The 57,671-nt window shown below is 55.0% G+C and carries 53 protein-coding genes and 1 other RNA gene (2 of these 54 only partly in view); 33 read left to right on the forward strand and 21 right to left on the reverse strand.

Annotation, left to right across the window (positions count from 1 at the left end; translation table 11 throughout):
• The 5 genes from bfr to QWY20_RS05120 all read left to right on the forward strand — a co-directional run.
• Positions 1-37, forward strand: partial view of a bacterioferritin gene (gene bfr, locus QWY20_RS05100; protein ID WP_330127956.1) — the final stretch only. Its footprint begins 431 nt before the window's first position; the window shows 37 of its 468 coding nt (coding positions 432-468); its start codon lies off the left edge, out of view; its stop codon occupies positions 35-37.
• A 185-nt stretch (positions 38-222) separates the two neighbouring features.
• Positions 223-1,110, forward strand: coding sequence for a ZIP family metal transporter (locus tag QWY20_RS05105; protein WP_330127957.1), 888 nt, complete (start codon positions 223-225; stop codon positions 1,108-1,110).
• Positions 1,111-1,203: 93 nt separating this feature from the next.
• A complete protein-coding gene (locus QWY20_RS05110; protein ID WP_330127958.1) occupies positions 1,204-1,473 on the forward strand; it encodes a type B 50S ribosomal protein L31 in 270 nt (89 codons plus the stop codon).
• The gene (ykgO, locus tag QWY20_RS05115; protein ID WP_330086463.1) at positions 1,470-1,595 is read left to right on the forward strand and encodes a type B 50S ribosomal protein L36; all 126 of its coding nucleotides are present in this window, start codon (positions 1,470-1,472) and stop codon (positions 1,593-1,595) included. The genes QWY20_RS05110 and ykgO overlap by 4 nt, the downstream gene beginning before the upstream one ends.
• A gap of 60 nt (positions 1,596-1,655) precedes the next feature.
• Positions 1,656-2,399: a ZIP family metal transporter gene (locus QWY20_RS05120; RefSeq protein WP_330127959.1), complete on the forward strand. Its 744-nt coding sequence runs from the start codon at positions 1,656-1,658 to the stop codon at positions 2,397-2,399.
• Between the two features lie 35 nt (positions 2,400-2,434).
• Here the strand turns inward: QWY20_RS05120 and QWY20_RS05125 are convergent, their stop codons facing one another.
• Positions 2,435-3,505, reverse strand: a complete 1,071-nt coding sequence (locus QWY20_RS05125; RefSeq protein WP_330127960.1) for a linear amide C-N hydrolase — start codon at positions 3,503-3,505, stop codon at positions 2,435-2,437.
• 173 nt (positions 3,506-3,678) lie between these two features.
• On the opposite strand from QWY20_RS05125, the gene QWY20_RS05130 reads away from it, so the two are divergent.
• From QWY20_RS05130 to QWY20_RS05150, 5 genes are all read left to right on the forward strand, one after another.
• Positions 3,679-5,796 (forward strand): TonB-dependent receptor, encoded by a 2,118-nt coding sequence (locus QWY20_RS05130; RefSeq protein ID WP_330127961.1) that lies wholly within the window; start codon positions 3,679-3,681, stop codon positions 5,794-5,796.
• Positions 5,797-5,820: 24 nt separating this feature from the next.
• The gene (locus QWY20_RS05135; protein WP_330127963.1) at positions 5,821-7,257 is read left to right on the forward strand and encodes a hypothetical protein; all 1,437 of its coding nucleotides are present in this window, start codon (positions 5,821-5,823) and stop codon (positions 7,255-7,257) included.
• A 151-nt stretch (positions 7,258-7,408) separates the two neighbouring features.
• On the forward strand, positions 7,409-8,710 hold the full coding sequence (locus tag QWY20_RS05140) for a sensor histidine kinase (protein WP_330127964.1): 1,302 nt from the start codon (positions 7,409-7,411) through the stop codon (positions 8,708-8,710).
• Positions 8,711-8,760: 50 nt separating this feature from the next.
• The gene (locus tag QWY20_RS05145; protein WP_407935401.1) at positions 8,761-9,306 is read left to right on the forward strand and encodes a response regulator transcription factor; all 546 of its coding nucleotides are present in this window, start codon (positions 8,761-8,763) and stop codon (positions 9,304-9,306) included.
• Between the two features lie 140 nt (positions 9,307-9,446).
• The gene (locus QWY20_RS05150; protein ID WP_330127966.1) at positions 9,447-10,007 is read left to right on the forward strand and encodes a phosphoribosyl-AMP cyclohydrolase; all 561 of its coding nucleotides are present in this window, start codon (positions 9,447-9,449) and stop codon (positions 10,005-10,007) included.
• 141 nt (positions 10,008-10,148) lie between these two features.
• Here the strand turns inward: QWY20_RS05150 and QWY20_RS05155 are convergent, their stop codons facing one another.
• The 3 genes from QWY20_RS05155 to QWY20_RS05165 form a co-directional block, all read right to left on the reverse strand.
• The gene (locus tag QWY20_RS05155) at positions 10,149-10,823 is read right to left on the reverse strand and encodes a response regulator transcription factor (RefSeq protein ID WP_330127967.1); all 675 of its coding nucleotides are present in this window, start codon (positions 10,821-10,823) and stop codon (positions 10,149-10,151) included.
• Positions 10,804-12,411 (reverse strand): sensor histidine kinase, encoded by a 1,608-nt coding sequence (locus QWY20_RS05160; RefSeq protein WP_330127968.1) that lies wholly within the window; start codon positions 12,409-12,411, stop codon positions 10,804-10,806. The genes QWY20_RS05155 and QWY20_RS05160 overlap by 20 nt, the downstream gene beginning before the upstream one ends.
• A gap of 96 nt (positions 12,412-12,507) precedes the next feature.
• Positions 12,508-14,691: an autotransporter outer membrane beta-barrel domain-containing protein gene (locus QWY20_RS05165; RefSeq protein ID WP_330127969.1), complete on the reverse strand. Its 2,184-nt coding sequence runs from the start codon at positions 14,689-14,691 to the stop codon at positions 12,508-12,510.
• Between the two features lie 182 nt (positions 14,692-14,873).
• Between QWY20_RS05165 and QWY20_RS05170 the strand changes: the two genes are divergently transcribed.
• Positions 14,874-15,596: a substrate-binding periplasmic protein gene (locus QWY20_RS05170; protein WP_330127970.1), complete on the forward strand. Its 723-nt coding sequence runs from the start codon at positions 14,874-14,876 to the stop codon at positions 15,594-15,596.
• A gap of 29 nt (positions 15,597-15,625) precedes the next feature.
• Here the strand turns inward: QWY20_RS05170 and QWY20_RS05175 are convergent, their stop codons facing one another.
• The 6 genes from QWY20_RS05175 to folE2 form a co-directional block, all read right to left on the reverse strand.
• Positions 15,626-17,176, reverse strand: coding sequence for an AbgT family transporter (locus QWY20_RS05175; RefSeq protein ID WP_330127971.1), 1,551 nt, complete (start codon positions 17,174-17,176; stop codon positions 15,626-15,628).
• Positions 17,177-17,262: 86 nt separating this feature from the next.
• On the reverse strand, positions 17,263-17,880 hold the full coding sequence (locus QWY20_RS05180; protein WP_330127972.1) for a DUF1826 domain-containing protein: 618 nt from the start codon (positions 17,878-17,880) through the stop codon (positions 17,263-17,265).
• 19 nt (positions 17,881-17,899) lie between these two features.
• Positions 17,900-19,120, reverse strand: coding sequence for a zinc metallochaperone GTPase ZigA (zigA, locus tag QWY20_RS05185; RefSeq protein ID WP_330127973.1), 1,221 nt, complete (start codon positions 19,118-19,120; stop codon positions 17,900-17,902).
• Positions 19,121-19,262: 142 nt separating this feature from the next.
• Positions 19,263-20,912, reverse strand: coding sequence for a M28 family peptidase (locus QWY20_RS05190; RefSeq protein WP_330127974.1), 1,650 nt, complete (start codon positions 20,910-20,912; stop codon positions 19,263-19,265).
• The gene (locus QWY20_RS05195; protein WP_330127975.1) at positions 20,909-22,279 is read right to left on the reverse strand and encodes a dihydroorotase; all 1,371 of its coding nucleotides are present in this window, start codon (positions 22,277-22,279) and stop codon (positions 20,909-20,911) included. Before QWY20_RS05195 ends, QWY20_RS05190 begins: the two co-directional genes overlap by 4 nt.
• A gap of 1 nt (position 22,280) precedes the next feature.
• Positions 22,281-23,186: a GTP cyclohydrolase FolE2 gene (gene folE2 / locus QWY20_RS05200; RefSeq protein WP_330127976.1), complete on the reverse strand. Its 906-nt coding sequence runs from the start codon at positions 23,184-23,186 to the stop codon at positions 22,281-22,283.
• 146 nt (positions 23,187-23,332) lie between these two features.
• On the opposite strand from folE2, the gene QWY20_RS05205 reads away from it, so the two are divergent.
• A complete protein-coding gene (locus QWY20_RS05205) occupies positions 23,333-25,387 on the forward strand; it encodes a TonB-dependent receptor (protein ID WP_330127977.1) in 2,055 nt (684 codons plus the stop codon).
• Positions 25,388-25,456: 69 nt separating this feature from the next.
• On the forward strand, positions 25,457-26,134 hold the full coding sequence (locus QWY20_RS05210; protein ID WP_330127978.1) for a DUF599 domain-containing protein: 678 nt from the start codon (positions 25,457-25,459) through the stop codon (positions 26,132-26,134).
• Positions 26,135-26,174: 40 nt separating this feature from the next.
• Here QWY20_RS05210 and dolP read toward each other — a convergent pair whose 3' ends face one another.
• From dolP to QWY20_RS05230, 4 genes are read right to left on the reverse strand one after another with little or no spacing between them, the layout of a single operon-like run.
• Positions 26,175-26,741 (reverse strand): division/outer membrane stress-associated lipid-binding lipoprotein, encoded by a 567-nt coding sequence (gene dolP, locus QWY20_RS05215; protein WP_330127979.1) that lies wholly within the window; start codon positions 26,739-26,741, stop codon positions 26,175-26,177.
• On the reverse strand, positions 26,738-27,325 hold the full coding sequence (locus tag QWY20_RS05220; RefSeq protein ID WP_330127980.1) for an SIS domain-containing protein: 588 nt from the start codon (positions 27,323-27,325) through the stop codon (positions 26,738-26,740). The genes dolP and QWY20_RS05220 overlap by 4 nt, the downstream gene beginning before the upstream one ends.
• A gap of 30 nt (positions 27,326-27,355) precedes the next feature.
• Positions 27,356-27,706 carry a YraN family protein gene (locus QWY20_RS05225; protein ID WP_330127981.1) on the reverse strand — a complete coding sequence of 117 codons (351 nt, stop codon included), beginning with the start codon at positions 27,704-27,706 and terminating at the stop codon, positions 27,356-27,358.
• 1 nt (position 27,707) lies between these two features.
• Positions 27,708-29,546: a penicillin-binding protein activator gene (locus tag QWY20_RS05230; protein ID WP_330127982.1), complete on the reverse strand. Its 1,839-nt coding sequence runs from the start codon at positions 29,544-29,546 to the stop codon at positions 27,708-27,710.
• A gap of 78 nt (positions 29,547-29,624) precedes the next feature.
• Between QWY20_RS05230 and rsmI the strand changes: the two genes are divergently transcribed.
• The 18 genes from rsmI to lpxC all read left to right on the forward strand — a co-directional run bounded on the left by rsmI (position 29,625) and on the right by lpxC (position 48,808).
• Positions 29,625-30,470 carry a 16S rRNA (cytidine(1402)-2'-O)-methyltransferase gene (gene rsmI, locus QWY20_RS05235; RefSeq protein WP_330127983.1) on the forward strand — a complete coding sequence of 282 codons (846 nt, stop codon included), beginning with the start codon at positions 29,625-29,627 and terminating at the stop codon, positions 30,468-30,470.
• 38 nt (positions 30,471-30,508) lie between these two features.
• Positions 30,509-30,875, forward strand: an RNA gene (gene rnpB, locus QWY20_RS05240) — RNase P RNA component class A.
• 250 nt (positions 30,876-31,125) lie between these two features.
• The gene (gene mraZ, locus QWY20_RS05245) at positions 31,126-31,590 is read left to right on the forward strand and encodes a division/cell wall cluster transcriptional repressor MraZ (RefSeq protein WP_091343630.1); all 465 of its coding nucleotides are present in this window, start codon (positions 31,126-31,128) and stop codon (positions 31,588-31,590) included.
• Complete coding sequence (gene rsmH / locus QWY20_RS05250) at positions 31,591-32,541, forward strand: 16S rRNA (cytosine(1402)-N(4))-methyltransferase RsmH (protein ID WP_330127984.1); 951 nt, start codon at positions 31,591-31,593, stop codon at positions 32,539-32,541.
• Positions 32,538-32,846, forward strand: a complete 309-nt coding sequence (ftsL, locus tag QWY20_RS05255) for a cell division protein FtsL (protein ID WP_330127985.1) — start codon at positions 32,538-32,540, stop codon at positions 32,844-32,846. The genes rsmH and ftsL overlap by 4 nt, the downstream gene beginning before the upstream one ends.
• Positions 32,843-34,594, forward strand: coding sequence for a penicillin-binding transpeptidase domain-containing protein (locus QWY20_RS05260; protein ID WP_330127986.1), 1,752 nt, complete (start codon positions 32,843-32,845; stop codon positions 34,592-34,594). Before ftsL ends, QWY20_RS05260 begins: the two co-directional genes overlap by 4 nt.
• Entirely contained in the window at positions 34,584-36,053 is a 1,470-nt protein-coding gene (locus tag QWY20_RS05265; protein ID WP_330127987.1) for a UDP-N-acetylmuramoyl-L-alanyl-D-glutamate--2,6-diaminopimelate ligase, read from the forward strand. The genes QWY20_RS05260 and QWY20_RS05265 overlap by 11 nt, the downstream gene beginning before the upstream one ends.
• Positions 36,050-37,423: a UDP-N-acetylmuramoyl-tripeptide--D-alanyl-D-alanine ligase gene (locus QWY20_RS05270; protein ID WP_330127988.1), complete on the forward strand. Its 1,374-nt coding sequence runs from the start codon at positions 36,050-36,052 to the stop codon at positions 37,421-37,423. Before QWY20_RS05265 ends, QWY20_RS05270 begins: the two co-directional genes overlap by 4 nt.
• Positions 37,417-38,499, forward strand: coding sequence for a phospho-N-acetylmuramoyl-pentapeptide-transferase (gene mraY, locus QWY20_RS05275; protein ID WP_330127989.1), 1,083 nt, complete (start codon positions 37,417-37,419; stop codon positions 38,497-38,499). The genes QWY20_RS05270 and mraY overlap by 7 nt, the downstream gene beginning before the upstream one ends.
• A 7-nt stretch (positions 38,500-38,506) precedes the next feature.
• Entirely contained in the window at positions 38,507-39,844 is a 1,338-nt protein-coding gene (murD, locus tag QWY20_RS05280) for a UDP-N-acetylmuramoyl-L-alanine--D-glutamate ligase (protein WP_330127990.1), read from the forward strand.
• Positions 39,841-41,034, forward strand: a complete 1,194-nt coding sequence (ftsW, locus tag QWY20_RS05285; RefSeq protein ID WP_330127991.1) for a cell division protein FtsW — start codon at positions 39,841-39,843, stop codon at positions 41,032-41,034. Before murD ends, ftsW begins: the two co-directional genes overlap by 4 nt.
• On the forward strand, positions 41,031-42,137 hold the full coding sequence (gene murG / locus QWY20_RS05290) for an undecaprenyldiphospho-muramoylpentapeptide beta-N-acetylglucosaminyltransferase (protein WP_330127992.1): 1,107 nt from the start codon (positions 41,031-41,033) through the stop codon (positions 42,135-42,137). The genes ftsW and murG overlap by 4 nt, the downstream gene beginning before the upstream one ends.
• A complete protein-coding gene (gene murC / locus QWY20_RS05295; protein WP_330127993.1) occupies positions 42,134-43,585 on the forward strand; it encodes a UDP-N-acetylmuramate--L-alanine ligase in 1,452 nt (483 codons plus the stop codon). The genes murG and murC overlap by 4 nt, the downstream gene beginning before the upstream one ends.
• Positions 43,582-44,502, forward strand: coding sequence for a D-alanine--D-alanine ligase (locus tag QWY20_RS05300; RefSeq protein WP_330127994.1), 921 nt, complete (start codon positions 43,582-43,584; stop codon positions 44,500-44,502). Before murC ends, QWY20_RS05300 begins: the two co-directional genes overlap by 4 nt.
• Positions 44,499-45,248: a cell division protein FtsQ/DivIB gene (locus tag QWY20_RS05305; RefSeq protein ID WP_330127995.1), complete on the forward strand. Its 750-nt coding sequence runs from the start codon at positions 44,499-44,501 to the stop codon at positions 45,246-45,248. Before QWY20_RS05300 ends, QWY20_RS05305 begins: the two co-directional genes overlap by 4 nt.
• The gene (gene ftsA, locus QWY20_RS05310; RefSeq protein ID WP_330127996.1) at positions 45,245-46,480 is read left to right on the forward strand and encodes a cell division protein FtsA; all 1,236 of its coding nucleotides are present in this window, start codon (positions 45,245-45,247) and stop codon (positions 46,478-46,480) included. Before QWY20_RS05305 ends, ftsA begins: the two co-directional genes overlap by 4 nt.
• Positions 46,481-46,594: 114 nt before the next feature.
• A complete protein-coding gene (gene ftsZ, locus QWY20_RS05315; protein ID WP_330127997.1) occupies positions 46,595-47,755 on the forward strand; it encodes a cell division protein FtsZ in 1,161 nt (386 codons plus the stop codon).
• A gap of 141 nt (positions 47,756-47,896) precedes the next feature.
• Complete coding sequence (gene lpxC, locus QWY20_RS05320) at positions 47,897-48,808, forward strand: UDP-3-O-acyl-N-acetylglucosamine deacetylase (RefSeq protein ID WP_330127998.1); 912 nt, start codon at positions 47,897-47,899, stop codon at positions 48,806-48,808.
• 51 nt (positions 48,809-48,859) lie between these two features.
• Here the strand turns inward: lpxC and QWY20_RS05325 are convergent, their stop codons facing one another.
• The gene (locus QWY20_RS05325) at positions 48,860-49,399 is read right to left on the reverse strand and encodes a DciA family protein (RefSeq protein WP_330127999.1); all 540 of its coding nucleotides are present in this window, start codon (positions 49,397-49,399) and stop codon (positions 48,860-48,862) included.
• 148 nt (positions 49,400-49,547) lie between these two features.
• Between QWY20_RS05325 and secA the strand changes: the two genes are divergently transcribed.
• Positions 49,548-52,259, forward strand: a complete 2,712-nt coding sequence (secA, locus tag QWY20_RS05330; protein WP_330128000.1) for a preprotein translocase subunit SecA — start codon at positions 49,548-49,550, stop codon at positions 52,257-52,259.
• On the forward strand, positions 52,259-52,681 hold the full coding sequence (mutT, locus tag QWY20_RS05335) for an 8-oxo-dGTP diphosphatase MutT (RefSeq protein ID WP_330128001.1): 423 nt from the start codon (positions 52,259-52,261) through the stop codon (positions 52,679-52,681). The genes secA and mutT overlap by 1 nt, the downstream gene beginning before the upstream one ends.
• Here the strand turns inward: mutT and yacG are convergent.
• The 6 genes from yacG to pilB form a co-directional block, all read right to left on the reverse strand.
• The gene (gene yacG, locus QWY20_RS05340; protein ID WP_330128002.1) at positions 52,674-52,907 is read right to left on the reverse strand and encodes a DNA gyrase inhibitor YacG; all 234 of its coding nucleotides are present in this window, start codon (positions 52,905-52,907) and stop codon (positions 52,674-52,676) included. The genes mutT and yacG overlap by 8 nt on opposite strands.
• A gap of 36 nt (positions 52,908-52,943) precedes the next feature.
• Positions 52,944-53,690, reverse strand: a complete 747-nt coding sequence (gene zapD / locus QWY20_RS05345) for a cell division protein ZapD (RefSeq protein WP_330128003.1) — start codon at positions 53,688-53,690, stop codon at positions 52,944-52,946.
• A 5-nt stretch (positions 53,691-53,695) separates the two neighbouring features.
• Positions 53,696-54,334 (reverse strand): dephospho-CoA kinase, encoded by a 639-nt coding sequence (gene coaE, locus QWY20_RS05350; protein WP_330128004.1) that lies wholly within the window; start codon positions 54,332-54,334, stop codon positions 53,696-53,698.
• A complete protein-coding gene (locus QWY20_RS05355) occupies positions 54,331-55,209 on the reverse strand; it encodes a prepilin peptidase (protein WP_330128005.1) in 879 nt (292 codons plus the stop codon). The genes coaE and QWY20_RS05355 overlap by 4 nt, the downstream gene beginning before the upstream one ends.
• The gene (locus QWY20_RS05360; RefSeq protein ID WP_330128006.1) at positions 55,209-56,438 is read right to left on the reverse strand and encodes a type II secretion system F family protein; all 1,230 of its coding nucleotides are present in this window, start codon (positions 56,436-56,438) and stop codon (positions 55,209-55,211) included. The genes QWY20_RS05355 and QWY20_RS05360 overlap by 1 nt, the downstream gene beginning before the upstream one ends.
• Positions 56,439-56,667: 229 nt before the next feature.
• On the reverse strand, positions 56,668-57,671 hold the 3' portion of the coding sequence (gene pilB / locus QWY20_RS05365; RefSeq protein WP_330128007.1) for a type IV-A pilus assembly ATPase PilB. The gene runs 694 nt beyond the window's last position; only the last 1,004 of its 1,698 coding nucleotides appear in the window; its start codon lies beyond the right edge, outside the window — the gene reads right to left on this strand; it ends in the stop codon at positions 56,668-56,670.

Raw genomic sequence — 57,671 nt, forward strand, 5'->3', positions numbered from 1 at the left:
GCTGGGCCTGCCCAACTACCTGCAATCGCAGAGTTAATTTTGCTCCCCCTGCAGGGCAGGGGGAGTAGTCTACAAAATGCTTTATTTCTGATTGCAATTTTGCATATCAATCAATTTTTCAGAATAACCCCATCGATTTAAATTGAGAATAATTCTCATTTGATTCAGGTTCTGTTCGGTATTTCATTCTATAATGGGTAAAACGACCCTGCGGAGTATGCAATGAATACAGCCAGCCTGAGCAAATTCAGTAAACTAACCCCACGCAAACTGCTGGGCTGGGGTATTTTGCTGCTTGGGGCTGGCTATGGCATCCAGCAGTTGGTGTTGCTGATGCAGCAGCAGGATCATGTTCGCTATGCATTTTATGCTGGTATGGCGGCAGCGGTTGCCACCGCTCTAGGAGCCATTCCAGCTTTGTTTTCCCGTCGTCTTTCTGCCCGTTTGCATGCGGCTATGTTGGGTTTTGGTGGTGGGGTGATGTTGGCAGCCAGCATTTTTTCGCTGATCGTGCCTGCACTGACCCTGTTTGAAACTAGCGCACAAAGCTGGCAAGGACCCTTGCAAGTGGCTGCTGCTATACTGTTGGGCGCTTTGCTGATGTTGGCACTGGAGCGCAGCGTGCCGCATGAACACTTTATCAAAGGAACCGAGGGGCATCAGGCACTGGCATTAAAGCGGAGTTGGTTGTTCGTTATCGCCATCATTCTACATAATATCCCGGAAGGCCTGGCCATTGGTGTTGCCTATGCCAGTGGCGATGCGGTAGGCGCTTCGGCGTTGGCGACCGGTATCTCCTTGCAGAATGTGCCGGAAGGCTTTGTGGTGGCCATGGCATTGCTTGCCGTAGGCTACAGCCGGCTGGTGGCTTTGAGCGTAGGGATGTTATCTGGTTTGGTCGAACCGGTGATGGCGGTGACCGGCGCCATCGTGATGACAAACCCGATGCTGCTGCCCTGGGGTCTGGCGATGGCGGCAGGTGCCATGCTGTTTGTGATAAGCCATGAAATGATCCCGGAGTCGCACCGGCAGGGCCATGAAATGGCAGCGACCAATGGCCTGATGCTGGGCTTTGTGTTGATGCTGGTGCTGGATACGGCACTGGGGTAATGAACTATTTTTTGTGATAACATCACAAAGTAATTGCAACTAAGAATCATTCTCAATATTATTGCAGTCTCTGTATTCAATTAAGGAGATTGTATGAAACCCAACATCCACCCCGAGTACCGTCAGGTACTGTTTCACGATATGGCCGCAGATGCCTATTTTTTGGTCGGTTCCACCATTCAAACCGAACGCACCAAAACCTGGAGTGACGGCAACACCTATCCATATGTGCCGCTGGATGTGTCCAGCGCCTCGCATCCCATTTACACCGGCAAGCAGAAGCAAATCAGCAGCGAAGGCCGGATGGCCAACTTCGGCAAGAAGTTTGGTCGTTTTTTGGCAACGAAAGGAGATGCCTCATGAAAGTACTGTCGTCGTTGAAGTCCGCTAAAAATCGTCACCCGGACTGCCAAATCGTCAAACGGCGTGGCAAAGTTTTTGTTATTTGCAAAAGCAATCCACGCTTTAAAGCACGTCAGGGCTAGAGCAACAGACTCTAAACTGCGCTAGACTAATTGTGATATTATCACAATTCTGGAGTTGTTATGCTGTGGCAGTTGATGTTGGCTGCATCCCTGGTGGTGCTGGTCGCCGTGTTCGGTGGTGTGTTATTGCTGCTGGCACGCCCCTGGCTGAAGTGGCTCCAGCCTTTGTTGTTGTGTCTGGCCATTGGTGTGTTACTGGGCAGTGCTTTTTTGCATCTGATCCCGGAAGCGTTAGAGCTCTCAGCCTCACCGCATCCGGTAATGCTGGCAGTTCTGTTCGGCTTTTTGTTGTTCCATGGACTGGAGCAGGGGCTGCACTGGCACCGGCATGAGTTACCAAGCTCAGCAGAGCGCTTGCCCTCCTATGCCCGGATGAATCTGCTGGGCGATGGCCTGCACAATGCGGTCGATGGCATTCTGATAGGCGCCAGCTTTCTGGTTGATCCGGCACTGGGCTGGGCCACCACGCTGGCGGTGGTATGGCATGAACTGCCGAAGGAATTGTCGGATGTGGCCATCCTGCTGCATGGCGGTGCCAGTTTTAAGCGTGCCATCGCATTAAATGCGCTGTGCAGCCTGCCGGTGTTTGCCGGCGCTTTGTTGCTCTATCTGGCAGGCCAATGGCTGGTATTGCCACTGGCAGCGCTATTAGCCATTACGGCAGGTGGTTTCTTGTACATTGCCTTGATCGATCTCTATCCATTGCTAAAAGGCTTATGGCAACAACGGCTGCTGTCACAGCATCTGGCCTTGTTCACCGGTATTGGCTTGATGTTGGGCTTTGTGTTGTTAGAAGGGCATTAAAGCCGGCTGCAAAAAGTTACAACCGGCTGCTAGCACTACTCGACAGTCAGTCCTAAAAACTGAAAAGCTTGTGCCTCGGTGAACTTGGCCGAGGTTTCACCAGCATACACTTGGTTGGCATCGGCGCGCAGCACTTTGACCGGGGCATTTTCGCTGAAATCCAGTTTCGTCAGGTCGACCCAAAAGGTATTGGGCGTCAGCGCGGTTTCAAAGAAATAGCGCAGATGCTTGTGATCGGCCACCACCCGCCATTGGGTAGTGGATAAATTCGGGTAGCCTTCAATCTGATAACCATAGGGCACCGAGGTGTTTCGGATCACGCTAAAGACACTGGCAGTGGCAATCTGAGGATCACTGGTTTGCGGAATGCTGTGGATGTAGTAGTGCGCCCGTACAAAACGATCCGGGGCTTTCACCGTACCCGGTAAAAACACATTGCCCGGAATGCTGTCCCAGTACTTTTGAATGGCCAGTTGCTGCTGGTACGGCGGATCATTGGTCATCACCACGTAAGAGGGATCATGGTGGATCACCAGCTGGCCTTCGATGTACTCGAAAATGGCATTATCGCCGGTTGGATCCGACAACGATAAATGGATGGTGGTCATTCTATCGGTGCCTGGGATCACATCGGTCACCACCACAAAGTCTTCCCGGCTAAGGGCTGCTACTGCTTCGGCCACGGTCGCGAAGTTATCCAACGCATACTGCGCCCACAGCGAAATGGACAAACCTGGCCTGCCGCTATCGGGGTTAAACTCGGGGTACTCGGATTCAACCAGCCACAGCATATTGGCCACCAGGCCTTTTTCATTCATGCCATCCGAAGTGGCAATGTCCCAGGAGCTGACCGCAAGGCTGCCGTATTGGGCAGTCCAGCGTACCGAGTTATCGCCCACTTCACCCTGACGCTCGATGCCGCGTGGAAATACCCAGAGATTGGCAGGTATTGGCATGGCAAAGTCCATGCTGCGCCCGGTCAGAATGGTCTGCTCCGGGCCCTTGTACATCACCCGGGTGCAAGCCTCTGCCTGCTGGCTGGTAATAGCGAAGGTCAGGCTGGCGGCCAGCAGCAAGCTAGTTATTGTATTCAGTGAAAATCGCATCGGTTCCATCTCCATGGTTACTTTGGGATAAGCATCCTGCTTAGTCTAGTCAGGCCACACTGTTTTGACCAGATTTAGCTTTAAGCAACCTGTGCTGCCCTGCGACATTATGTCGCATCCCTGCGGTGTTGTGCCTCTGGTAGAGTAAATCAAGTCAATTCAGAGGTTTATTCATGATTTCTAATATTTGCCTGGCACTTATGGCCATGAGTACGGCTGCCTCAGACATGCCTACCAAGGTAGCGGCTGCACCGGATGGCGTTGAAGTCATGGTAGTGACCAGCAGCCGTCAGGCGCAGGCACTAACCAACCTGGCGGAATCGGTCGCTGTGTTGGGTGAAGACAGCATCCAGAATGTCAGCCCCGGCCACCCGGCCGAGCTGTTAAACCGGGTATCCGGGGTGCATGTCAATGACTTGGGTGGGGAAGGGCATATGACCGCTATTCGCCAGCCTATCACCACCGGCGGGGTTTACCTTTTTTTGGAAGATGGCCTGCCAACCCGGCCAACCGGCTTTTTTAACCACAATGGGCTGTACGAAATTGATATGCCAAATTCCGGCCGGGTGGAAGTGACCAAGGGGCCGGGTTCTGCGCTCTACGGCAGCGATGCCATTGGCGGCATTTTTAATATTTTAACCCTAGAGCCGACCGATCAGCTCAGTGGCCGGCTGCAGGCAGAGCTTGGCAGCGATGGCTGGCAACGTGGCCTGATGGCCGTGAGCGGTGCTTTGAATGCCCAGCACCGGGCCCGGCTGCAACTGAATCGCACCCAAAGCGATGGCTTTCGGGAAGAAGCCGATTATCAGCGTTTTTCCAGCAGCTTGCGGCTCGACAGTGACCTCACACCGCAGCTGCAACTTAAAACCCTGGCCAGTTTTGGCAGCATTGACCAAAGTGGCACCTCGGGCTTAAACCAGGCTGATTTTACCAGCAATCCGCGCAAAAACCGCTTTCATGGCGATATGGGCGCGCGCGATGTGCAGGCGTTTCGGTTATCGACGGAACTGCGTTATCAGCTGTCCGATCGCAGCGAATGGATGCTGACACCCTTTTACCGCAACAACCGCTCGGATCTGATGCCCAGTTGGATGCTGACCTATGATCCGGTGCTGCAATCCACCCGTTTTTCCTCCTATGGGCTACTGACACAGTTCTCGCAGCAGGCGTCAGCGGACTTCAACTGGACAGCCGGGTTGGATCTGGACGTGACACCTGCCACCTTCCGCGAGCAGCAAATCAGCATCGTGATGCAAGAGGATATTTTTGTTGATTACCAACAAACCGGGCGAACCAATTACCACTACGATGCAGATCAAACCAGCATCTCGCCCTATGCGCAGTTGCAATGGTTTGCTTCAGATCAATGGATCCTAAGCCTGGGCGCCCGGTACGACTGGTTTGAAGTCGATTACACCGATCGGCTGGATCCGTCGGTGCCACAGCAAGTAGGACGTACTACCTGGCTTCGGCCCGAGTCGCAGCGCATTCGCTACCAGCAACTTAGCCCCAAGTTCGGCGTTGTTTACAAGCTGGCCTCGAATCAACAGCTGTATGCCAATCGCCGCCATGCCTTTCGGGTGCCTTCGGTCGGGCAGGTGTTTCGCCCGGGTTCCAGTCAGGATACCACCGAGCTGAAACCGGTCACCGCCATCAACCATGAGCTGGGCTGGAGGGCGCAGCTGGATGGACTGCGACTGGATGCCAGTGTCTACGACTTGCAAATCAAAGACGATGTGGTCAGTTACATTGATGGCAACACCCGCAAGGTTATCAATGCCGGCCAAACCTCGCATCGGGGGCTGGAGCTGATGGCCAGCTGGCAACTCAGCGACGCCTGGACGTGGAACCTCAGTGGCACCTTTACCCGGCAAAAGTACCGTGATTTTCAGTATTTATTTAGCTGCTTTCCGCCGGCCTGTGTGCCTGCTATCAACGAAACCCGCAACTTTGCTGGCTTTGAGGTGGGCAAAGCGCCGCGTCAGCTTTGGCAAAGCAGCCTGAGTTACCAGCCACTCAGCATGGAGGGGCTCTGGCTGGAGCTGGAATGGCAGCAAGTTGGCCGCTACTACACCGATGAGACCAACACCAATACTTACCCAGGGCATGATCTGTTCCATCTGCGGGCGCGCTATCAAATGGGCGAGCACTGGCAGCTGGCGATTCGGTTAATGAACCTGACCGATAAGAACTATTCTACCCTGACCAGCAATCAGGTAGGCTCGACCGACATCGACTACCGGCCCGGCATGCCGCGCAGCGTTTTTGTCTCGGCCACCTGGCAATTTTAAGGCAGAAGGTAGGAGGATGCAGTGATGACCACATCAAACGCAATACGCACCAGCCAGTTGGTGCGCTGGCACCGTGTACTGCTCTGGCTGGGTGGCATCACTTTGCTGCTGTTTGCGCTAACCGGGGTGTCGCATCCCATTATGAGTTGGACCGGCCCACAGGCCGTCACCATGCGACCGCCAACACTCAGTTTGAGCGAAGCCGAACTGAATCAGGCCATGCAGCGGTTGCAGCAAGCCAATCTGCCCGCTCAGTCGCTGGTGAAGCTGGTGCCCTACCAGCAGCAGGTGCTGTTGCAGCTGACCTCGGATTTGCAAAGTCCACGCCAGTACCTGAGCTTGTATGATGAAGCCAGTGCCATCAGCGATCAGCAGATGGCGATCTGGCTGGCCAGTCATTACAGCGGTTTGGAGGAAACCCAGGTGCGCAGCAGCCGGTTGCAAACCGAATTCGACAGCGCCTACCCGTCGGTCAATCGCTTATTGCCGGTGTGGCAGGTCGATTTTGATTCCGGGCTTAGTCTGTATGTGCATACCGAAACTCTGAGCCTCGCGGGCATTACCAATGCGTACAAAACCAACTTGCAGGCGCTGTTTCGCCAGTTTCACAGCTGGCAATGGCTGGATGGGGTGCCGATTATCAAAGCTCTGGTGATGACAGTGCTGTTGGGCAGTGCCTTGCTGCTGGTGCTGACTGGCGGCTGGTTGTTGCTGCGCCTGCCGTTTAAGGCAAAACGTCGCGGCCTGCGCCGCTGGCACTATCTGCTGTCCTGGGGGTTATTGCTGCCGGTGACGCTGTATTTGCTGACCGGCATCTACCACTTTGCCTACAAGTATGTAAAGCCCGATACACTGGGCTTAACGGCCAGCAATGCTCAACCGTTGCCAGAACAGTGGCAGCTGCCGGCAGGCGTGTTGCCGACCGATGCGGTGCTAAACAGTGCCAGTCTGGTACAGGGGCCCGCTTCGCACTGGTACTGGCGTTTATCGCTGCACAATGCAACTCAGCAGGCCGACCGGCACAGCCGCTTTGCCGGCCAGGCATCCGAGCGCGGGGCGCTCTTTATCCCGCTGCTGTCGGATGCACCGGCGCTGGACGATGCTTCGTATGCGCAGCTGTTGGCGGAGCGCTTTATTGGGCTAACCCCCGAAGCGATATCCAGGCAACAGCTGGTACAGCGTTTTGGGCCGGATTACGATTTTCGCAACAAGCGCCTGCCGGTCTGGCAGCTCGATTATGCCAAGGGGCGGATTTTTGTCGACAGTGCCAGCGGTCAGTTGGTGGAGCAACAAAGCCGCAGCAGTCGCTATGAGCGTTACAGCTTTTCCTTTGTGCACAAATGGGGCATTTTGCAGCCCTGGCTGGGGCGCGATGGCCGCGATAAGGTGGTAGTGGCCATGATGGCACTGGTTTTGCTGCTGGCCGGCATGGGCTTTGCGATGCGGCTTAGACGGCGTTAGTCTTTGCTGAGCAGCTGCGACACTATGTCGCATGGTGCTTTGGGGAGGCAGCAGGTATTCTTAGTAGAGACTTTTCCACTGCTGTGCGATAGTCTGTAATGACATTTTGCAACGGCTGCCTGGCAGCCGTCTTTTTTGTGGAATCCATGTCATGCTTTCCCTGACCGTTCTAGAACCGCAGCACCAATTGCGTCAGTTGGCCCGCTTTCGTTGGGGGGTGATTGGCTTTATTGCATTGGCGATGCTGGCCGCCTGGCTACTGCATTACCCGGTCAGCTCTTGGCCTTTGCTTGGGCTCTTGCTGGTGCTTTTTGCTGCCTCCAATGTGTTACTGCCATTATTGCCCAATGCAAGCCAGTACAGCATGCGTTTGTATGCACTCTATGCGTTGGCGGATATTGTGTTGCTCTGCTGCATGCTGGTGTTAACCGGCGGGGTCAGCAATGGTTTGGTCGCGCTGCTGCTGCTGCCGGTGGCAATGGCCTCGGTGCTGCTGCCGGGCCGCTTGTGTTATTTGGTGGCGCTGATTGCGGTGCTGGCATACAGCTTGCTGATGCAATTAGGGGATATCAGCGCACTGCCGATTGCTGGCGGTTGGCTTGAGTTGCAGCCGGAACACGCAGCTGGCGCAGCGCATGCGCATCATGGTGCTGGCCATGGCAGCTTTGATCAGCATCTGCTGCAAATGTGGTGGGCCTTTGCGCTCTCAGCAGCACTGATCAGTTGGTTTATCAGTGCTCAGGCCCGGCAAATCCGCAAGCAAGCCCGAGTGCTGAATCAGTTGCAGCAACAACAGCTGCGACAAGAGCAAATGTTGGCTCTGGCAACTTTTGCCGCCAATGCCGCTCATGATTTAGCCACGCCCATTCAAACCATGGCACTGATTGCCGACGAGCTTGAAACCGACACCGCTCAGACAGAGCAATGGCAGGACTTGAAACAGCAACTGCAGCGTTGTCAGCATCTGGTGCAGCAGCTGCGTCGGGATGCCGGCAGTCTGCGCCAGCCGCAGCAAGCCGAGCCGGTACTCAAGCTGACCGAACAAACGGTACAGCGTTGGCTGGCCAGCCGGCCCGATATTGAAGCCGAGTGTCAGTTTGACAGTAAAGCCACTGATTTTTTACTGGCGGAGCCGCAAAGCCTGGCAGCGGCGCTGCTGAATATTCTGGATAACGCCGCCGATGCCAGCCTGGCGCGGCAACAGCCAAAGCTCTCCATTAGCTGTCAGCTCAGCGAACAAGGCTGCAGCATCCGCATTCGTGATTATGGTGAGGGTTTTTCCGAGCAGCGTTTGCAGGAGCTGGGGCATTTGCCACAGCTTAGTAGTCAGGGCCTTGGCATCGGTCAGTTTCTGGCCAATGCCAGCATTGAGCGATTGGGCGGTAAGGTCGTCCGCAGTAATCTGGCCGATGGCGCACTGACCTGCATTGAGCTGCCCAGGAACTCTGCATGAATGAGCAACCCAAGATGAATGAACCAGATCGCATGAATAAGCCGCAGCGCATCAAGCTGGTGCTGGTCGATGACGATGCCGTACTGCTGCGCACCCTGGCGCGCCGTTTTGAGCAAACCGGTGCGAGGGTGGTGACTTTTGCCGAGCCCTGCACCTGCGACCAGCTGATTGCTGAGCAAGCCGATGCCTACCTGCTGGATTTGCGTTTTGCCAGCCAGTCTGGCCTGAGCTTTATTGAACCGCTACGCGCGGCGCTGCCCAACTGCCGGATTGTGCTGCTAACCGGCTATGGCAGTATTGCCAATGCGGTGCAGGCAGTGAAATTAGGCGCCGACGACTATCTGACCAAACCGGTCGATTTTCAGCAGTTGCGCCAGGTGCTTTATGGCCAGTTCTTGCTAACAGAACCAGACACCCCGGCAAGTGAACAGCCAGAGCCTGCTTCGACGCTCAGTTTGCTAAGCCCGGAGCAGCTGGAATGGGAGCATATCCAGCGAGTGCTGACCGAACAGGATGGTAATATCTCGCAAACCGCCCGGATGCTGGGCATGCATCGTCGTACTTTGCAGCGCAAATTGCTAAAGCGTCGCCCCTGACTGCGGTGTTGGTGCTGTTCATCTTGTTTTAATCTGTTCGCTGTGTTGTGTTAATTCCTTTGTCGGTTTTCCCTTCATGCCTCGGCTGTAAAGTTGTCCCTGTCCGGTGTGAGAGCACCCTTCACTGAAAAGGAAAACCTATGTCAACTCGAATTGTATCCATCATTTCTGGCACTGTGCTCAGCCTGGCTGCTTTGCAAGTGGTTGCGGCGCCTGTGGTCAATAACAACATCACCGAAGCTGAGGTTAAAGCTGCCCAACAGGCCTGGGGGCAAGCGTTGATTGCTATCAGCTCTGCTTACAAGGACGGTGGCCGTGATCAGGCGGAGCAAAAAGCACGCTCAGTGTTGGATGCAGCTTATGGCTACGGTCATGGTGCGGTTTTATTTAAGCCTACGCTGGCCAGTGGCGAACAAACCTTTCGTACCAGCTACGAGGGTGCTTTGGCCTATTTTGTTGGTGGCAACAGCGCATTCCCTGATGACAGTGGCTTTGCGCTGAAGGGGTGGACCGGTTATCAGTTTAACAACGCGGCGGTGTACATCAATGGCGACCTGGCACTGACCATGGGCCATGTGATGCTGACCGATGCCAGTGGTGCTATCACTACCGTGGACAAAACCTGGGGCTTTAAAAAAGACGAGCAGGGCGCCCTGCGCATCGTACTGCATCACTCGTCATTGCCGTTTAGCGCTAATTAAGGGAACGAGTAGGGGAGCAATGGCAAGGATGCCATTGCCAGGTTAACGTGATTTAGTAAGTAAGCTGGTTATTGTTTCTGTAAGTGTTGTTCATCCCAACCCGTTTTGGCTGGCCATCCCTCCTCTGCGGCCAGCCCTTTTTTATTCTGGTTGCAAACAATAGCCGAGCCCACGCCGGGTATGCAGCAATTTAACGGTATGCGACTCATCAACTTTCTTCCGTAGCCGCGCCATATACACATCCACGATGTTGGTCAGTGGATCTTCGTTCAAGCCCCAGACATTTGTCAGGATCCTTTCCCGGCTGAAGACTTTGCCGCTGTTGCTCATCAGCAACTCCAGAATACCGAGTTCCTTGGCCGTTAATTGCAGAGTTTTACCGGCACGCTGGGCTTGCATGCTGTCTAAATCCAGCACCAGATCGGCCACCTGCAACTGACGTTGATGCAGGCTACTGACATCCCGTTTCGCCAGGGCTTCAATCCGGGCTAACAGCTCTTCGAAGTGAAACGGCTTGCCCAAATAGTCATCGGCACCGGCTCGCAGGCCCCGGACCCGCTCATCAACTTCGGATAGAGCCGATAAAATCAGAATACGCGCCTGAATTTGCTGGCTGCGGATCTGCTGGCATAAGGTCAGGCCATCCAGTTGGGGTAGCATGCGATCCAGCACAATCACATCCGGCTCGAACTGCCGCACCATCTCCAGTGCATGCAGGCCGTCCTGCAATAGCTGAGTCAGATAACCCTCGGCTTTTAAGCCTCGTGATAAAAAGCTGCCAACTTTCTCATCGTCTTCAATAATCAGTATTTTCATGCTGGGTTCCGTTAAAAATTGGCAGCTTAAGGCATACTCGGGTGCCTTGGGGCTGATTGGGATGCAGCTCAATGGTGCCATCCTGCGCTTCCATAATGGCTTTGGCAATGCAAAGGCCTATCCCCAGGCCATCGGGTCGGGCGCTTCGGGCCGCGATCCCGCGAAAGTGACGCTGAAACAAGCGATCCTGTTCTTCTGCGCTGATGCCAATGCCCTGATCGGCTAGCTCCAACTGCAGTTCATTGTCACTCAGTGCCAGGCTAAGCTGCAGCTCTGGGTTACTGGCGGCATACTGCTGGGCATTGTCGGTAATAATCCGCAGCACACTGGCAAATTTGTCGGCATCGAGCAGCAGCCAGGCGTCGGCCGGTAACTCAGCAGGCATGTTCAATGTTAACCGGAAGCGGCTAGTGAGTTGCTGTTGCACCGTAGCCGTGGCCAGAGCCTGAAAATCCAGCACACTGATGCGCTGTAAGTGCACTTGCAGTAAGCGTTCTTCACCTCTTGCCAGCAGCAACAAATCCTCAATCCGCCGGCTTAATTGCTGGCTGGCCGCCAGAATCCGGCCAAAAGCCTCTTTGTATTCAGCACTGTCTTTATCTTTACCGCGCAGGCTGATTTCGGCTTCGCCCTGAATGCTGGTGGCTGGGGTGCGCAGCTCATGGCTGATATCCGCCAGCAATTGTTTTTGCCGGTGTTCGGTTTCATGAAGCTGGGCCAGCGCTTGCTGCAGTTCAGCGGTGCGGGCTTGCACCCGTTGCTCCGTCGCCAGCTGGCTTTGTTTTTCCTCGCGGGCAAAATCTTCAATGTAACCGGACATCAGATTAAATTGCCGGGCCAGCTCAGCAAACTCTGTTGGCCCTTTCTCCTGAATGCGGTGGGCAAAGTTGCCTTGTTGCAATTGCTTGGTACCATCCAGCAGCCGCTGCAATGGCTGGCTCAAGGCCCGGGATAAATGCCAGCCAATCACAATGGCAAACAGCAAACCAAGCAGGCTGATCAGCAGCATGGTGTGTTGCACCTGTTGCACGGCAGAGAGCGCATCCGCTTCGGTACTGCTGGCCCGCTGCTTTTGATCGGCAATGGCCTGCTGTAACAATTCAGACAGATCGGTATCCTGAAATTTATCAAACAAGCTAATCAGGGTACGCCAGCGCTCCAGATCATCCTGGTAGGCGGCAATTTCGCGGGTTTTCAGTGCATGTTCCAGCGTATGTAAGTTGGATTGCAGCAAGGAAATGACTTTGACCTGCTGCATAATAAACTGCAAGTCGGATTCATTGGTGCTGTAAAGTTGATCGCGAATGGCCAGTTGATCCAGAGTCTGCAACTGGTGCTGCATACGGCCAAACAGAGTATCGCGAAAGCCGGTATTGGCATCCTCGGTCAGCAGGTACTCGGCCAGCCAGACTTTCAGCCGTTGTTTGTCGGCCCGCAGCGAAATAAACTCGGTCAGCATCTGGTTGGCAATGCGGTTACGCTTGGTGTGAAACTCCGAATTTTGATGCGCCCAAAAACCAATACCAGACAGCAGCAGGCTAATACCCACCAGAATACAGAGCGATACGATCAGTTTGCGTAAATACATCGATATAGCCCATTCACTGCACTATCAGGCAGTATATGGGCTTTATCGGTTTGGATCATGAATATCGGGTTAAATTCATTGATCACTCTGCGTTCATCAGCAACAGGGTTGCAAGTGCTTACGCTTTTTCGCTTGAGTGCGTCGCAGAGCCCCAAGAGCAAAAAGACCGGCCAGCAGACCGCCAAAGCTCGCAGGCTCAGAGACAGTGGCCTGCTGGTTAAAACGAATACCAACCTGATAATACCCGTTTTGCCAGCCAGTGATAAATTGATACTGCGGTAACTGGCTAAGGCCCGTGAAGCTGACTCTCTGTTGGTCGAACCCCGTTACGCTTTGTGCGCTGAATAAACTCCAGACATCGTCCAGGCCGGGTAACCAGTTGGAGAGATCCAACGTCAGCCAGCTATCAGCACCAAAGGCCAAATCGCCATCAATTGCCAGCATGCTAGTTGCAGCCAAATTGCTCAGACTAAAGCTAAGCTCTCCATCCAGTAGGGCATTGCCCTGCACATCTAGCTGCGCATTGGAGTCGATAGCGAGAATATCCCCAGCGTTGATTTGAAGATCGGCCGCCATCTGCCAAATGCCTTGCTGCACTTGCCAGGACTGGAATTGCTCAATATGACCAAAAGAGCCATGACCGTCCCCGGTAAGGATCAACTGATTCTGGCCAGTACCGCCCAGAATGCTTCCCTGAATCATACTGCCAGCATGCAGCTCCAGGCGGTCATTCCCACCCCCCATATCGATAGCAACCCCCTGATTCCGGCTGAGGATGCTACCTTTGTTAATCAGGGTATCGTCCCAGTTGCCACGCAACTGCACCCCTTCATTCAGCGCATCAATGGTGCCGGCATTGACCAGCAGGGTGGCACCAAAGGCCGCTCCGCCATCGCTGTCATCTATCAGGATCCCCCGATCGCTGCTGTAAATGGTCGCCCCACTGTGGTTGATGATACGACCACCCCCCATGGCAATGCCATCTGCCCGATTAGGATCGCCATTTTTTACCCCAGCTGCGCCAATGCCTTCAATCCAGCCATAGTTTTCAATATCGCCGATAAAGTCGATATCAATGCCATCGCCATCCCCTTCGCTAAGCTGCGGATTATAGCGGCCTGAAATCACACCGTAGTTCAGTACCCTGCCATTGCCGTCCAGGTTCACGCCTGAGCCATTCCAGCCAATAATGGTACCGTCGGCCTGATTGACCACTTCAATAAAGCCATTGCCGGTGATGCCATGGCGAGCTCCCTCGATACGACCACCCGCCAGATTAAACACCTGGCCATCGTGCTGCTGAAAATCAATGCCATCGGCCGAGGTGCTCTCAGCGCCCTCCACCAAACCAGCTCCGCCGGCACGAATCAAACCGGCATTAAACACCTGACCATGGCCGCCTGGGCGAACAGCATCTGCATCGGCACTTTGGATGATAGCACCGGCATTGTTGCGAATGATGGCATGGACAGCCGTTCCTGTGACTGAGTTGAAATCGACCGCTTGACCGGAGTCATCACCCTGGCCGGTGGCTTCGATAAGACCATCATTCACCAGCATTAAGCTGCCGCCGGTGAGATCGTAATTGACCCGAATGGCGTCGTTCTGTGCCTGAATCACGCCACTGGCGCTGTTGTGAATGTCGATAAACCGTGCACCACCATCGCCATTGATATCAATACCCCGGCGCCCCTGACCCTGACTGCTTACCGTGCCGGAGTTGTTGATAGTCACTGTGGTCAGGTTGCCGGTTCGAATGGTATCGTGTTGCACCGAGTGCATCGTACCCAGGTTATTCAGCCGCAGCTCGCCTTGCTGCATGTCGGCAAAGTCCAGCACCTGGCCTTCATTAGATCGCATGGTCCCGGCATTGTCGATGTGGACGGAGCCGAGGATCCCGGAACTGAAGTTCAACCGAAAGGCATCGTTATCACTGTCGATGAGCGCTGCTTCATGGTTCAACAACACAAAGTGGTAATGGTCGGAGGCGGTATTGCCTTGGGTATCGATAGCACGGGCCCCGGCAGTGGCCAGTATCTGCCCTTGGTTCTCAATGCGCACTGTGCCCTGTTCGGCGGCAGACCAGCGAATGGCTTGATTGCCGGCTTGCTGCAGGGTAGCGCCTTGTTCAATGGTACCGGTTTCGCTCCCTGTCAGCGTCTGGCGGCCGGTAACGGTTTGTCCTTCCAAAATGGTAAAAGGGGCGGCCAATACACCGCTTGAGGTGAATGCCGAGCAGAAGCATAAAGCGATGGCTGTTCGTGAAAATGGGATGATCACTGTGAAGTCCTTGTTCGTTGACCCAAACGGACTAAGGCTACATGCAGATTGTGACAGCATGGTGACAGTGTCGCATTGGGATTCATACGGATGGCCTACAGGGCTCGTGATGCTTGGTGACCTTTGCTTTACAGGCTGGATCTTCTAAACTAAGCCTATAGTTGAATTAATATGGTCTTCGCGTGCGTCAATGCCTTGCTGTGCTCATTGTGATGCTGTCATTGGCTGTGCTCAGGGCTTGGGCCGAACAGCCGTTTCGGTTTAATTTGTACACCGAAAACTATCCGCCATGGAACTACCAAACTGCGCAAGGCATTACCGGCATCAACGTCGAGTTGTTGCGGCTGGCTCTCGAGAGAAACCGCTATCAGGGGCGCTTTGCGGTGGTGCCCTGGGGACGTGCGCAGCGCTTTACCCAGACCGAGCCGGATAGCTGTTTCTTTTCTGCGGTGCGTAGTGAAGAGCGCGAAAATATCTATCAATGGGTTGGCCCGCTCAGTCAGGAGTCTGTGCAGTTATTTAGCCTGGATCCTACAGTACCACATGTCGTCGATATTGCATCGGTATCAGGACTTCGTATTGGCGGTCAGACGGAGGATGCGTTTACCGATTATGCTGAGAGTCTGGGTCTTCGGGTAGAGCGGGTGACGGACATTCCGGTCAACTTGGCCATGCTGCAATCCGGACGCATTGATCTCTGGCTGGCGGGCTCGGTTGGTGGGCCTTTTATTGCCCGTCGTGAGGGGATTCCGGTGTTTCCGGTTGCTACCAGCGAGCGGGTATTTGAACTTTGGTTGGCTTGCAATCCGGCTATGCCAACGGAGGTTATTCAACACTTAAACACCGCATTGGAGGCATTGAAACAGGATGGCAGCTGGGAAGCAATTTTGGCGGATTACCGTTAGCGCAATCCGCCTGTGGGTAAAGCGGATGGCTAAAAGCCCAGTGGAATGCCAAAGCTGAAGAAACCAACCAGCAACAGGATCCAAACTCCCAAAAATGCCAGCGAGTAAGGCAGCATCATCGCAATCATTTCACCAAAGCGCAGCTCAGGATTGTATTTGCGCATAAAGGCCAGAATAATGCCGGCGTAAGTCATCATCGGGGTAATGATGTTGGTGGCCGAATCGGCGACCCGAAAGGCTGCTGCCACCAAGTCCGGTGTCATCGCCGGGTTCACCATGTACAACATCGGAATAAAAATCGGCCCCAGCAGCATCCACTTCGAGGTAAGCCCGCCGACAAAGAGGTTGATCAGTGCAGTCACCAGCACAAAGCCAATTAACAGCAGCACCGGGTAGCTTTGCAAGCCCAGTAAAATCAGCGCATTGGCGCCCAGATAGGTGATGTAGGCTCCCAGGCCACTGTAACTGAGCACGCCGAGAAAGTTGTAGCAAAAGAAGGTCAGCACCAGAATGTAGCCCATGGTGTCCATTTGTTTCACCATGGCTTTCACCACATCCATCATGCTGCCAAATTTGCTGCTGGCAACGCCAAAGGCAATACCGATGGCGGCAAAGACGAAGGTGATTATCAGGATGATGTTGTTCAAAAAGGGCGTCACTTCCTGACCGGCTTCATTGGTGTAGGGTGCTAAGGGGCCCAGTGCCAGAGCGGCGACTGCAGCCAGTGCCAGCAGTAAGGCGATGCCAGAGGCGCGCAGACCGCGCTGCTCTTGTGGCGTGACATCAAAGTCGGAAATTTGTAGATCCTTAGGGACGGTGTACGGCTTGTGCTCCAGCCGTGGGCCGACTAATTTAATTGTGACCCAGGCGCCGACGGCAGCCAGCACAAAGGTCGACACCAGGATAAAGTAATAGTGCATGGTGGCTGGCGTTAAGGCGTCGCCTGCGGCATTGACGAAAGGGATGCCCTGCGCTTCGGCAAAAACCTGGGCATTGACGCCAATGATCACATCAATCGGCGTCGCTGGGATCAAGTTGGCGCTAAAACCGGCCGAGACGCCGGCAAAAGCGGCCGCCATACCAATCAAAGGGTTCTTACCCAGGCCGGCATAGAGCAAACCGGCCAGCGGAATTAAAATCAAATAACCGGCATCGGTGGCAATGGAGCTCATAATGCCCAAAAACACCAGCAGTAGTGGCAACCAGGTGACTGGTAAACTGCGGCTGATCTTTTTCAGCACAGCGCCAAACAAGCCAGAGTGCTCGGCAATGCCCACCCCCAGCATCACAATCAGAATGACCCCAAGCACACCACCGCCAAAGCCCAGCCAGTTGGTCAGCAAGGCATTGTCAAACAGCCAGACCACATTTTCCCGAGCCAGCATGTTTTGAATTTCGTGCACCACAGGCACGCCACCCGCGCCATGGGTTTCAAAGGTGATACCGCCCATCAGGGCGGTCAGCAGCAAGGCGCCAACCAGAAAATAGATAAAGATAATGACCGGATCCGGGATCCGTCTGCCGACGCGCTCCACAAAGGCAATAAAGCCGGTTTGGCTGTCTGAGACCGGGGTTGTCATAAAAACCTCGTGTTGTTGTCTGTTAAAAAAATCACCGCAGCCTAAAAGAAAAACGACTTAGGGACAAGGTTTGTGACTGAAAGTGGCTACCAAATCGGGTCCAGCGTCAGCAGCAGGCGTTTGCCCTTGATGCCCGGTGAGCGGTGACTGATGGCATGACACTGGCTGCCTTCCCAGCCACTGCCTTTGAGCAGGGCCACATCGCCGGTTTGTAGTTGCATGGTGGCTGTAGGCAGTGCGACAGGCCCGCCATGCCACTCGGTCGCCGGGCCGCTGTAGGTGCAGACCAGTCTGCACAGCAGATGGTCGGTATGAAATTTGGGGCACATCGGTTTATCGAGCACCCGCAGGCGCAGCCCAAGCTGCGGACAGTCCATCAGACAGCCAAAGATGTCTGCCAGCAGCTGGACATCGGCGACAAATTCGGCTTTGCCACTGCCCGCAGGCAGTGCAGCCGTCAAAGCACTGGCAATATCATGGATCGGCAGCATGCGTTGCAGCGGCAATGCCAGTTGCTCCAGCAGCACTTTGCAGTAGGAGTCTATGGCAGGTGTACATGCACGCTGCCAGACCGCCAAATTCACCTCAGGTTCGAAAATCGCCAGCAGGCTGTCGCGCTCTGAACCTAGTTGCTGTCTGGCAAAAGAGTGGGCTGGGTTTGGCTCCGAGGTTGGTTCTGGCCGGATCTGTGCAATGGTGCTCATGCCTGGGTTTCCTCAGTGCTTATGCCAGAGCTTCTTCGGCGCTGGGTGCAAAAGGGTTGGCGAAGGCTTGCCAGCCAGCTTCGCCTAACGCCAGTTCCGCATCGGTGAGCAAAGCTGCGTGCAGCTGCGCCAGCATGGTAGCCTTATCCAGTTGCTGGCCAATAAACACCAGTTCCTGACGCCGGTCGCCAAAAGGCTCCTGAAATTGCGCCAAAATAGCGGCCTGGCTTTCATCATCCTCTGGCCATTGCGCGCGGGGCACCGCCTGCCAGAACAAGCCAGCCATGCCATAACGGGCGATACCTCCGGCCTGATGCCATTGCCAGGCATAGTCGGCCGGTGCCGCCAGCCAGAAATAGCCTTTGGAGCGCAACAAGCGCCCGCTCGGCCAGTCCTGATGCAAAAAGGCATAAAAACGCTCCGGGTGAAATGGGCGGCGGGCACTGAAGCTAAAGCTGCTGATGCCGTACTCTTCGGTTTCCGGGGTGTGTTCGCCGCGCAGCTCCTGCAACCAACCCGGAGCCTGAGCTGCTTGCTCAAAGTCGAACAAACCGGTGTTGAGCAGCTGGTTCAGAGGCACCTTGCCGTGATCGGCAATCAGTTGTTGTGCCCGTGGATTCAGTGATTTTAGCACCGCCTGCAAATTGGCCAGCTGCTCGGCGGATACTAAATCCGCTTTGCTAATTACCAGCACATCGCAAAACTCCACTTGCTCTATCAGCAAGTCGGCAACACTGCGCTCATCCTCGTCGCCCAGGCTTTCGCCTGTACTGGCCAAATCCTTTGCCTGCTGGTAATCCTGCAAAAAGTTGGCTGCATCCACCACCGTCACCATGGTATCCAGTCTGGCAATGTCGCTTAAACGGCTGCCATCTTCATGCTCAAAGGTAAAGGTTTCGGCCACCGGCAAGGGCTCTGAAATGCCGGTTGATTCAATCACCAGATAATCAAAGCGGCCATCCTGGGCGAGCTTGCCAATTTCCAACAGCAGATCCTCGCGCAAGGTGCAGCAAATGCAGCCATTGCTCATTTCCACCAGCTTTTCTTCGGCGCGATTCAGGCTAACTTCCTGATTGACCTGAGCTGCGTCGATGTTGATCTCACTCATGTCATTGACAATGACGGCAATGCGCAGGCCATCGCGGTTGTGCAGGATCTGGTTCAGCAGCGTGGTTTTGCCGGCACCCAAAAAGCCGGACAGCACGGTGACGGGCAAAGGCGTAGAGGTTGTGGTGGCCATAAGGACCTCGAAATGTGATGGTATAACATTGCAATGGTAGCATGCTGGCTAGCTCTGTAAAGCCCAATCAGCCGGCGATACAAGCAAGCGCCTGACACCATAGGGCTGTGTCAGGCGCATCATCAGCGATCTGTGAATGGTGTTATGGCAGCCGCCGCTGCAGGCCAAGCTGATAAAATTCACTGTGCTTAGACCAATTGGGCCATTGGCCAGAGTTGGCCAGCTCTTCCAGCACGCCGTAATGCAATTGGGTATCTTGCAGCATAGCACCAAAGTCCCAATCTTCACTGAAGGTATCGTCCGGCGTATGGTAGCGGCTTTGGGTGGCTTGCAAAGCCGCTTCACCAACGGCAGTGCCGCCTGACAGGCTGTCGGTGCCTGGCCCCATAAACAAGCCTGGGACACCGACCTGGGCAAAGGCAAACTGATCAGAGCGGTAGAAAAAGCCTTTTTCCACTTCCGGATTGCCGGCTACAACCCGGCCCTGACGCGCGGCCTGGCGGCGAACGACGTCATCCAGCTCCGATTGGCCTAAACCAATGATCCAGACATCGCGGGTTGCCGGTACCGGCAACAGCGCATCGATATTGATGTTGGCGACGATATTGGCCAACGGCACGGTTGGGTTGGCGGCATAATGCTTGGTGCCCAGCAAGCCAGACTCTTCCAGCGTCACCACCAGGAACAACACCGAGCGTTCAAAGCCGCCTTGTTGCTGGGCTTTCGCTGCGATTTCCAGCAAAGCCGCCACGCCACCGGCATTATCAATAGCGCCATTGTAAATGGCCAGTTCGCCTTCTTCTGTAGCAATGGCACCCAGATGGTCCCAGTGGGCGGTGACCACTATCCACTCATCAGCACGGCTGCTGCCGGGGATGCTGGCAAGCACATTGTCGGAACGACCGGTTTGAACGTCCAGCTCAATGCTGGCACTGAGTTGATGGCCGGTTAGTGGAACTGCCTGAAAGCCTGGTTGATGGGCCGCAGTTTTTAAAGCCTGAAAATTCAGCCCGGCACTGGCAAATAGCTGTTCTGCGCCCGTGCTGGACAGCCAGCCAATAACGGGGGTCTTCTCACTGCTGTTGTCGGCTAAATCAAACTGGGCTCGCTGCATCATGTTTTGCGCCACAGCAAAGCCATAACCGGCAGCTTCGGTGTCATGCACAATCAGGCAGGCCGCTGCTTGTTGCCGGGCACACTCTTCGAACTTGTAGGTCCAGCGGCCGTAGTAGGTCATTTCCGGGCCTTTAAATAAAGCTGGATCCTGGCTGGCAAAGCCAGGGTCGTTCACCAGCACAATCACGGTTTTACCAGTGGCATCAAAAGCCGCGTAGTCATGCCACTGGTATTCCGGGGCTTCAACGCCATAACCCGCAAAGACAATATCGCTGGGTTCAAGCGTTACTTGCGTTTGACCGGTACGGGAGCTGATCACCAAATCGCTGCCTATCTCAGGTTGCCAGCCGCTTGGGCTGCCGCTTAGCTGCACTTTTGGATTGCCGATATTGGTGACTTGCATGTAGGGCACGGCCTGGGTATAGCTACCGGCATGGCCCGGCTGCAAACCCAGTTGCCGGAAGTGTTCGACCAGGTAATGCACCGTGCGGGTTTCGCCTTCGGTGCCCGGCTGGCGGCCCAGAAACTCATCGCTGGCCAGGGTGCGGATATGCTGAGCCAGTGCTTCGGACTGGAAATCAGGCAGGGCCGTGCTGGCAGCAGGTTCAGGTGCTTTACTGCAAGCGCTGAGAGTCAGGCCTAGCAGTGCCAACGTCAGTAGGGGGTGTTTGTTCATTGTGATTCCTTAGTGTGATGGCTATCGGCAAATACAAAAGGTTTACCTTGCGGCGGCCCCAGCACTTCATCGCTGTGCATCACCAAGCGACCGGCAATGATGGTGGCGATGGGCCAGCCGGTGACTTGTTCGCCGTGATAGGGTGTCCAACCGGCCTTGCTGGCGATCCAGCTGTTGTCGATGGTGCGCTGGGCGTTTAGATCGACCAGGGTAAAATCGGCATCGTAGCCAACGGCGATGCGGCCTTTGCCTCTCAGGCCAAAAATTCGGGCCGGGTTGCTGCTGGTTAAATCGACCAGCCGCTGCAAACTCAGCTTGCCAGCGGCGACATGGTTCAGCATCACCGGCAGCAGGGTTTGCACTCCGGTCATGCCACTGGGGGAGTCCGGGTAGGGGCGGGACTTTTCCTCCAGGGTATGAGGCGCATGATCGCTGCCCAGAATATCGACCGTGCCATCGGCGATGCCTTGCCACAGGCCTTGCTGGTGCTTGCTATCACGCACCGGCGGGTTCATCTGGGCCAGACTGCCAAGGCGCTGGTAGCAATCCGGCGCCACCAGTGACAAATGATGCGGGGTGGTTTCTACCGTGACGCGATCTTTAAAGGCTGCCAGATAGGCCATTTCATCGGCGGTGGAAATATGCAGAATGTGCAGCGGCCGGTTGGCTTGTTCGGCCAGAGCGATGATCCGCTGAGTGGCCAGCAGGGCACTTTGGGCATCACGCCACAGCGGGTGGTTTTCAACTTCGCCGGCGGTCAGGGCTTTGCGCTCACGTAGCCTAGCTTCATCTTCGGCATGAATGGCCACCCGGCGCCGGCCATCCTGCAAGATGTGCAGCAGCAGCTCGTCTTGCTCGGCCAGCAAGTCGCCAAAGGAGCTGCCCATAAAGACCTTGATGCCAGCACAGCCCGGCAATTGCTCAAGCGCTGCCAGCTGGCCCAGATTGGCGGCACTGCCGCCAATGTAAAAAGCATAATTGCAGTAGCTCTGCTCTGCAGCGATGCTGAGCTTTGCTTGCAGACAGTCGGCAGAGAGCGTCAGCGGGTTGGTATTGGGCATTTCAAAGAAGCCGGTGATGCCCCCCAACACAGCCCCTTTGCTGCCATGATGGATGTCTTCTTTGTGAGTGAGCCCCGGCTCACGAAAATGCACCTGGGTATCGATCGCGCCGGGCAACAGGTGCAGGCCTTTGGCATCCAGCTGGCGTTTGGCCTGCCAGCCGCTGGCGCCGATGGCGGCAATGCGCCCGGCAATCACAGCGACATCGGTTTGCTGCAGTCCCGCCGGGGTCATCACCTGTGCACCCTGGATCAGCAAATCGGCGTCTTTGTGCTGGATGCGAGTTAACCAATCGGTCGCGTTCATATTATGGCTCCCTGGAAGCATGAATTCGGGCATAAGCATCGTGCGGATGCAGGCTTTCCAAATGCTGCACCTCAATGCAAACATCCGGGTACTGTGGACTTAAGCAGGCAGCAAGGCGGCGCGCTGCGTCTTCAACAAACATCAGATTGGCGCCATTTAACCGGGCAAATTCCTGTTCATCGACACGTTTGACCGCCGTTTGCACCGGGGTGGCTAAAGCCGTTTCGGCCTGCTCAATGACGGCACTGATCGGAAAGCCACTGGCCGCAGCTGCCAGCGATAGTTCAATGCTGGCGACACTGCGCTGACTGTGCGGTGTGGCATAGCTGCCGTGTTGCAGCAGCCAGTCGGCTACGTTGGCTTTGGGCAGGACTTCATCGCTAAAATCGGCCAGAAACTTTTGTTGCAGCAATTGCCGGCTTAAGGCGGCCGAGCAGGGGCAGGTGGAGGAATACTGCACGGCCACGGTTAGCTGTAGCTGAAAGCCTTTGGGGCTCAGGCTGGCTTTCAGTTTTACCGGATAACGGCGCCAACCGCCAAGATCTGGCGTCACCAGCGCCGGGCGCTTGCAGAGGCGATCAAAAGAGAGCTCCAGTAGCACCTGATCGCTGTGGCAATCCTGATGACTGTGCAGCAACTGCTGCAGCAGTTGTTTCAGGTTCGCTGGGGTGCACAGCTGCTTATCGGCAAAGTCATTCAGTAAACGGTACAGGCGCGACATATGGATGCCGCGAGCATCGGTTTTTGGCAGATTAATGCCAATGCTGGCTTTGACCTGTTGCACCATGGCATCCCCGCCATCGGATACCTGCAGCAGTAAATCCAGCTGCTGCATACCTACTTCATCCAGCCTGCTGCTGGTTTGCTGCACGGTTTCGCGGGTAATATCCGGCAACTCTGTTTGCATTCTGGTGTACTCCTGCTGCAACGACAAAATGTGATAATATCACATTTTGTCGTTGTCACACCCCTACTGGTCGCAGCTTTGTTGCGATAGGGCGCTGCATGCTTTAGCATGCCGTCGGTTTTTAAAAGTTTGTTATGGAGTTGCTGATGTTAAAACTATCCCCACTGGCTTGTGCGGTCGCTTTGGCATTGCCAGCCATGCTGCATGCAGGTGAAGTGTCTTTTGATGATGACCGTGATGGTGCCCGGTTGGAACGCATTGAAGTACGGGCCTCTGGTTTGCGGCGTGATGTGGTGGAGATGGCGGGGCCAGTCTCGGTATTAAGCGGCGATGAGCTGGTACGGCGCACCGAAGCCAGCATCGGCGAAACCTTAAAATTTGAGCCCGGCGTGCACGGCAACTACTTTGGCCCTGTGGCCTCCAGCCCGGTGATCCGTGGTCTGGATGGCCCACGGGTGCAGGTGATCCACAATGGCATGAGCACCGGCGATGTCTCGCGCGAAGGGCCGGATCACACCATCACTGCCGATGCCATTACCGCCCAGCAAATTGAAGTGCTGCGCGGCCCGGCTACTTTATTGTATGGCAGTGGCGCCATTGGCGGTGTCATTAATGTGGTGGATAACCGCATTCCCCGCACGGCCCTGGCCGAGCCGGAAACTGTGTTGCAAGGACGTTTTAACAGCGCTGCTGCCGAGCGCTCGCTGGCTTTTGCCCATGACAGCGCAGCCGAGACCCTGGCGTTTCATGCCGACGGTTATTACCGCAAGGGCAACGACTACCGGGTGCCGGAGTATCAGAGCGATGAAGGCTTTCGCAGCAAGCGGCTGGACAATTCCTGGTCGGATCATCAGGTACTGAATCTGGGCTCCAGCCATATCGCCGACTGGGGCTTTGTCGGCATCAGCTATGGCTACATCAGCAGCGAATACGGCCTGCCGGAAGGGCCGCAGGATCCGTTGGATGATGACGATGGCGAATTGATAAAACTGAACCAGCAGCGGCTGGCACTGGCGGCCGAGTACCGGCCACAGCATGCCAATTGGGAACTGCTGACTGCCGATCTGGCCTTTACCGATTACGACCATGCCGAGTATGACGAGGGTGAAGCCGAAACCGAGTTTACAAGCAAGCAATGGGAGCTGCGACTGACCGGCACTTACTTGCTGGACTCTGGCTGGCGTGGCATTGTCGGCTACCATGGCACCGTACGTGATTACGAAGCGCTGGGTGAAGAAGCCTTTACCCCCAATACCGATACCGACAGCCATGCTTTATTTTTGCTGCAGGAAAAAAGCTTTGGAGACCTGAAATTTGAGTTTGGCAGTCGCTACGAGCGCTTAACGCAAAAAGCCTCCGAGGTCGAGGATGCGCTGGGTGTACGCGATATCCGCGATCCTTTCAACCTCTTTAGCTGGTCGGTCGGTGCGGTCTATCAGCTGGCCGATGGCCATCAGCTGACCGCTGCATTTAGTCAGGCGCAGCGGGCACCGGCGGCCAACGAACTCTATGCCAATGGCATTCATGTCGGCACCCGCTCGTTTGAGATCGGCACCGCCTATCGGGTGACACACAGCAATGGCCAGACTGAAATCCTCAGCGATGCCAGCTTATCCAAGGCAGAAAAAGCCAACAATGTGGATCTGGGGGTGCGTGGACAGTTGGCTAGCGTGCAGTATCAGTTCAACCTGTTTTACAACCAGATTGATGATTTCGCCTATTTAAGCAATCTGGGCTTTGAGATTGCCGGCTTTGATGCTTATCAGTACCGGCAGGATGATGCCCGTTTGCATGGCGCAGAAGCCAGTGTGCGCTGGCAGCTGGCGCCGGATCATCAGCTCAGCCTGATGGGCGATCTGGTGCGGGCCCGGCTGAGTGATGGCGGCAACTTGCCGCGCATTCCGCCGTTCCGACTGGGCGCTGAGTATCAGTTTACCGCCGATGCCTGGACGGCCCAGCTGGGAGTCATGCATCATGGCCGCCAGAACAAGGTAGCAGCCAATGAAACGCCGACCGACAGCTACACCCTGGTTGAAGCCGCGGTGAACTATCATTTCAGCTGGCAGCACTGGGAGTTGATGGCTTTTGCCAAGGCGCAAAACCTGACCAACCAGCTTGCCTTTGTCCACAGCTCTTTTATCAAAGAAGACGCGCCATTGGCTGGCCGTAATCTGACGGTAGGGATGCAGCTGCGTTTCTGAGCTTCTGAGCTTTCGGCCAAAGCGCTGCCTGTGGTATAACAACCACAGGCAGCAAACGAAGGAGTCGCTATGGCCGGTTGGTTGGATCTTATCGCAATCCTGTGGTTTTTAACCATTTGGGTGGGTTACACCCTCTACGCCAAACGACGAGCCAAAACCGTCAGCTGCTTGTCCTTTGAGTTGCGGCGCAAGCGCAACGACTGGATGAAGCAGATGCTCAGCCGCGACAACAAAATGGCCGATGTCGGGCTGATTTCCACGTTGGAACGCAATGTCAGTTTTTTTGCCTCCAGTACTCTGCTGGTGCTGGCGGGTTTGCTTACGGCGCTTGCGTCTGCCGATAAAATCAGTCTGGTGCTGCGCAACATTCTGCCCTGGAGCTCGCAGGCCGAAGTCTCGTTGCAATTAAAACTGTTATGCATCGCCCTGATCTACGTGTTTGCCTTTTTCCAGTTTACCTGGTCGCTGCGCCAGTACGGCTTTGGTGGCGTTTTGATTGGGGCTGCGCCGGATGGGCGCAGCATGGAAGAAGTGGATCGTGAGGCCTATGCACTCCGCACCGCCAAAGTCATCGATCAGGCCGGCCACTCGTTTAACTATGGCCTGCGCGCCATGTATTTATCACTGGCTGCCCTGGCCTGGTTTATTGATCCGGTGTTTTTTATGATGGCGACCGTGGTGGTGGTGGTGATCATGAAGCAGCGGGAGTTTCATTCCAAGGTACTGCATGCGCTGCGGGATTGCTAACGGCTGAAACGGCTTTGCAGCTGTTTCAGCCGAAAAACCTTTACTGAATTTCGAAAGCCCGTATCACGCGGTTGACGCCATCGACATGGCGGGCAATTTCGACCGCCTTGTCGGCTTCTTCCGGTGTCACCAATCCCATCAGAAACACTTCGCCATCTTCGGTGACTACCTTGATATTCAGGCCGCTAATGGCACTGTCGGATAAAAACAAGGTTTTCACCCGGGTGCTGATCCAGCTGTCGCGGCTGCGGGTAGACAACGAAATGGTGTTGCCAACGCGGATTTGATTGTGCACATCACGTACACTTTGCAGATCGCGGGCGATTTGGCCGGCTCGTTGCCGAACCTGCTCGGTTTCTACCTGACCGGTTAACAGCACCACGCCATTGTAACTGACCACGTTGATCCGGCCTTGTTTGTTTAAATCTTCATCGGCAAACAGCTGACGGGCCCGCATGGCAATGCCGGTATCGTCAATCTGGCTACCGAGGGTACGCCGGTCCTGCGCGGCTACCACCGCTGCACCACCGCCAGCCACCACTGCCGCAGCACAGCCTTGCAGCAAACCCAAGGTCAATACCAACACCCAGACACGTTTTTGGCTCATAGCTCCCCCTGTTGTGGGAAAAGGTTTAATTCAATCAGTTCACAAATGCAATGCAGTAAAAAGGCATAGCACTCAAAGACTCTGGCGTGGCGATGGGCGGGTACCCTCAGTTCGGTATCTTGCGCATTCAGTAAACCAGAAAGCTCATCAGCTCCTTCCACGGTCAGGGCGACCACGCTCATATCGCAAGTCAGTGCTGCTTCGACCGCTTTGATCAGGCTTTGTTCGTTGCCACTTAAAGAAATAACCAGCAGGATATCTCCTTTTTGGCCCAATGCCTTCACCTGGCGGGCGTAGTAGTCGCTGTTTCGGCCTGAGCTGGCATGCAAGGCGGTATGATCCTGGTGCAAGGCCATCGCCGGCAGGCAAGGCCGTTCGGTTTCAAACTGGTCCAGCAACAACTGGGCAAAGTGTTGCGCCAGACTGGCACTGGCACCATCGCCGCAACACATCACCTTGCCGCCTTCAATCAAGCTGCTGACAATGCGAAAAGCCGCCTGCTCAATCGGCCCGGCTAAGGCCTCACTGGTGGCGATCATGGTCTGAATGTTTTCGCTAAAAAGCTGGCGAATTTTGTCCTGCATGCTAATTCCTGTATTGAGGCCAGTGTTGGTTTAGCTCGCCATAATGGCGTTTTGGATCCAGTTAAACTGGTAAGGCTCAGAGCCGCTGATGGTCAGCACATCAAAGCGGCAGGGACCCTGATGCCGGCTGCGCTGCAAATACAGCTGAGCTGTGCGAAGTAGCTTTTGTTGCTGCCGGTAGCTGATAGCGGCACTGGCGCCGCCATAGGCTTCGGAAGCACGGTATTTCACTTCGACAAAAATCAACTGATCCTGCTGGCGCATCACCAGATCCAGTTCTCCCAGCTTGGTACTAAAGTTGCGCGCCACAGTTTTCAGGCCCTGTTGCTGCAGATACTGCTCAGCCAGTTGCTCGTAGACAACACCAAGCGTATTGGCCATTTCAGGGCTCCCGTATGCGTTGCAGCGCCGTTTGACTGTAACGGGCCCAGTCCAGTTGACGGCGCATGGTGCGATCCGCAGTTAAACTTAACTCGCCGGTCAGCCCCTGATGGCGCAAAGCGGGCAGGTATTGTTGCTGGCGCAGGCTGGTAATCAGTTGCAGCGCATCATAGCCCATGGCAAATAACCGCTGTAAGCTTTCATCCTGATCCGGAAACAGCTGATCAAACTCCGTCCGTAACTGCTGGCTTTGTTGTGCGGTCAGCATCCAGGGCATTTCGGTGAAGGTTAATCCGGCCAAATCACGATGATCGGTCCGATCTGCCTGAATGCTGTGGCTGCGCGAGCTGGCATAAACTGGCAGGCTGGGCGCGGTGGAGCTGACCGACACATCCAGAAAGGGTTTTAATAACCGGGTCTGAGTAGGGTCTGCAATCAGATACACGGCATCAATGTCGCGCCGGCTATGGGGTTCTGACTCGACTTCGCCTGGGATCAACTGGCTGATTTGCCGTACCCGCTGCCGGCTGGCTTCCAACTCCAGCAAGCGGGCAATCATCGGCTCCAGTTCATCACGGCCGGCAAAGCCATAAAGCTCAGGGGCCTGATGGCCATAAGCACGCCACTCCCGGCTAAAGTGCTGTGCCAGCCGCTCGCTGCTGGCATTCTGGGCATGAATCACCACAGGCCGGCGATAGTCCCGGCGCTGAAACAAGGCTGCCAACTGACTGGCTTCATCTTCCAGGCTCAGGCTAAAGAAATACTGCTGGCGATCCGGTTCCGCCGGCAGGCCGCTCTGGTTTAAAAACAAGGTGGGCCATGGCCAGTCGTCATGCTGGCGGATCGCATCGACCTGAGCACGCTGCAAAGGTCCAATCACAAACTCAATGTCCAGCGCTTGCAGTTCTTGCTGAATCACTGCCGGTTGCTGCAGGCTGTCGATAAAAAACAGCTCCATATCAGGCTGATTTGCGGCAGCGGCTAAGATCCCATTTTGGATCGCCTGGGCATGAGCCCGAAGCTGGCCATGAATGGGCAGCAATACCGCAATGCGTTTGGGCTGAAACGGAGTGAGTTTAGCCAGTTCGGTGATACTCGCCGGTAACTCATCCAGCACCGGCATCTGCGGATAATTGCGCTGCCATTGCTGCAAGGCACGCTGCATCGCCTCAGGCTTGCCTAATTGCTGGCGCACGGTATTGCTTAGCTGCAACCAGGCCAGGCTACGGGCACCGGCATTGTGGCGCAGTTGCTCCAGCTCAGCACTATCCAGTTGGATCAACTGCTGCCACAGTTGCTGCCAGCTGTCATCCTCGGCCTGCTGCCAGGCAGCCTGTTCATCCCATTGCAACCACCAGTAGGCTGCTTTGGCTGGTTGCTGCAATTGCTGAAACAAGCGGGCAGCACTCTGGCTAAAGGCCAGTCGGGCACTGCCTGCCATCTCCGCCGGATTGCTTTGTGCAATTTTTTGCAGTGCCAGGTGGTATTGTTGCAATTGGCGCCGGGCTTCCAGCTCAATGGCAGGCAGGCGCGCCTGCAGCCAGGGTTCCTGCAGGCTGTTTAATTCTTGTACAATGGCCAGTGCCAGTCTGGGATTGGCTTCAGCGAGTGCAGCATTGGCCGCTGTCACCAGCAATTCCTGCTGCTCGCTGCCTTGCTGGCGGGACGCCTGTTGCAGTAATTGCTGCGCAGTATAGGCCGGCTGCTCGCTTACGACCTCCTCACGAACCTCATACTCCCGCTCCGGTTGTGAGATCACGGTGCCCGGTTGTTGCGCACACCCTATCAGCAGGCTGGTCAGTAGCGCTGCCAATAGCCATGGTTTTTGTTTGCTGCTCATCGCAATGCCCAGTACCATAGTCCATAATTGGCACTATCTTACTGAGTCACACTCAGAAGCTCAAACAAAAGCGAACTCATGACCACCCAAAGCGGACAACTTTACATCGTCGCCACCCCTATCGGCAACCTGGCAGACATCAGTCAGCGGGCGCTGGATATTCTGGCCACCGTCGACTGGATTGCGGCCGAAGATACCCGTCACTCGTCGCGCTTGCTGCAGCACTATGGCATTCAAAGCAAGTTGCTGGCGCTGCACGATCACAACGAAAAGCAGCGGGCTGCTTCCTTGTTAGAGAAGTTGCAGCAAGGGCAAAGCATTGCCTTGATTTCCGATGCAGGTACGCCTTTGATCAGCGATCCTGGCTACAGCCTGGTGCGTCACTGCCAACAGGCCGGAGTACAGGTCGTGCCGGTACCGGGTGCCTGCGCATTGATTGCTGCGCTATCGGCCGCCGGCTTACCGACCGATCAATTTCTGTTTATTGGCTTTTTGGCGGCGAAACAACAGCAGCGGCTGAATCAGCTGCAGGCTATTCCTGCCGGGGTTGGCACTGTGGTCTGTTATGAAACGGCGCGGCGCATTCAGGACACCTTGTTGGATGTGCAGCAAGTATTCGGCAGCGAGCGCGAACTGGTGCTGGCCAAGGAGCTGACCAAAACCTTTGAGCACTTTGCCCGCGGTACCGCTGATGACATTTTGCAATGGCTGCAAGAAGACGCCAAGCGCTGCCAGGGCGAAATGGTGTTGATGATAGCGCCGACGGCGAAAACCGAAAGCGAGATCAGCGAAACCGCGCTGCACACCCTGCAACTGTTAATGGCAGAACTGCCCCTAAAAAAAGCAGCCGCCCTGACAGCCGAGATCCACGGCCTGAAGAAAAATGCGTTGTACCAGCATGGCCTGAGTTTGCAGCAAAAATAACACCTGCGCTTTGTCAGCATTTGGCGTATACTGCGCGCCGAGTTGGCCAGGGCAATCGCTGCTTGCATTTGCAAGGGGAGGAAAGTCCGGGCTCCACAGGGCAGAGTGCCAGGTAACGCCTGGGCGGCGTGAGCCGACGACCAGTGCAACAGAGAGCAGACCGCCGATGGCCCGCTTGCGGGATCAGGTAAGGGTGAAAGGGTGCGGTAAGAGCGCACCGCGCGACTGGCAACAGTTCGTGGCACGGTAAACTCCACTCGGAGCAAGACCAAATAGGCCCCCGATGGTACGGCCCGTACTGGGGGCGGGTAGGTTGCTTGAGGTGCGTGGTGACATGCATCCTAGAGGAATGGTTGCCACCCTGGAAACAGGGGACAGAACCCGGCTTATTGGCCAACTCACTTTTTTCTCCACCTTCATCCTGCTTTGTCACCAAAATTCAGTTCCCACTTATTACACGCGCTAATTTCACCCACTTTCCCCCACAGAATCAGTGCTTTTGCTGCAGCCTGCATTTTTGCTGGATCTTTCCTGCCAAATATGCACCGCTTTTACCTTGACAATGGTCAGATCACGGCCCTAAACTGTAGCATTGTGGGGATTTGTGGATAATTGTGGATCGCGATGGATCAGTCGCCGATCTCAGGACACAGCTATGCTTCGTGGCTCGTTTACACTGACAATGGACACCAAAGGCCGGATCGCGCTGCCAGCGCGCTACCGCGACTTTCTGCTGTCTGAGTGTTCCGGCCAACTGATTTGCACCATCGATCACAAAGATCCCTGCCTGATGTTGTACCCGCTGGCTGAGTGGGAAGACATCGAAGAAAAACTCAAGCGGTTGTCCAGCTTCAACGCGCAGGAATTGCGTTTAAAGCGTTTGCTGCTGGGCCATGCGTCCGAATGCGATATGGACAAAAATGGCCGCATTTTGTTGCCTGCGCCGCTGCGCAGCCATGCCAGCCTGGAGAAAAACATTCGTCTGGTTGGCCAGTTGAATAAATTCGAGATCTGGGATGAAGCCGCCTGGTTAGACCGTGTGGAACAGGACATGGCGCTAGAGCGGGACATGCCGGCTGAAACTGAACTTTCTGAACGATTACAGGACTTTGCGCTGTAAATGACTGCCAGCCCTCATACATCCGTATTATTGCAGGAAGCAATTGACGGACTCGCCATTCAACCGGCCGGGATCTACCTGGACGGGACTTTTGGCCGGGGCGGGCACAGTCGCCACATTCTTTCCAGGCTCTCTGCCGAGGGCCGTTTGTACGCGATCGATCGCGATCCCGCCGCCATTGAAGCCGCAGCCCCACTGCAGGCCGACCCCCGCTTTCATATCAGCCGCAGTCCTTTCGCGGCGCTGGACTTGATCAGCCAGCAACAGCAAATCTTCGGCCAGGTCGATGGCATTTTGCTGGATTTAGGTGTCTCCTCCCCACAACTGGATGATGCCGAACGTGGTTTTAGTTTTCTACGCGATGGCCCGCTGGATATGCGGATGGACCCGGACTCTGGCCAATCGGCTGCCGAGTGGCTGGGCAGCGCTGATGTGGAAGACATCAGCTTTGTGCTCAAAGCCTATGGCGAAGAAAAGTTTGGCTGGAAAATTGCCAATGCCATCGTTGCTGCCCGGGCCGAAGCGCCCCTGACACGCACCCGGCAGTTGGCAGAACTGATTGCTGGTGTGGTGCCGAAAAGTCCGAAAGAAAAGAAACATCCTGCTACCCGCAGTTTTCAGGGCATCCGGATTTACATTAACAGTGAGCTGGAGCAGGTAAAACAGGCTTTAGATGCCGCCCTCAAGGTATTAAAACCAGGTGGTCGTTTGGTGGTGATTAGCTTTCACTCGCTGGAAGACCGTTTGGTGAAACAGTTTATGCGCCAACATAGCAAGGCAGCGCCGATCCCGCGTGGTTTGCCACTGACCGATGCGCAGCTAAAACAGCATTTGCCGCTGAAACTGGTTGGCAAAGCCATCATGGCATCCGAGCAGGAGCTGGCAGCCAACCCCAGAGCACGCAGTGCAGTCCTTCGCATCGCCGAGAAAACTGCGGAGGAGGCCGTATGAGCCAAATTCGCTTAACTCAGGTGATTCTGGCCGATTGGCCGCGTTTTCGCTGGCCAGTGTTGTTGTTGTGTCTTTGCGTGCTCAGCGCTTTAGCGGTGGTGCAGTTGTCACATCACAACCGTTTGCTGGTCAATGCGCAAAACCAGTTGTATCAGCAGCGCGATGCGCTGGATGTGGAGTGGCGGAATCTGCTGCTGGAACAGCGGGCTTTGTCCGAACACAGCCGGGTGGAAGACATCGCCAGCTCCCGTTTACGTATGCAGCGCCCAAGTGGTGCCCGTGAAGTGGTGGTGACCTTACCATGAGCAGAGCAGCGCAAAAACAGCACGCCAAACGCAACCAGGCACCAGGCATGGTGGGCTGGCGTTTTGTCTTTGTGATGCTGGCTCTGGGCTCTGTGTTTGTGGTGCTGGTAGCGCGTGCTGCCTACTTGCAGGTGCTGGAGCCGGACATGCTGGTGACCCAGGGCGACTTACGCAGCTTGCGGGTGACTTCCAACACCGTCTTGCGCGGTATGATTTTAGATCGGCATGGCGAAGAATTAGCCGTGAGTGTACCGGTTCAGGCCATCTGGGCCGATCCTAAAGTGGTGCTCGAGCGTGGTTCGCAGCAGGACATCCGCCGCTGGGAGGCTCTGGCCGAAGGCCTGAATATGACGGCCGAGCAGCTCAATAACCGCGTCGGCACAGACAGCCGCCGCCGCTTTGTCTATTTGCAGCGCCAGGTCAGCCCGGCCACGGTGGACTATATCCGCCGCTTGAATGTACCCGGCGTGTATTTTCGCCAGGAGTCGCGTCGTTTTTATCCGGCCGGCGAAGTGACCGCCCATTTGATTGGTTTCACCGACATTGATGACGTTGGTGTAGAAGGCATTGAGCGCCGCTACAATGCACTGCTGACCGGCACGGCTGGTCGTACCCTGGTGCGGCGTGATGCCAAAGGGCGCGACATTGAAGTGCTGGAGCGCGAAGATGCGCAGCAGCCGCGCAATTTACAGCTTAGCATCGACCAGCGCATTCAGAGCGTAGCCTATCGCGAGTTAAAAAAAGCTGTGCTGACCTACGGCGCAACTTCCGGCTCGGTGGTGATTGTTGATGTACACAGCGGCGAAATACTGGCTATGGCCAACAGTCCGTCTTTTAACCCGAACAACCGCCGCAATACACCGGTGCACCATTTCCGTAATCGTGCCATCACCGATATGTTTGAGCCTGGCTCAACCATCAAACCCTTACCGATTCTGGCAGCGCTTGAATTTGGCAGTGCAGACTTAAACACCGTGATTGATACTCGCCCAGGGATGCTGCGGGTTGGTGGCAGCTGGGTGCGGGATGTCAGCACCCGGCATGGTGAGCTGGGTTTAACCGATATTATGGCGCGCTCTAGCAATATTGGCGTGACCAAGCTGGCCTTGTCCATGCCGCATCAGCATTTGCTGGATCTGTACTTTTCAATGGGGCTTGGCAGCGATACCGGCCTGAATTTGACCGGGGAAAGTTCCGGTATGCTCAGTCATCGCAGTCGCTGGTCCGATCATGAGCTGGCCAGTTTGTCCTTTGGTTATAACCTGTCGGTGACGGCGGTGCAGCTGGCGCGGATGTATGCGGCTATCGGCAATGGTGGCATTTTGCGGCCACTGACCATCATCAAATCCGAGCAAGGCTTGCCGGGTGAGCGGGTGTTGTCGCCGGAATATGCGCAGGCGATGCTGGATATGATGGAAGCCGTGATCGAACCGGGCGGAACTGCTACCCGTGGCCGGGTGGATGGTTACCGGGTAGGCGGTAAAACCGGTACCACCCGTAAAGCCGTGGCCGGCGGCTATGGCGATGATTATGTTGCCTCTTTTGCCGGTGTTGCGCCGATTTCCAACCCGCGTTTTGCTACGGTGGTGGTATTGAATGAGCCCGCCAGTGATTACTATCACGGTGGTGAAATTGCCGCGCCGGTTTTTGCCAACATTATGAATTCAGTGCTGCGTTTGAAAAACATTACCCCCGATGCGGAAGGCGTGCGCATTTCCAGGCGCAAAGGAGGTCGGGATGCCGGTTAATACAGCGCTGAGCTGGTTGGGCGCCATGGCCGCTCACTTGCCGCAACAGCCACTGCAGCAGTTGCAGATTGACAGTCGCGCTGTGCGTGAAGGCGATGTCTTTCTGGCTTTGCCCGGTCATCAGCAGCATGGTAAGGCTTTTATTGGTCAGGCGCTGCAGCAGGGGGCGGCTTTGGTGCTCAGCGACGAAATCCCCGCTGAGTATGCCGAACATAGCCGTGTGTTGCTGCTGCCTGATTTACTTATTCAACTGCAGGCGCTGGCCCGACGTTTTTACCAGGATCCAGCCGCTGGGTTGCAGCTTATCGCAGTGACTGGCACCAATGGCAAATCCAGTACGGCTTGTTTCGTCCAGCAACTAGCACAACAGTTGCTGCAGCGCTCTGCAGTCATTGGCACTTTGGGCTACGGTCGCCCGGATAAACTGACAGCTTTGCCCAATACCACGCCCCATCAGGTGGAATTGCAGAAAATACTGGCCGAGCTTAAGCAAGACAACTGTGCGCTGGTGGCGATGGAAGTGTCGTCCCATGCCATGGTGCAGGGGCGGGTCGAAGGCCTGCAGTTTGATGTCGCTATTTTTACCAACTTAAGTCGGGATCATCTGGATTATCACGGCACCATGGAAGCCTACGGAGCAGCCAAAGCCCGTTTGCTCACGCCAGCGTATTGCCGTCAGGCGGTGGTCAATGTATCCGATGCTTATGGTGCCGGGCTCGCTCGCCAGCTCGAGGTTCCTTATTGCGCAGTGGGTAAGCTGGATGACTGCCAACAGCACAGCCGCTACCTTGGTTATTCTCAGGTGGAGGCTGTCCCGGGTGGTTTTCGTTGCAAGCTGCAAAGCGATAGTCAGCAATTTACCTTGCAACTGCCGTTGATGGGCGACTTTAACATCGACAATGCAGTAGCGGCTATCGCTGCTCTGTGGCTGCAAGGCTCCGACTTAGCAGAGCTCTGCCAGGCAGCGTCACTACTCGGCGCGATTCCCGGCCGAATGGAGCAATTTGATTTTCCGCACCCATTGACACTGGTAGTGGACTTTGCCCATACCCCAGATGCACTGCAACTGGCGCTGCAGGCACTGCGCCCGCATTGTCAGGGCCACCTGTGGTGCGTGTTTGGTTGCGGTGGTGACCGTGATCAGGGTAAACGTCCGCTGATGGGGCGTGTCGCACAGCAGTATGCGGATCGGGTGGTGATCACTTCGGACAACCCCAGGCACGAGCCGATGGAACAAATTTGCCAGCAGATAGCGGCTGGTATGTCGGCTGAAGCCTGTTACCAGATTGAGCCGGATCGTGAGCTGGCCATTAAGTTGGCGCTTTCCGAGGCGCAGGCGGGCGACATGATTTTACTGGCTGGCAAAGGCCACGAACGATACCAACAAGTGGGCGATAACTACCGTGACTACGATGAACGGGCTTTTATTGCTCAGCTGCAGCGGGAGATGAGCTTATGATCGCGCTGGATACGCAAACTCTGGCCAGCATCACCGGTGGTGTGCTGTTGGGCGACAATGTAGCAGTTAAGGCTGTCAGCACCGACAGCAGGCGCATTGAGCCAGGGGATCTGTTTGTAGCATTGAAAGGAGCCAGCTTCGATGGTCAGGCTTTTGTGGCCGAAGTGGCAGATAAAGGGGCTGTTGCTGCTCTGGTGCATAGCCCGCAAGCGGTCGACTTACCTCAGGTTGTGGTAGCCGATACCACCATGGCTTTGGGGCAACTGGGCGCCTGGGTGAAGCAGCAACTGCAATTGCCCTCAGTGGCTGTCACCGGCAGTGCCGGTAAAACCACGGTTAAAGAGATGCTGGCGGCTATCTTATCGCGCCGCGGTAAAGTGCTGGCGACAGCGGGCAATTTTAACAACGCCATTGGCGTCCCGCTCACCTTGTTGCGGCTGGATAGCAGCCATCACTTCGGTGTGTTTGAGCTTGGAGCCAATCATCAGGGTGAAATCGCCTACACCAGTGCTTTGGTGCAACCGGATGTGGCCATGATCACCAATGTCGCCGAAGCGCATTTGGAAGGCTTTGGTGACTTGCAAGGTGTAGCCCGTGCCAAAGGTGAAATTTTCTCGGCGCTAAAGCCTGGCCAGGTTGCCATTATTCCAGCGGACAGTGAGTTTACGCCCTATTGGCAGAGCCGGTTAGGTAAGCAGCAGGTGGTGACCTTCAGCTTGAGTCAGGATGCTGATTACCGTGCTGAAAATGTGGTGCTGGATAGTCATGGCAATGCGGGGTTTGAGCTGGTTTGCCCGCAAGGTCGTCGTTTTATGCAACTGAATCTCCCTGGCATCCATCATGTTGCCAATGCTCTGGCTGCTGCAGCTGGTGCCATGGCGCTGGGTGCCAGTTTGCACGATGTGCAGTTGGGGCTGGCGCAAATGGCCGCGGTGCAGGGCCGCACTCAGGTGATTGAGGTGCGTGAAGGGTTGCGCATTATTGATGATAGCTACAACGCCAGTGTCGGCGCAGTCAAAGCGGCGATTGACTTGCTGGCCAGTTATTCCGGTCAGCGCATTCTGGTGTTGGGTGATATGGCGGAGCTGGGCTCCGATGCCCGTTTGTACCACGAACAGGTTGGAAAATACGCAAAGGAGCAAGGGGTTAATCTATTGTTCACGCTGGGCGTGCTATCACAGAGCGCCAGTGACTGTTTTAACGGTCAGGGGCATCATTTCAGTGCCCGCCAAAGTTTGGTGGAGCGACTGATGCCTTTCTTAGCCCAGCAAGCCACCACCATTCTGGTGAAGGGATCACGCAGCGCCAAAATGGAGCTGGTGGTGCAAGACTTGCTAGAACGTTGTCAGCAGGAGAAAACCCCATGCTAGTGTGGCTCGCCGAGTACCTCACGCAGTACATGACCTTTTTTAACGTCTTTAGTTATCTGACGTTTCGCTCTATTTTGGGCATTTTAACTGCCTTGTTGCTGAGTGTGTATTTCGGTCCCAAGTTAATCGCCCGTTTGCAAAGTATGCAAATTGGCCAGATGGTGCGCAATGATGGCCCGGAAAGCCATTTCTCCAAGCAAGGCACCCCAACCATGGGCGGTTTGCTGATCCTGGGTTCTGTGCTGGTCAGCACCTTGCTGTGGGCCAATCTAAGCAATAAATACGTGTGGGTGGTGCTTTTTGTGCTGGTGAGCTTTGGCACCATCGGCTTTATCGACGATTACCGCAAAGTGATCCGCAAAGATCCCCAAGGCCTGATTGCCCGCTGGAAGTACTTCTGGCAATCGGTGTTTGCCATTATTACGGCGTTGTTTCTATTCCTCACTGCAGAGCAGCCGGCCGAAACGGCTTTGCTGGTGCCCTTCTTTAAAGATGTGATGCCACAGCTTGGTCTGATGTTTTTACTGTTGAGCTACTTTGTCATTGTCGGTACCAGCAATGCGGTCAATCTGACCGATGGTCTGGATGGCCTGGCCATCGTGCCGGTGATTATGGTCGCGGCGGCTTTTGCCGTCATTGCCTACGCCAGTGGCAATGTGGTGTTTTCCGGCTATCTGAATATCCCGCATTTACCTCACACCAGTGAACTGGTGGTGCTGTGCTCGGCTTTGATTGGCGCTGGCCTTGGCTTCCTCTGGTTCAACACCTATCCGGCTCAGGTATTTATGGGTGATGTTGGCTCGCTGGCGCTTGGTGCTGTGCTGGGGGTGATTGCCATACTGGTGCGGCAGGAGCTGATTCTGTTCATTATGGGTGGTGTTTTTGTGATGGAAACGCTGTCGGTGATTTTGCAGGTTGGTTCTTACAAATTGCGTGGTCAGCGCATCTTCCGGATGGCGCCTATTCATCATCATTACGAGTTAAAAGGCTGGCCGGAGCCACGGGTGATCGTACGCTTTTGGATCTTGTCGGTCATGTTTGTTTTGGTAGGGCTTGCAACCCTGAAATTAAGGTAATCAGACGATGCTAACTGCCTGGCAACAAAAACGCATTGCGGTGGTAGGACTTGGCCTTTCCGGTCAGGCCACAGTGCGCTTTTTGCTGCAGCAGGGGATCCGGCCGGTACTGATGGACAGCCGCCGCAAAGTATCGGGATTGGATAGCCTGCCATTGGATAAAACCGATGGCTTGTATTTAGGTGAGTTGGATGCCAACCGCCTGGCCCAGATGGATGTGTTGCTGGTTAGTCCTGGGTTGGATCTGCGCCATTCGGCCATTCGTTTTGCCATGGCTCAGGGAGTTGAGGTGATTGGGGATATCGAGCTGTTTGCCCGTTGTACCAGCAAGCCGGTGATCGCCATTACCGGCTCCAATGGCAAATCGACCGTGACCCGGATGGTGGAAGCCATTTTGCAGCACAGTGGCATCAAAGCCGTGGCCGCCGGCAACATTGGCTTGCCGGCGCTGGATGCCATTCAGGACACCGCGACGGAGGTGTTTGTGTTGGAGTTATCCAGTTTTCAGCTCGATACCACCAAAAGCCTGCGTTCTGTCGCCAGCACCATTTTGAATATTTCTGCTGATCACCTGGACCGCTATGGATCGATGCAGGCTTATTGCCAGTCGAAGCAAGGGGTGTATCAGGGCAGCCAGATTGCGTTTTACAACCGGGCCGACCGTCATACCCTGCCACAGCGTAAGCTGGATCAGCAGCACAGTCTGGGTCTGGAAGCTCCTGAAGAGAGCGATGGCTATGGCATTGTCGAGCGTGCCGGCACCAATTATCTGGTGTTGGCCGGTACTGAGTTGATGCCGGTCAGTCAGTTGTCTTTGCTCGGACGCCACAATCAATACAATGCACTGACTGCTGCGGCCCTTAGTCTGGTCGCCGGTGCCGATTTTGCAAGTATCCGCCATGTGCTCAGCCAGTTTCAGGGGCTTGATCACCGTTGCCAGCTGGTGCATCAGCACAACGAGGTGCGCTGGGTCAATGACTCAAAGGCCACCAATATCGGCGCTACCCTGGCCGCACTGGATGGACTGCGTCCGGTGATCAGCGGCCAGCTGATCCTGCTCGCTGGTGGCGATGGCAAGGGTCAGGATATGACCGAACTGACGCCTGGCCTGCAGCAGGTAGAGCAACTGATCACCTTTGGTCAGGATGGTGCAGCCATTGCGGCATTAAAAGCCAATAGTTATCAGGTGAAGGATTTAAGCGAAGCGGTACGTAAGGCTGCTGAGCTGGCAAGGCCAGGTGATCTTGTGTTGTTGTCACCGGCCTGCGCCAGTCTGGACATGTTCAGCAACTACCAGCAGCGCGGCGAGCTGTTTGCCAAGGCTGCGAAAGAGGTGGCCCGATGAAAGCATTGACGCTGCCACTGTGGTCAAAACTTCAGCCGTTGCTTGGTCATTCAGAAGAACAGCGCGATTACGACAGCACCTTCCTGATGTTGCTGCTGGTGTTGCTGGCGATAGGGCTGGTGATGGTAAACAGCGCTTCAGTGCCGGTGGCAGAACGCTTGTTTAATAATCCGTTGCACTTTACTTTCCGCCATTTAGTGTACCTAGGGCTTGGTACCGCGATGGCGATTGTGGTGCTGAATATTCCGGTGCATCGCTGGCATCAGGGCAATTTGTTGTTGCTGGCACTGGCTGTGGTTGGTCTGGTGGCGGTGCTTGTTTTTGGTCGTACTGTCAATGGCGCAACCCGCTGGCTGGCGTTGGGGCCCATTAGCATTCAGCCGGCAGAACCGGCCAAGCTGTTCTTCTTTGTCTATCTGGCCAGCTATCTGGTACGGCGACATGAAGAAGTCCGCGAAAATATTAAAGGCTTTATTAAGCCGATGGTGGTGCTGCTGTTGTTGTCGGTGTTGCTGTTGTTGCAACCGGACATGGGTACGGTGATTGTGATGTTTGCCACCGCACTGGTGCTGTTGTTTTTGGCAGGTGCCAAACTGTGGCAATTTATTGTGTTGTCCTTGACAGGCGTCAGTGCCGTGCTGTTTTTGATTGTCTACAGCGAGTACCGCTGGCGGCGGGTCACGGCCTTTTTAGACCCATGGGCCGATCCTTTTGGCAGTGGCTATCAGTTAACCCAATCACTGATGGCATTTGGCCGTGGCGGTTTCAGTGGTCAGGGGCTTGGCAACAGCATTCAGAAGCTGGAATACCTGCCGGAAGCCCATAACGATTTTATCTTCGCCATTATTGCCGAAGAAATCGGTTTTATCGGCGTCTTTGCCGTGCTCGGCTTGTTGTTTTTGTTGGTGGCCCGAACCCTCTGGATTGGCCGTCAAGCCATGTTAAAACAGTTGCATTTCCATGGCTTTCTGGCGCTGGCGATGGCGATTTGGTTTGGCTTTCAAACTGCGGTGAATATCGGGGTGGCCAGTGGTGTGCTGCCCACCAAAGGCCTGACACTACCCTTTGTCAGTTCAGGGGGCAGCAGTTTGATTATTATGCTGATGGCCGCCGCCCTGGTACTGCGGATAGATTTTGAAGTGCGGATGGAAGGCAAACAAGCCATCAACCGGGGAGGGCGCAGCACATGACCGCAAAAGCGCCCACCGTTTTATTGATGGCCGGCGGCACCGGTGGTCATATCTTCCCGGCGCAGGCCCTGGCCGAGGAGCTGGCCGGCCGTGGTTGGCACATTCACTGGCTGGGCACTGCCGATCGGATGGAAGCGACCTTAGTGCCCAAGCTGGGCTGGCCATTTCATAGCATCGTGGTGCGCGGCCTGCGTGGCAAGAGTATTCGCCAGCTGCTAACGGCTCCCTGGATGCTGCTAAGTGCCATCCGTCAGGCCCGCCAGCTGTTAAAGCGGTTGCAACCTGATTTGGTGGTGGGCTTTGGTGGTTATGCCAGTGGTCCAGGTGGGATCGCCGCCTGGTTGCAGCGCACCCCATTGCTGATCCACGAACAAAATGCGGTGGCAGGGACCACCAACCGTTGGTTGGCACGATTGGCAAACAAGGTGCTGGTGGCTTTTCCACAGGCATTTGCCGGCCATGCCAAGCAGCAGGTGGTGGGTAATCCGGTGCGAAAAGCACTGATTGCGGCGCAAGAGCCAGTCCACTCAGCCAGTCAAAACCAGCCAGCAGCGCTGCGGGTACTGGTGATTGGTGGCAGTTTAGGGGCGAAAGCCTTAAATGACGCCTTGCCTCAGCAATTGGCAGAGCTGAGCAGCACTACGCCAATGCAGGTACGGCATCAGACAGGCAGTGCCATGCAGGCTGAAGTGCAACACCACTATCAGCAACTGCACAGTCCGTCTTTTGACGGCGAAGCCCATGCCTTTATCGACGATATGGCCGCGGCCTATCAATGGGCTGATCTGGTGATATGCCGGGCAGGGGCATTAACGGTCAGTGAAGTGGCTTGTGCCGGAATGGCAGCTGTTTTTGTGCCATTGCCGCAGGCGATTGATGATCATCAGACTGCCAACGCCAACTGGCTGGTCGGACAGCAGGCGGCTTTGTTGTTGCCACAACCACAGTTGCAACAAGGCGGGTTGGTTGCACTGCTCGCGCCGCTGCTTGATAACAGAACTCAATTACAGCAACTGGCGGCGAAAGCCCGTCAGTGTGCATTAGACGATGCAGCGCAGCAATTGGCTGACGCTTGTGAACAGCAACTGGGAGCTCGGGTATGAATAAAGCGGTATTACCAAAGCACAGTCACGCCATGCGTCGCATAGGTCGTATTCATTTTGTCGGCATCGGTGGTGCCGGCATGGGCGGCATCGCGGAAGTGTTGCTGAACGAAGGCTACAGTGTCAGCGGCTCTGATATAGCGCCAAATACCGTGGTCGAGCGGTTGATTTCGCTGGGAGCCGATGTGCGCTTTGGCCACAGTGCCGACCATATTCAGGGTGTGAGCGTGGTCGTAGTATCCAGTGCTATCGCTAAAGACAATCCGGAAGTGGCAGCGGCGCTGAGCCAGCGTATTCCGGTGATCCGCCGGGCTGAAATGCTGGCCGAGTTGATGCGGTTTCGTCATGGCATTGCCATTGCCGGAACCCATGGTAAAACCACTACCACCAGTTTGCTGGCCTCGATTTTCGCGGAAGCCGGCACCGACCCAACCTTTGTGATTGGCGGCTTGTTAAATTCAGCCGGCAGCAATGCCAGGCTGGGCACCGGCCCTTATCTGATTGCCGAAGCCGACGAGAGCGATGCCTCCTTTTTGCATTTGCAACCGATGGCGGCGGTGATCACCAATATCGAACCGGATCACATGGATACCTATGGCGGTGACTTTGAAAAGCTCAAAGCTACCTACGTGGAGTTTTGCCACAACCAGCCATTTTATGGCGTGGTGGTGGCCTGCCTGGATGATGCGGTCATTCGCGAGTTGTTGCCTGCTATTGGCCGGCCCATACTGACCTATGGTTTTAGCGAAGATGCGGATTACCGTATCAGTCAATTCAGTCAAACCGGTGCCCGTAGTCAGTTTGTGATTACCGATCCAACGCAGCAGAGCTGGTCCATTGAGCTGAACCTGCCAGGTCAGCACAATGCGCTGAATGCCACCGCTGCTTTTGCGCTGGCGCAGGATGAAGGCATAGAAGAGCAGGCGATTTTGGCCGCACTGCACAAGTTTGCCGGTATTGGCCGGCGCTTTCAGCAATACGGCGAATTTGATACCGGCCAGGGCAAGGTATTGATGATCGACGATTATGGTCATCACCCAACCGAGGTCGCAGCGACCATTGCCGCTGCGCGAAATGCCTGGCCAGAGCGGCGTTTGGTGATGGCTTATCAGCCGCATCGCTTTAGCCGTACCCGCGACTTGTATGAAGATTTTACCCAGGTATTGTCTGGCGTCGATCAGTTGTTGTTGCTGGATGTGTATGCCGCTGGCGAGCAACCGATCCCTGGCGCTGACAGCAAAAGCCTGTGTCGTTCTATCCGCGCCCGTGGTCAGGTGGATCCCATCTACGTTGCACCACCGCAGGAGCTTGGGTCTGTGCTGGCGGATGTATTAAAAGATGGCGATGTGCTGTTAACCCAGGGCGCCGGCAATATCGGTGCCTTGGCGCGCGAGCTGGCAGAAAAACAACTGGACTGTGCGCTGTTAAAGCAAGGAGGTGCAGCATGAACCAGTTTGGTCGTGTCGCTGTGCTGTTTGGTGGCACCTCGGCTGAGCGCGATGTCTCATTACGCTCGGGCAAAGCCGTGCTCACTGCATTGCAGCAAAGTGGCGTTGATGCTTTTGCCTTTGATCCTAAGTTGCAACCGCTGGCCGAGCTGGTGGCCAGCAAGCCGGATCGGGTGTTTATCGTGCTGCATGGCCGTGGCGGTGAAGATGGCAGCATGCAGGGGGCTTTGCAGTTGCTGGGCTTGCCTTATACCGGCAGCAAGGTGCTTGGATCTGCGCTGGCGATGGACAAAGTGCGCTGCAAATGGCTGTTTCGGGCGCGAGGCATAGCGACTGCTGATTTTCGGGTACTGCGCTCGGTGCCAGAGGCCACTACGGCTTTGTTGGCAGAGCTCGGCGGCAAAGTGATGGTAAAACCTGCCAGCGAAGGCTCCAGCATTGGCATGAGCATGGCCGACACTGTGGCAGCCTTGCAAGCTGCGGTGGCAGAGGCACTGCGGTTTGATCAGGATGTGCTGGTGGAGCGATGGATCCAGGGTCGTGAACTGACAGTGGCGGTACTGGGCGAGCAGGTGTTGCCCATTATTGAGATGCGTACGCCGCATAGCTTTTACGATTACCAGGCCAAGTACCAAGCCGATACCACCGAGTATCTGTGCCCGGCGCCGATTGATGTTGCCCTGACTGAGCGGGTTCAGCAACTGGCCTGGCAGGCATTCACAGCAGTTGGAGCTTCGGGTTGGGGCCGGGTCGATTTTATGCTGGATCAGCAGGGTGAGCCCTATGTGCTGGAAGTGAATACGGTGCCGGGCATGACCGAGAAGTCGCTGGTGCCGATGGCGGCTAAAGCCGCCGGGTTAAGTTTTAGCGAGCTGGTACTGCAGGTACTGGCACAAACCGGGCAGGGCGATCAATGAATGCAAGTGCCAACAACCAGCAAGACCGTCGGGCATTTATTGCCGGACTGGTTTTCTTTGTGCTGGCCTTGTTGGCGCTGGCCTGGGGTGGCTGGCAGTTGAAGCAGTATGTGGAGCAGCAGAAAACCACTCCTATCGCTCAGGTCCGGTTATTTGGCGATTTTCGACATATTGAGCCCACCCGTCTGCAGCAACGGCTGCATGATCAGTATGTCGGCAATATTTTTCGGGTGGACGTGGCAGAGGTGCAGCAGTTCCTGTTGCAGCAGCCTTGGGTGTATCAGGTCGCCGTGCGCAAACAATGGCCGGATACCCTGGTGGTGGTGGTCACAGAACAACAACCGGTGGCAATCTGGAATGACCAACAATTAATCAACCAGCATGGTGAACTGTTTACAGCACCACTGGACCAATTGATTGCCGTGTTACCGGAGCTAACAGGCCCCACTGGCAGCGAGCAGGATGCCCTGTCCATGTTCCGTTATATCGAGCAGTTGCTGAGCCTGCATCAGCTCAGCGCCGAACGGCTGGAATTGACCGAGCGCTTTGCCTGGCAAATTCAGTTAAGCAATGACATTCGGTTAAAGCTGGGTCGTCAGCATACCGTACCGCGGGTACAGCGCTTTTTGGAATTGTATCCGGTACTGCGTGAGCACAGTGATGCGGCCATTGCCGAAGTCGATTTACGCTACGACACCGGAGTCGCTGTCCGTTACAGCACAACAGAACAAAAGAGAGAAGCATGACGAAGTCGGTCGATCGGGAAATGATAGTGGCACTGGACATTGGCACGGCGCAATGCAAGGCCGTGGTGGGTGAAGTGACACCAGACAACAAGCTCAGCATCATCGGGGTAGGTACCCATACCACACGTGGTATGGACAGAGGCGGTGTCAATGATTTGAATCTGGTGATGCAATCGGTTCAGCGCGCTATCAACGAAGCTGAATTGATGGCCGATTGCCAGGTGTCTTCGGTCTACCTTGGGATCAGTGGCAAACACATTCGCTGCCAAAATGAAAGCGGCATGGTGCCGATTGGCGATACCGAAGTAACCGCTGACGACGTTGCCAGTGTGATCCATGCGGCCAAGTCGGTGCCGATTTCGGCTGAGCGCCGCATGCTGCATGTGCTGCCGCAGGAGTTCTCGGTGGATATGCAAGAAGGCATCAAAAGCCCGGTTGGTATGTCGGGGGTGCGGATGGAAGCAAGGGCCCACATCATCACCTGCGCCAATGATATGGCGAAAAACATCGAAAAGTGTGCCGAGCGCTGCGGTTTGAAAGTTGATCAGCTGATTTTTTCTGCGCTGGCATCCAGCTACTCAGTGCTGACCGACGACGAAAAAGAACTCGGTGTCTGTGTGGTGGATATGGGCGGCGGCACCATTGATATTTCCATCTACACCAATGGTGCTGTGCGTCATACCGCTGTGGTGCCGGTAGCCGGTAATCAGGTCACCAGTGATATCGCCAAAATCTTCCGCACGCCGATTAGCCATGCCGAAGATATTAAAGTGCAATACGGCTGTGCGCTACGCAGCATGGTGGGTAAAGAAGAAAGCATCGAAGTCCCGAGTGTGGGCGGCCGTCCGGCACGAAGCATGTCGCGTCATACCCTGGCAGAAGTGATTGAGCCGCGTTATCAGGAATTGTTTGAACTGGTGATGGAAGAAATTCGCGGCAGTGGCCTGGAAGAGCAAATTGCCGCTGGTGTGGTGCTCACCGGCGGTGCCGCCAAAATCGAAGGCGCGGTTGAATTCGCCGAAGACGTGTTCCAGATGCCGGTCCGGCTGGGCCATCCGATGCAGGTCACCGGTTTAAAAGATTATGTACAGGACCCGGCCTATGCCAGCGTCGTTGGCCTGTTGTTGTATGGGCTGGAAAGTCAGGAGCAAAGCAAGGCACCTGTCAGCCCGAAAGATACGGTTAGTGGCCTGGTTAAAAAACTGGCCAGTTGGTTTAAAGGTGAATTTTAACGACAGCGCAAGCTGTAAACGGCTTTAGCGATAAAGCCAACCATGGATCCGCCGGTCGTTGTTCCTGACTCAGAACAGCGGCTGAACGAAAAAGCAAAAAACGGAGAGAGAGCAATGTTTGAATTAATGGATAGTCACAGCGAAGAAGCTGTAATCAAAGTCGTGGGTGTTGGTGGTGGCGGTGGTAACGCTGTCGAGTACATGGTTGCCAGCAACATCGAAGGGGTGGAGTTTATTGCCGCCAATACCGATGCGCAGGCGCTGCGTAACTCATCGGCCAATGTCACCTTGCAACTGGGTGCCGCTGTAACCAAAGGCCTGGGCGCAGGTGCTAACCCGGATATTGGTCGTCGCTCGGCCGAAGAAGATCGGGAAACCATCAAAAAGACCATTCAGGGCGCGGATATGGTGTTTATCGCCGCCGGGATGGGCGGTGGTACCGGTACCGGCGCTGCGCCCGTGGTAGCCGAAGTCGCCAAAGAGCTGGGTATTTTGACCGTTGCGGTGGTGACCAAGCCGTTTCCGTTTGAAGGCAAAAAGCGCACTGCGTATGCCGACGATGGCATTTTGGAGCTCAGCAAGCATGTCGACTCCTTAATCACCATCCCGAACGACAAACTGCTAAAAGTGCTGGGCAAGGGCACCAGTCTGCTGGATGCGTTCAAAGCAGCCAACAACGTATTGCTGGGTGCGGTACAGGGCATAGCTGAACTGATCACCCGTCCGGGCCTGATCAACGTCGACTTCGCTGATGTGCGCACTGTGATGTCGGAAATGGGCACTGCCATGATGGGCACAGGCTCAGCTTCAGGTTCTGATCGGGCCGAGGAAGCTGCCGAGCAGGCGATTTCCAGCCCATTGCTGGAAGACATCGACTTGTCGGGCGCCAAAGGCATTCTGGTCAATATCACAGCAGGTCTTGACATCAGCATTGAAGAGTTTGAAACCGTCGGTAATGCGGTCAAAGCCTTTGCTTCTGAAAATGCCACTGTGGTGGTGGGTGCTGTGATCGATCCTGAGATGTCGGATGAACTTCGGGTGACTGTGGTTGCCACAGGTATTGGTGCTGCCCGTCGGCCGGATATCAGCCTGGTAGCGAATCAGCGTCAGGAAGTGACCGCACCGGTATACCGTACTGCTGGTGGCAATACCGCGCAGCAGATGCAGACCGAAGTGATTGCCCAGCCGAAAGTACAGGCGGAGCAGCGGGTTGAGCATAAGCCGGCACAGGATATCTTCGATATCCCGGCATTTTTGCGCAAGCAAGCTGATTAAAAAAATTGGTTGAAGCCGTGGGTGCTCGCTGAATTAGGCGATTGAGTTCATCGCTGGTTCAGTTTCGGTTGGCATAATTGTTAACATATGCTAGACTTCGTGCCCGCTTTGGGTTGTTCATTTTTTGAACTGGAAACGACTATGATCAGACAACGTACTATCGCACAAACTGTCCAGTCGGTCGGGGTTGGCCTGCACAAGGGTGAAAAGGTCACGCTCACTCTCCGGCCTGCGCCTGATCACACCGGAATTATCTTCCGGCGGGTTGACCTGGATCCGATTGTCGACTTTAAACTCAATCCTGAAATGGTTGGGGATACCGTGCTGTGTACCTGTCTGATCAATGACGATGGCGTACGCCTGTCCACCACCGAGCATTTAATGGCTGCGGTGGCTGGTCTTGGTATCGACAATCTGATCGTGGAAGTCGATGCTGCCGAAGTACCGATTATGGATGGCAGCGCCAACCCATTTATTTACCTGTTGCTGGAAGCTGGCATCAGCGAGCAGAAGCAGGCGAAGAAATTTATCCGCATCAAGCGGGCCATTCGGATTGAAGATGGCGATAAATGGGCTGAGTTCAAGCCTTATCATGGCTTTAAGCTGGATGTGGCTATCGACTTCGATCATCCGGTCATCGCCGGTACCCAGCAGCGTTTGCAGATGGACTTTTCTGCCGCCAGCTTTATCAAAGACATCAGCCGGGCTCGTACCTTTGGCTTTATGCAGGATATCGAGTACCTGCGGGCCAATAACCTGGCGCTCGGCGGTAGCTTTGACAATGCCGTGGTGCTGGATGAGTTCCGGGTGCTGAACCAGGATGGCCTGCGCTACGATGACGAGTTCATCAAGCACAAGGTGCTGGATGCCATCGGCGATCTGTACATGGCCGGTTACAGCATTCTGGGTGAGTTCAGTGCCTACAAAACCGGCCATGCGCTCAACAACAAACTGTTGTGTGCCATGCTGGCCGATGAAGCAAGCTGGGAATTTGTCACCTTTGAAGACGAAGCCGAGATGCCGATTTCGTTTTTGGCACCTCAGCTGGCTTAATACCAGCCCTTGAAAAAAACCAGCCGAGGCTGGTTTTTTTGTAGCCAGTAGTCAGGGTTCATTGTCGTTGCGGCGGCGGATCAACTGTTCAATGTGTTCTTTCAATGGGCCGGAGCTGGCATCAGCCAACTGCTGCAAACGCATGCTGGCATCCGCCTTGCCATCAACCGGGTCTGCCTGCATCACAGTTTTGGCTGCTGGCGGCGTGATGCTGGCCTTGGGAGTGATCTCAATATCCAACCCGGCTAAATCAGGCAAGATTTTTTGCCGGAAATTGGCTAAAATGGCGTCGCGCTGCATTTTAACCCGGGTGGCCCAGGCCGCAGACTGACACAAAATGACCGCCCGGCCCTGATGAATCCGGGCAACCTGACAGCCATGCGCTTGCTGCTGCAGCACCTGGTGAAGCAGCTGATTTAGTTGTTGCAGCTGGCCAAAGCTTTGCTGTTGCTGCAGCAGAGGCAGTTTGTCGAACAGCTGGGTAAGCGGAGCTGGTTTTTGCGAATAACGGGCCATGGTCACTACGGTCAAACAATCCGTTGGCAGTGTAGCATGGTTGTCTTTTTCCTGCCTACGCTTGAAACTGACCACCCTAAGCTCCATATCTGCTTTATGCTTGAATCTGGCTTGATGCCGTAGCGCCTGGCGGCAATGAAAAGTTGATTGGACATCCGCTGCAGAGATGGGTAATGTCTCCCGCTGATGTAATAATAAAATCGAATTTAATGGTAACCAAAACATGTTTGGAAAATTGTTCACCAAGTTAATTGGCAGTCGCAATGACCGTTTCCTGAAAAAACTGCAGAAAAAAGTCGACGAAATTAATGCACTGGAAGCCCAGTACCAAGCCCTATCCGATGCCGATTTAAAAGCCAAAACCGCCGAATTAAAGCAGCAGGTTGCTGCCGGTGCTACCCTGGATGATGTGTTGGCGCCTGCTTTTGCTACGGTGCGTGAGGCCAGCAAGCGGGTGTTTAAAATGCGTCACTTCGATGTGCAGCTGATAGGTGGCATGGTGCTGCATCAGGGGCGTATCGCAGAAATGCGGACCGGTGAAGGGAAGACCCTGACCGCCACACTGCCAGCTTACTTGAATGCGCTCAGTGGCGATGCGGTGCATGTGATTACCGTGAACGATTACCTGGCGCGCCGTGATGCGGCCACCAATGGCCCTTTATTTGAATTCCTCGGTTTGAGTGTCGGTGTCAACGTGCCCGGCATGCACCCGCAGGAAAAACAACAAGCCTATGCTGCTGATATTACCTACGGTACCAACAACGAGTTTGGCTTTGACTACCTGCGTGACAACATGGCGTTTTCTGCCAAAGAGCGGGTACAGCGCAAGCTGGCTTTTGCTATTATCGATGAAGTCGACTCCATCCTGATCGACGAAGCGCGAACGCCGCTGATTATCTCCGGCCCGGCAGAAGACAGTTCCGAGCTGTACAAACAGATCAACCTGCTGGTGCCGCAACTGAAAAAGCAGGAAAAAGAAGACGAAGAAGGGGTAGAAGGCGATGGTCACTTCACCATCGATGAAAAAGCCCGTCAGGTCTATCTGACCGAGCTTGGCCAAATCCGGGTTGAAGAGATGCTAAAAGAGCATGGCCTGATCCAGCCGGATGACCACCTGTTCTCGGCCGCCAACATCACCCTGCTGCACCATGTCTATGCTGCCCTGCGTGCCCACAACCTGTTTAAAAAGGATGTGGACTACGTGGTGAAAAACGGCGAAATCGTCATTGTCGATGAACACACCGGCCGTACCATGGAAGGCCGGCGCTGGTCGGAAGGTCTGCACCAGGCGGTGGAAGCCAAAGAAGGGGTGAAGATCCAGAACGAGAACCAGACGCTGGCCTCTATCACCTTCCAGAACTATTTCCGTCTGTACGACAAGCTGGCTGGTATGACGGGGACTGCCGATACCGAAGCCTTCGAGTTTCAACAGATTTATGGCTTGGAAACCATTGTTATTCCTACCAACAAGCCGATGGTACGGCAGGATATGCCGGATTTAGTGTATCTGACGGCTGAAGACAAGTACCAGGCGATCATTGAAGACATCAAGCAAAGCCGTGATGCTGGTCGCCCGGTGCTGGTGGGTACCGCTTCGATTGAAAGCTCAGAGTATCTGTCTAATTTACTGAATAAAGCCAAAATCAAGCATCAGGTGCTGAACGCCAAGTTCCATGCCAATGAAGCGCAAATCATTGCACAGGCAGGCCAGCCTGGCACCGTCACCATCGCCACCAACATGGCCGGCCGTGGTACCGATATCGTGCTGGGTGGTAACCTGCAGGCCGAGATTGCCGCGCTGGAAAACCCGGGCGAAGATCAGATTGCCAAATTAACCAGTGAGTGGCAGCAGCGCCACGATGCTGTCATTGCCTCCGGTGGTTTGCACATCATCGCCACCGAGCGCCATGAGTCCCGTCGTATCGATAACCAGTTGCGTGGTCGTTCCGGCCGCCAGGGCGATCCGGGTTCGTCGCGCTTTTATTTATCGCTGGAAGATCCATTGATGCGGATCTTTGCCTCCGATCGGATGGCAGGCATGATGCGGAAACTGGGCATGAAAGAAGGCGAAGCCATTGAGCATCCCTGGGTAAGCCGCGCCATTGAGAATGCCCAGCGCAAAGTGGAAGCACGCAACTTTGATATTCGTAAGCAGTTGCTGGAATTTGACGATGTGGCCAATGATCAGCGTAAAGTGGTGTACGAGCAGCGCAACGAGTTGATGGACACCGATGATATCGGCGAAACCATTCAGGTGATCCGTACCGATGTGATTGACTCGGTGATCAGCCAGTACATTCCGCCACAGTCGCTGGATGAGCTGTGGGATGTGCCGGCGCTGGAACAGCGCTTAAAAGCCGATTTCTCGCTGGAGTTGCCGATTGCCAACTGGTTGGCGGAAGACAACAAGCTGTACGAAGAAAAACTGCGTGAACGTATTCAGCAGGAAGTCGAAACCGCTTATCAGGCCAAAGAGCAGCAGGTGGGGCCGCAGGTACTGCGTCAGTTTGAAAAAGCCATCATGCTGCAAAGTCTGGATACCCACTGGAAAGAGCACCTGGCGGCGATGGATCATTTACGGCAGGCGATCAATCTGCGTGGTTATGCTCAGAAAAATCCGAAACAAGAATACAAGCGCGAGTCGTTTGAACTGTTCTCGCAAATGCTCGACAACCTGAAGCTGGATGTGGTCAGCGTGCTCAGCCGGGTGCAGGTGCGGGCAGCAGAGGATGTCGAAGCCGTCGATGAGCAACGCCGTAAAGCCGATGCATTGCCGCACGAGTACCAGCACGCAGAAGCGGAGCAGGTCGGAGGCAGTGCCCCTGCCCAGCCGCAAGGACCCATGGTACGCGACGGCGTCAAAGTCGGGCGTAATGATCCTTGCCCGTGTGGCTCTGGCAAAAAATACAAACAGTGCCATGGTAAGTTAAGTTAATGACCGCTGTTGCTGCAAAGGGGCCAGGGGCCCCTTTCCTTCATGTCGCGGTAGGTGTGGTGGTCCGGCAGCAGCAAGTGCTGCTGAGCCTGCGGGCCAGCCATCAGCATCAGGGTGGCAAGTGGGAGTTTCCCGGTGGTAAGGTCGAAGGCGCTGAGACCGTGCTGGCAGCTCTTGGCCGTGAACTGCAAGAAGAACTAGCCATTCGCATTGAGCAGGCCTCACCATTGATGCAGATCCGGCATCAGTATCCTGAACGCGAGGTCTTGCTGGATATTTGGCTGGTAGAAGCTTTTAGTGGTGAGCCCAAGGGTATGGAAGGGCAGCAGGTTGCATGGTTTGACATCAGCCAACTACACACTCTGGTTTTCCCCGATGCCAATCAGCCCATTGTAGCGCGGCTGCAATCCCTCTTTACTTAAAAAAGGCGTTGTCCTGCTCCATCAGCTCGGCTTCCAATTCGGCCAGATAGGCTTCGCCCAGTTCTGGATTGACCGGGCTTTTGTCTGGGATCCGGTGGTTTTCTGCCGCCCAGTCGCCTAAATCAATCAGCTTGCAGCGCTCGCTGCAAAATGGCCGGAAGCGCGAAGCCGGCTCATACACCACCTTGGTCTGGCAGACGGGGCAGTCAACAATGGGTTTGTTCATTGCCTGGATACTCCTTTCGATGGCAGGCTTGCTATTTTAACAGCAAGCCAGCGCGAACGGGATGGTTTTCTCGCTGGCAAAGCGGCCGCTGGCATCGCAAAGCTGCATAAAGCGAATGGCAAAACGGTATTTGTTGCCGCTAACGGTGGGATACACCCCCAGCGAGCTGTCGTATTTCAGCCGTAGCAGCTCAAACTGATCGGTGGTGCTTTGGTAGAAGCCATTCTCGGCCTCCATGCTCTGGAACTGGCCACGTTCACGCAAAAATGTCAGTACAAAATCAATGCTTTGCATGGCTAATTCCAGATGCTCCAGCCATTTATTCAGCTGAAACTGGCGTTGCTCTGCCGGTAAATGGCACCAGTAATGCAATTGCGGCACATCGAACGAACAGGCGCCGCCTGGCATGGCATAGCGCTGGCGAAGTGGGGTTAAAAAGGAGTCTTCTTTGAATTGACTGCACAGTTTGCCACTGCGGTTTAGCTCGCTTTGCAGTCGCACCGCTTTTTGTAGCATTTGCTGCAAGGCATCGTTGGAGACCGACGGATGTTTCGACCAGGTCACCAGGGCTTGTTCGCAGCGTTCAATGTCCTTTAGTAAGTCTGGCCGGACATCATTGCGTTCCATCACATCCAGCAAGGCAAAAAAGCTGGTAAAGAAAGCCTGTTGCTGTGCGGCGTGCTGCATGGCCGCATGGGACTGCACCTGGCGATACAGGTGCTCGACCCGGAGGAAAGTACGTACTTTTTCATTTAGCGGATGTTCATACAGTACGTCGGTCATGCTGCTCATGGTTTTTTAAAGGCTCTTTGGTTGGCCAGCTGCAGATAATCCCGGTGCAGTTGCGCGATCCGGGCGCTTAGTTGCTCTGGTGCTGCGCTGTTATCAATCACATCATCGGCTGCAGCCAATCGTTCAGTACGACTGATCTGAGCAGCCATAATAGCGGCTATCTGTTGTTCTGACCCACCATCCCGCTGTAAAGTTCGCTGCAATTGCAATGGCTCCGGAATATCGACCACCAACACCCGGTCGACTCTATCTTGCAGCTGATTCTCCAGCAGCAGCGGGGCGACAAAGAGCACATAGGGTGAGCGGGCACTGGCCAGTTGGCGCTGCATTTCCTGTCGGATCAGCGGGTGCAGCAGCTGGTTCAGCCATTCCTTCGCGGCAGGCTGGCTAAATACCCGTGACCGCAGAGCCGCTCGGTCCAACTGGCCGTCTGCCTGCAGCACCTCTGCACCAAAGTGCGCTACAATGTGCGCTAAGGCCGGGCTGTTGGGCTGTACCAGCTCGCGGGCAACCTGATCGGCATCCACCAGCTCAATGCCAAGTGCCGCAAAGCCATTGGCCACTGTGGTCTTGCCCGAGCCTATACCACCAGTCAGGCCAATGACCAGAGGCGTGGTTGTGGTGGTTTGGTTCAAAGCCCCAGTACCTGCACATACCAGCTGGTCAGCTGCTGGCCGAACAACATGGCAACAAAGCCAGCAATGGCGATGTAGGGGCCAAAGGGAATAGGGGTGCTCTTGTCTTTGCCTTGCAGCAAGAGCAGCAAGGACCCCAGCACAGCCCCAACCGCCGACGACAGCAAAATAATTAACGGCAGTTGCTGCCAGCCGAGCAAGGCGCCAAATACCGCCAAGAGTTTAAAATCACCATAGCCCATGCCTTCCTTGCCAGTCAGCAGCTTAAAGCCCCAATACACCGACCAGAGGCTAAGATAACCGGCTGCTGCGCCAATAATGGCATCAGCCGGAGTAGGGCCATAGCTGCTAAGGCTGAACAATAAAGCCAGCCAGAGCAGCGGCAGCGTGATCTGATCCGGTAACAGCATCTTATCCAGATCAATAAAGCTCAGTGCAATCAAAGCCCAGAGCACCAGCAAATACACCAGGGTGATCACAGAAGGGCCAAACTGCCAGGCTATCAGTAGCGACAGCAGGGCGGTCAGTCCTTCCACCAGCGGGTAACGGGCAGAAATCGCCGTGCCACAATGGCGGCAGCGACCTTTGAGCCATAGCCAGCTTAGAATGGGAATGTTATCTTTGGCCGCTATCGGCGCCTTACAGCTGGGGCAGGCCGAGCGCGGCACTGCCAGGTTATAGTGCTGGCTAGCTTGGTGCGTGCTCTCTGGTTGAAAATACGCCTGGTAATCCTGCTGCCAGCTAAGCTCCATCATTTTTGGCAAACGGTAAATGACTACGTTTAAAAAGCTGCCTACCAGCAAAGCCAGCACCAGCACCAGGCTATAAAAAAACCAGGGGGCTTGCTGCAATACGGCAATAAAATCAGTGATCATCAGACGATGCTACCCATCTGGAAGATTGGCAGATACATCGCAATAATCAAACCACCTATGATCACACCCAGCACCGCCATAATCATCGGTTCCAGCAAGGCGGTCAGGCCATCGACGGCATCGTCTACTTCCTGTTCGTAGATATTGGCGACTTTGCTCAGCATGCTATCGAGCGCACCGGACTCCTCGCCAATGGCCACCATCTGCACCACCATCTCCGGGAACTGCTTGGTGTTTTTCATCGCAAACTGCATTTGGTTACCGGCGGTCACTTCATTGCGGATCTCCAGAATGGCATTGCGATAAATCTCATTGCCGGAAGCACCGGCCGCAGACTCCAGCGCATCGATTAACGGCACACCGGCAGCAAAGGTGGTCGATAAGGTACGGGCAAAGCGGGCCACGGCTGCTTTATTTAAAATGGCACCAAATATTGGGGCTCTTAGCAGCATGGCATCCATCGCTGTTCTGGCTTTCAGGTTTTTGGTATAGGCCTGCTTGATGAGATAGCCTGCCACGACAATGGCTGCTAATACTACCCACCAGTAAGCCTGCATCAGCTCGGAAATCCCCAGCACAAACAGGGTAAAGGCAGGCAGCTCGGCACCAAAACCGGCAAAAATCTCGGCAAACTGTGGCACCACAAAAATCAGCAAAATCGAAGTAACAATCGCAGCCACTACCAGCACCGCTATTGGGTAGAACATGGCTTTCTTGATTTTCGATTTCAGCGCCTCGGCCTTTTCTTTGTAGATGGCAATACGGTCAAAAATGGCATCCAGCGCGCCGGACTGCTCGCCGGATTTCACCAGATCGCAGTACAATTCATCAAAATGCTTCGGGTGTTCTCTTAGCACTTCCGATAACGGCAAACCGGCCTGCACTTTGACTGAGACCTTTTGCATCAGGGTACGCAAGCTGGCTTTATCGGCACCGCTGGCAATCAGGTCGATGGTTTGCACCAGCGGCACACCAGCCCCCAGCATGGTGGCAATCTGTCGGGTGACGACGGCAATATCGGCGGCGGTGACTTTCTTTTCAGTGTTAAACAGCGGCTTGGGCTTGCGCTTGACCATCGAGGGGGTAATGCCTTGCTGACGCAGCAGGGCTTTGACTTCCTGGCTGGAGCCGCCTTTAATTTCACCGGTGGTTTTGATACCGCGCCGGTTTAAACCTTTCCAGCTGTAGGTTTCAAGCTCTTTGATTTTGTATTTTTGGGCCTGAGCCATGGTCTGTATCCTATGTGAATTGCACAGCACCGTTAGTTTGCATGCAACGTAATCTCATCAATGTAACTGTGTCTTTTCAGCACTCAGCATTAAACACTCAACACTCAACACTCAACACTCAACACTCAACACTCAACACTCAACACTCAACACTCAACACTCAACACTTAACACTCAGCATTCAACATTCAACACTCAGCATTCAACATTCAACACTCAGCATTCAACATTATCCCTTAGTCACCCGGTTGACCTCAGCCAGGCTGGTCAGGCCTGCCGCCGCTTTAATCAAACCGGATTGCCGCAGGTTGTTCACCCCTTCCACTTGCGCTTGCTGCACGATATCCAGTGAGGTACCACCATCCATAATAATCTCTGCCATTTTAGGGCTGACTGGCATGACTTCGTAAATACCGACCCGGCCTTTGTAGCCATTGGTGCAATGATCGCAGCCAACCGGTTTAAAGAGCTTCAGCCCTGGCAGCTGCTCCGGGGTAAAGCCCTGCTGCAGCAGCTCTGCTTCAGGCAGTTTTTCTTCGGTTTTGCAATGGCCACACAAACGCCTGGCCAGTCGCTGCGCAATGATCAAGCTGACCGAGCTGGCCACGTTGTAGGCGGGCACCCCCATATTCAGCAGGCGGGTCAGGGTTTCCGGCGCCGAGTTGGTGTGCAGGGTAGAGAGTACCAGGTGACCGGTTTGGGCCGCTTTGATGGCAATTTCCGCCGTTTCCAGATCACGGATTTCCCCCACCATAATCACATCCGGATCCTGGCGCAAAAACGCTTTCAGGGCGGAAGGAAAGGTCAGGCCCGCTCTGGGGTTCACCTGCACCTGGTTAATGCCCGGCAGGTTGATCTCGACCGGATCTTCGGCGGTAGAAATATTGCAGCCTTCGGTGTTCAGGATATTCAGGCCGGTATACAGCGACACCGTTTTACCGCTGCCGGTAGGGCCTGTCACCAGAATCATCCCTTGTGGCTGTGCCAGGGCATCCATATACAGCTTTTTCTGGTGCTCTTCGTAGCCAAGGATATCAATGCCCAGCATGGCGCTGTCGGAGTCCAGGATCCGCATTACCACTTTTTCGCCCCAGATGGTCGGCAGGGTACTGACCCGGAAATCAATGGATTTTTTGCCGGAAATCTTTAATTTAATACGGCCATCCTGCGGCACCCGCTTTTCAGCGATATCCAGCCGCGACATAACTTTAAGCCGGGCTGATAACCGATTGG

This window comes from Alkalimonas cellulosilytica (assembly GCF_036325985.1).
Classification (GTDB): Bacteria; Pseudomonadota; Gammaproteobacteria; order Enterobacterales; family Alteromonadaceae; genus Alkalimonas; species Alkalimonas cellulosilytica.

Bases quoted from the DNA above. Each gene is read 5' to 3' on its own strand.
- ftsL (WP_330127985.1), top strand. From the start codon at position 32,538: ATGAGCCAAATTCGCTTAACTCAGGTGATTCTGGCCGATTGGCCGCGT.
- mutT (WP_330128001.1), top strand. From the start codon at position 52,259: ATGACCGCTGTTGCTGCAAAGGGGCCAGGGGCCCCTTTCCTTCATGTC.
- rsmH (WP_330127984.1), top strand. From the start codon at position 31,591: ATGACTGCCAGCCCTCATACATCCGTATTATTGCAGGAAGCAATTGAC.
- zigA (WP_330127973.1), bottom strand. From the start codon at position 19,120: ATGGCCACCACAACCTCTACGCCTTTGCCCGTCACCGTGCTGTCCGGC.
- dolP (WP_330127979.1), bottom strand. From the start codon at position 26,741: ATGAGCCAAAAACGTGTCTGGGTGTTGGTATTGACCTTGGGTTTGCTG.
- ftsZ (WP_330127997.1), top strand. From the start codon at position 46,595: ATGTTTGAATTAATGGATAGTCACAGCGAAGAAGCTGTAATCAAAGTC.
- QWY20_RS05305 (WP_330127995.1), top strand. From the start codon at position 44,499: ATGAATGCAAGTGCCAACAACCAGCAAGACCGTCGGGCATTTATTGCC.
- secA (WP_330128000.1), top strand. From the start codon at position 49,548: ATGTTTGGAAAATTGTTCACCAAGTTAATTGGCAGTCGCAATGACCGT.
- QWY20_RS05140 (WP_330127964.1), top strand. From the start codon at position 7,409: ATGCTTTCCCTGACCGTTCTAGAACCGCAGCACCAATTGCGTCAGTTG.
- yacG (WP_330128002.1), bottom strand. From the start codon at position 52,907: ATGAACAAACCCATTGTTGACTGCCCCGTCTGCCAGACCAAGGTGGTG.
- QWY20_RS05125 (WP_330127960.1), bottom strand. From the start codon at position 3,505: ATGCGATTTTCACTGAATACAATAACTAGCTTGCTGCTGGCCGCCAGC.
- QWY20_RS05150 (WP_330127966.1), top strand. From the start codon at position 9,447: ATGTCAACTCGAATTGTATCCATCATTTCTGGCACTGTGCTCAGCCTG.
- QWY20_RS05220 (WP_330127980.1), bottom strand. From the start codon at position 27,325: ATGCAGGACAAAATTCGCCAGCTTTTTAGCGAAAACATTCAGACCATG.
- murG (WP_330127992.1), top strand. From the start codon at position 41,031: ATGACCGCAAAAGCGCCCACCGTTTTATTGATGGCCGGCGGCACCGGT.
- QWY20_RS05195 (WP_330127975.1), bottom strand. From the start codon at position 22,279: ATGAACGCGACCGATTGGTTAACTCGCATCCAGCACAAAGACGCCGAT.
- QWY20_RS05205 (WP_330127977.1), top strand. From the start codon at position 23,333: ATGTTAAAACTATCCCCACTGGCTTGTGCGGTCGCTTTGGCATTGCCA.
- QWY20_RS05225 (WP_330127981.1), bottom strand. From the start codon at position 27,706: ATGGCCAATACGCTTGGTGTTGTCTACGAGCAACTGGCTGAGCAGTAT.
- rsmI (WP_330127983.1), top strand. From the start codon at position 29,625: ATGACCACCCAAAGCGGACAACTTTACATCGTCGCCACCCCTATCGGC.
- ykgO (WP_330086463.1), top strand. From the start codon at position 1,470: ATGAAAGTACTGTCGTCGTTGAAGTCCGCTAAAAATCGTCACCCGGAC.
- QWY20_RS05105 (WP_330127957.1), top strand. From the start codon at position 223: ATGAATACAGCCAGCCTGAGCAAATTCAGTAAACTAACCCCACGCAAA.
- ftsW (WP_330127991.1), top strand. From the start codon at position 39,841: ATGAAAGCATTGACGCTGCCACTGTGGTCAAAACTTCAGCCGTTGCTT.
- QWY20_RS05130 (WP_330127961.1), top strand. From the start codon at position 3,679: ATGATTTCTAATATTTGCCTGGCACTTATGGCCATGAGTACGGCTGCC.
- QWY20_RS05270 (WP_330127988.1), top strand. From the start codon at position 36,050: ATGATCGCGCTGGATACGCAAACTCTGGCCAGCATCACCGGTGGTGTG.
- murD (WP_330127990.1), top strand. From the start codon at position 38,507: ATGCTAACTGCCTGGCAACAAAAACGCATTGCGGTGGTAGGACTTGGC.
- QWY20_RS05265 (WP_330127987.1), top strand. From the start codon at position 34,584: ATGCCGGTTAATACAGCGCTGAGCTGGTTGGGCGCCATGGCCGCTCAC.
- QWY20_RS05175 (WP_330127971.1), bottom strand. From the start codon at position 17,176: ATGACAACCCCGGTCTCAGACAGCCAAACCGGCTTTATTGCCTTTGTG.
- zapD (WP_330128003.1), bottom strand. From the start codon at position 53,690: ATGACCGACGTACTGTATGAACATCCGCTAAATGAAAAAGTACGTACT.
- murC (WP_330127993.1), top strand. From the start codon at position 42,134: ATGAATAAAGCGGTATTACCAAAGCACAGTCACGCCATGCGTCGCATA.
- mraY (WP_330127989.1), top strand. From the start codon at position 37,417: ATGCTAGTGTGGCTCGCCGAGTACCTCACGCAGTACATGACCTTTTTT.
- QWY20_RS05155 (WP_330127967.1), bottom strand. From the start codon at position 10,823: ATGAAAATACTGATTATTGAAGACGATGAGAAAGTTGGCAGCTTTTTA.
- QWY20_RS05300 (WP_330127994.1), top strand. From the start codon at position 43,582: ATGAACCAGTTTGGTCGTGTCGCTGTGCTGTTTGGTGGCACCTCGGCT.
- QWY20_RS05135 (WP_330127963.1), top strand. From the start codon at position 5,821: ATGACCACATCAAACGCAATACGCACCAGCCAGTTGGTGCGCTGGCAC.
- QWY20_RS05180 (WP_330127972.1), bottom strand. From the start codon at position 17,880: ATGAGCACCATTGCACAGATCCGGCCAGAACCAACCTCGGAGCCAAAC.
- ftsA (WP_330127996.1), top strand. From the start codon at position 45,245: ATGACGAAGTCGGTCGATCGGGAAATGATAGTGGCACTGGACATTGGC.
- QWY20_RS05210 (WP_330127978.1), top strand. From the start codon at position 25,457: ATGGCCGGTTGGTTGGATCTTATCGCAATCCTGTGGTTTTTAACCATT.
- QWY20_RS05110 (WP_330127958.1), top strand. From the start codon at position 1,204: ATGAAACCCAACATCCACCCCGAGTACCGTCAGGTACTGTTTCACGAT.
- QWY20_RS05120 (WP_330127959.1), top strand. From the start codon at position 1,656: ATGCTGTGGCAGTTGATGTTGGCTGCATCCCTGGTGGTGCTGGTCGCC.
- QWY20_RS05160 (WP_330127968.1), bottom strand. From the start codon at position 12,411: ATGTATTTACGCAAACTGATCGTATCGCTCTGTATTCTGGTGGGTATT.
- folE2 (WP_330127976.1), bottom strand. From the start codon at position 23,186: ATGCAAACAGAGTTGCCGGATATTACCCGCGAAACCGTGCAGCAAACC.
- QWY20_RS05230 (WP_330127982.1), bottom strand. From the start codon at position 29,546: ATGAGCAGCAAACAAAAACCATGGCTATTGGCAGCGCTACTGACCAGC.
- QWY20_RS05355 (WP_330128005.1), bottom strand. From the start codon at position 55,209: ATGATCACTGATTTTATTGCCGTATTGCAGCAAGCCCCCTGGTTTTTT.
- QWY20_RS05260 (WP_330127986.1), top strand. From the start codon at position 32,843: ATGAGCAGAGCAGCGCAAAAACAGCACGCCAAACGCAACCAGGCACCA.
- QWY20_RS05360 (WP_330128006.1), bottom strand. From the start codon at position 56,438: ATGGCTCAGGCCCAAAAATACAAAATCAAAGAGCTTGAAACCTACAGC.
- mraZ (WP_091343630.1), top strand. From the start codon at position 31,126: ATGCTTCGTGGCTCGTTTACACTGACAATGGACACCAAAGGCCGGATC.
- QWY20_RS05190 (WP_330127974.1), bottom strand. From the start codon at position 20,912: ATGAACAAACACCCCCTACTGACGTTGGCACTGCTAGGCCTGACTCTC.
- lpxC (WP_330127998.1), top strand. From the start codon at position 47,897: ATGATCAGACAACGTACTATCGCACAAACTGTCCAGTCGGTCGGGGTT.